Here is a 45,678-nt window from a genome sequence, read left to right as displayed (position 1 = left end):
AGCGGCGTAGAGCCACGGCTGGCTGCGCAAGGCAGCAATCCTGCCGACCTGCACGTCAGCCAGGCACCGCAGCCATCGCCTGCACCCATGGTGCTAGTCGATTGCCTGACCCTCTGGCTGTCGAACGTGCTGCTGGCCGCAGGCGAGGACGGCGAAGCTGCGGCCCGTGCCGCCATGGATGATCTGGCGACAGCCGTTGAGCAGTATCCGGGGCCGCTCGTCATCGTGACCAATGAGGTCGGTGACGGCATTGTACCCGAGTATCCGCTTGGACGGCTGTATCGGGATTTAAGCGGGATGATGAATCAGCGGATCGCCCGCCTTTGTGATGAGGTATTTCTGGTGACGGCTGGCATTCCCGTAGAACTAAAACAGTTGGAATACAAGCTATGAACGGCGAACGTCAGGCGATTGCTGCTGCTTTTCAATTTTTGTCCCGTCTTCCAGTTAAGGCAGAGCTGGATTTTTCGCCAGAGCTGCTGAAACGTAGTGCAAGCTATTATCCGTTGGTAGGGATGGTCATCGGTCTTATCGTATGGTGCTTTGCAGCGCTTGCCTCTCTGGTATTGCCACCGTTGCCATGTGCAGTTCTTACTCTTGCCGTTTGGGTGTGGCTCACGGGCGGGCTGCATCTGGACGGCTGGATGGATGCCGCTGATGCTTTGTTCAGCTATCGTTCCCGTGAACGGATGCTGGAGATTATGAAGGATAGCCGTGTAGGGGCGATGGGCGTCATTGCTTGTGTGCTATTGCTTATGCTCAAGGCCTCTTTGCTGTATACGGTGCTTTCTGAACGGGATCTGTCCGGTTTATTACTGCTTCCGATGGTTTGGAGCCGCTGGTTTATGGTAAGCGCGATGAAGCGCTGGCCGAAAGCTCGGAATGATGATGGACTGGCGGCGCGTTTTGCTGATATGAGTGGCAGACGTGCCGGATTGGCTGTGTTCTGGGCTGTACTCATCACGTTGGGTGCCGCAGCAGGGCAATTTATCATTGCCGGATGGTTTACAGGAACAGGCGGCATGGGCAATACATCTTTTACAGCGGCTGAGCAGTCAATCTTTTCCCATCCGGGCGAATTAGCCATTTGGACAGGCTTTTTGCTGCTGCCGCTGCTGGCCAATGGTGTTGGAAGCTTCACAGCAAGCCGTATTAACGGCCGTTTGGGTGGACTGACAGGGGACATTTACGGAGCCCTGAACGAATTGCTGGAGACCGTTTTATTGCTGTTTATTGTGATTTTATACGGACTGGAAGCATATTTTTAAATGAATTGGTAAAAGGGGAAGAGGCAATTGTCAAATTTCGAACCGTCCCGCACGAATCCCGCAGCAGTGCTTATGCTTCAGGGCACAGCATCGGATGTGGGCAAAAGCGTGGTGACTACTGCACTGTGCCGTATATTCACGCAGGATGGCTATCGTCCCGCACCGTTCAAGTCACAAAATATGGCGCTAAATTCTTATGTCACCGAGGACGGCAAAGAAATTGGCCGCGCTCAGGGTGTGCAGGCAGAAGCCTGCGGTATTGAAGCAACGACCGACATGAACCCCATTTTGATCAAGCCGGTCAAGGATATGCATTCACAAATTGTTGTTCACGGTGTACCTTATGCATATATGAGTGCTTCCGATTACCGAAAGGAATTTTTGCCGCAAGCCAAGCAGACGGTCATGGACGCGCTGAATCGGCTGCGTGATACCTATGACATTGTTCTTATGGAAGGGGCAGGCAGTCCAGCAGAGATTAATTTAAAGGACCGCGATATTGTAAATATGAATCTTGCGGGCTGGGCGGACGCTCCAGTGCTGCTTATTTCGGATATCGACCGTGGCGGTGTTTTCGCTTCTCTGGTAGGAACGATTGAGCTGTTGGAGCCACATGAGGTGCAGCGTATCCGTGGATTCGTCATTAACAAGTTCAGAGGGGATCTGTCCCTGCTTCAGCCGGGACTGGACTGGTTGGAGGAACGAACCGGTATTCCTGTACTCGGCGTGCTGCCCTATCTACCGGATATCCGCATTGAGGCAGAGGATTCTGTGGTGCTGGACAAGAAGCCCAAGCTGTCTGCAAAGGATAAAGCGCTGGACATTGCGGTCATTCGCTATCCGCGTATTTCCAATTTTACAGACACGGATGCTTTGGCCGCAGAGCCGGATGTGAGTGTACGTTATGTCACGGAGGCCGGAGAATTGGGTTTGCCTGACGCTATTATTTTACCGGGGACGAAGGACACGATTGGCGACCTGCTTGAATTGCGGACAAGAGGTCTGGAGCAGGACATTCGGGAAGCTATGAATGCGGGACGCACGCAGTTGGTGGGCATTTGCGGAGGCTATCAGATGCTCGGTACAGCCTTGTTTGATCCCGAAGCGGTCGAATCTGGTATGCCGCAGCAGGCAGAAGGATTGGGTTGGCTGGCTCTTTCTACGACCTTCTTAAAGGAAAAGCAAACGGTACGCGTACAGGGAACCTTATCTAATCACTGTCCATTGTTGCTAAATACTGCGCCCGATTCGGATTCTGCTCCCGCGCCGATAATTGAAGGCTATGAAATACATATGGGCGTTACGGAATGTGTTACGGAACCAGACGCGCCTACAGATCGTGCCGAGGGAATGAACCCAATGCACACGTTATTCCATATCCGTCGCGGCGAGGGAACAGTCTTTGAGGAAGGTTGGGGAACAGCGGATGGTAAAGTATGGGGTACCTATTTGCATGGTGTGTTTGATAATGATCGTTTTCGTCGTTCCTGGCTGGATGGATTGAGGCAAGCCAAGGGCTTGTCAGCGCTGGACAGCACCTTTACCGTAAGTGAAGCCAAGGAACGTGAGTTTGACCGTGTTGCAGAGGTGGTGCGGGCCCATCTGGACATGGACCGAATCTACCGCATTATGGGGATGGACTCTTAACCTTTATAGATGATCGTATAAAATACGCTTTTAAAAATAAAGAGGTATCTCCACAGCCGTGTTCGTGGCCGAGAGATACCTCTTTCCTTGTAGCTCATCTTAGTTGATTTTGAATTTTTGTACGGCTTTTTGCAGTTCGGTCGCTTGCTTGCTTAATTGGCGTACGACCTCGCTGTGGCTTTCCATTTCATTTAGCTGCTCATCGGCATTAAAACCGATTTCCTGAATCATATGCTGGGCATTGGCAGCGATGAGAGCTGTCTCCTCCACGGATGCCGATACCTCCTCTGAGCTGGCGGATACCTGCTCTGTTGCTGCGGATACCGTCTGAACCGTTGCATTGATCGTTTGCATGAGCTGGCTTAGCTGATTAAAGGCTGTACTCGCTTGCTGCACCATTTCCGTTCCCGAATGAATTTCTCGGCTGACCCGGGTCACAGAGTCAACGGACTGTTGCGATACTTCCTGAATGGTTACCAGATAATCGGAAATTTGCTGTGTCGCTTCTTTTGACTGCTCGGCGAGCTTGCGAACCTCTCCGGCTACAACGGCGAAGCCGCGTCCATGCTCACCAGCACGAGCAGCCTCAATGGAGGCATTCAGGGACAGCATTTGAATCTGTTTTGTAATGTCAAAAATAGCCGAAACGATGCTTCCGATGGCCTCGGAGCGCTCATTCATACTATGGATGTATCGAAGCGACTCATCGGCAGCCTGTCCTACCTGCGACATTTGGGCTACAGCATTTTGAGCGAGCGTATTACCATTTACTGTTTCTTCGGTTGCTTCACTGATCTGATCGGATACATCATTGGCAGAGGAGGCAATATGCTGAACGCCTTGAGCGATTTCCTCCATAGCCTGTGCATTTTCAGCAGCAGCAGAAGCTATGCTGGTACTGCCCTTTGCCACTTCCTCTGCGGCAACGGTAGAGTCCTGTACTTTTACACCCATCGCTTCAGTCCGGCGAAGCAGCTCGTCGGAGCCTTTTACAACTGCACTGGATGTGGAAAGCACATGACCGATCATTTCTTTCAGATTATGGGACATGGATTGGAAGCTGCGGGCAAGCTGCGCAATTTCGTTGTTACCGATAACCTTCGGCTCTTGTGACAGGTCACCTTGAGCAATTTTTTCACTATGACGAACCAGCTCCGCAATCGGCTCTACAACCTTGCGCACGACAATGGTAGAAATAATTCCACCCAGCAGGAGCGTTGCAATTGTAATACCTATGCAAATCCATAAAATTTGTTCGGATTTGTCCTGCACAAAGCCAACGTCCTCGTTCACACCCAGGACCAGGTTACTGCCCGCTATGGCAAAGAAGGCGGTTTTGTGTACTCCGTATGAATCGCTGTAAATGTCGCTGACATTCATCTCGCCTTGTTTTGCTTTTTTGATATCCTCCACAGGAACCAGTGCATCCTTGATCTTATATACCGATTTTTCATTTCGTGCGATAACCTCGGCCTTACCATCTTTCAGCACTGCGATATATGCCGATTCAAGCTTAAGAGTGTTGACCTTATTCTGAAGATAAGATTCCATCTGCATACCAGACCCGGAATCCGAACCATTTCCTTGCTGCGCCTGGACCGCCAAAGAAATATTAAGATCCTGATACACACTCTTGGCCCCAGTTTCCAGCATTTGATCCACCTGAGGAATGACACTGTTATTAATGATACTCATGGATACTGCATAAAAGCTGACACTGAACAGAAGGGACGCGAAGAGCAGAATCAATAAAATCATAATCCGTAATCTTGCGCCAATGGAAAGATTAAAACGCTGCATGAAAAATCTCCTCTCACATGATAACACTTTATGATCTACTTATTTTCCTTTTCTGCTTGAAGAAAAAACTGAAAATGTTCGGATTCTATGTATATTTCAGCTGTATTCAAGGGACAAGAACAAGAAAGGGAAGTAATCCATGAATTACTAGAAGTAGGTTAGACCTATTTTACATAATTAACAGGCGGTTGAATAGTCATATTTGCCCAAAAACAAACAAAAAATATATATCTATGGTCTTGGGTGTTTAGGTGGAGTGATTATATGGAGCACGAAAATAAATATCTCATTCCTTCTTTTAAGACTATTGTAAAAAAGAAGTAATGAAAGTAGTATAAGGAATGTCACCTTCCATGTACTTCCTGTAAGCAGTTATATAAGTACGAATGTGGCCTTCAATATACATAAAAAAGGGGAAAAGGCTTTTATGAATCAGGATTTACTTTCCAAAGAAATGAGTTCGCAGGCAGGAGAAGAAAACAAACAGGAGCCCATTTCAGGTAGCGATAAAACGGCCACAAAAGGGAATCCGATAAGTCGACTGTTTGATTTTATTTCGGGCGTATTTACTTCAATCCTGCCGGCACTGATGGGGGCGGGAATCATTCAGGTGATTGCTTCTGCTTTGTTGTATCTGGATCTTCATTCTAATTTTGAGATTTTTATTATTCTATCGTACATTGGCAGAATAGTATTTTATCTTTTACCCTTTATGGTGGCAGTAAGTGCAGCCAAAAAGCTTGGCAGCAACATATTCATTGCAGCGGTCATCGGGGGATGCTCGTTTATTCCCAACCTTACGGAAGTGCTGAAGTCCGCTAAAGAGATCAGTTCGACCAGCTTACCAGTGGCGGAGCCCCAGTATATTTCTTCCTTTATACTGATCCTTATTGCCGTTTGGCTTGCAGCGAAGATTGAGCAAGGATTGGGCAAATTAAATCGCTATTCCATTAAGCTGCTGGTTGCCCCAACGTTGACGCTCATCATTATCATGCCTCTATTGCTGTTTGTTTTTGGTCCGCTGTGGACTACTCTGGCTCATACATTGTCAGAAGAATTTTCTTCATTGTTCTTCTTCAATTCGGAAGTATTGGCGGGTCTGCTGTATGGAGGCACTATACCTTTGCTTCATTTTTCGGGCATGCAATATATGCTGGTGAACGATATGCTGGAATCCGTTGCTGCGACGGGGTATGATTATATTGCTCCTGTCATGGTGGCGGCGGTTATGGCTCAAGCGGGGGCGGCGTTCGGCGTTTGTATTAAATCCAAAAATTCCAAAGTCAAGGCGCTGGCCGCAACCACAGGCTTGTTAGCCATGCTGGGAATCATTGAACCAGCCATGTATGGTGTAAATGTACGTTTCAAAAAACCGTTTCTTGCCGCGCTGATCGGCGGGGCCATAGGTGGGGCATTTGTATGCCTGTTTGAAACGGCAATTACTTCTCTCGAGAGCTTATTCGGACTAATGACTTTACCGCTGTTTAGTGACTCCACGCTTGTGTACGCCGTTTTGGGGATGGTCATTTCGTTTGTTACGGCTGGTTTAATGACGTATTTCATGGGCTTTACGGATGTAAAGGAAGAAGCAGGAACATCAACAGATGCAGGTACTGGAGCAACGAAGCTTCCGAAGCTGTAGGGCTGGTAAGTGATTTCGGGCTTGAAATGCTTATACATGTCGGCATGGATACAGTTAAGCTGAAAGGTCTAGTGAATTGGATACAGCTGGACAACAGAACAAGTATTAAATAGCAGGCAGCAAGTCTTCGAAGTATGGAGGCTTGCTGTTTTTTGTTCAATTGGATAAAGGGAAAAACTACTTTAAATTATTTTATGAATATAAAACCTACAAAAATAGTTGGCATTGTGATATAGTAATCAATGGATTGATTGAAGGATCACTTTATAAAACATAACAAGTTTGGAGGAAACGATATATGGATACCTTCTTTATCATTTTGAACATAGTAGTGCTGCTTTTGCTGCTCGGCGTATTAGTCTGGATGCAGAAGAAGCATATTTCTTTTACGAAGAGGGTGTTTGTCGGACTGGGCTTCGGTCTAATCTACGGAGCTATTCTCCAGTACGCCTACGGCTCGGGCTCGGAGGTCATTACGAAATCGGTTGACTGGTTCAACCTGGTAGGTAATGGTTATGTTCGTTTGCTGCAAATGGTAGTTATCCCGCTCATCATGGTGTCGATTATTTCAGCCATTATGAATTTGAAGGGACGACAGAATCTTGGCAAAATCAGCGTGTCCATCATTGCCGTATTGCTGATTACAACGGCTATTGCTGCTTCGGTCAGTATTGTGACCAGCTTGTCGTTCGATCTTAAAGCGATTGAGATTCAAAATGGGGAAAAGGAACAAGTACAGGGTTTGAAGATGGAGGAGCGTCTTGGAACAGTTCAGGATATGACGATTCCACAGCAGGTGCTGGAATTTATTCCATCCAATCCTTTTGAGGATATGACGGGAGCTCGTCGTACTTCGACGCTGGCAGTAGTGATTTTCTCGGCTTTTATCGGGGTGGCCGTGCTTGGACTGGATCGTAAAAAGCCAGAGCAGGCGCAAACCTTCCGTAAAGTAATCGATGCCGTGTACGCTGTAGTGATGCGGATTGTGACGCTGGTACTGAGGTTGACGCCTTACGGCATTTTGGCGCTGATTACTAAAGTTGTAGCCACGACGAATCCGGATGAAATCTTGAAGCTGATCAAGTTTGTGCTCGCTTCTTATGTGGCTTTGTTGGTCATGTTCGTCATTCATCTTATTTTGCTGGCTCTGTTCGGCTATAACCCCGTAACGTATGTGAAAAAAGTATTGCCTACGCTGGTTTTTGCCTTTACATCCCGTTCCAGTGTCGCAACGATTCCGTTGAATGTTGAAACGCAAACGAAAAAGCTTGGTGTGTCGGACGGCATCGCGAATTTGTCTGCCACCCTGGGAGCAACCATTGGACAAAACGGCTGTGCAGGCATTTATCCGGCCATGCTGGCTGTCATGATTGCGCCAACCGTGGGCATAGATCCGACGAGCTGGGATTTTATCCTCACGCTCATTCTGGTCGTTACGGTCAGCTCCTTCGGCGTGGCGGGTGTAGGCGGTGGTGCCACCTTCGCTTCTCTGATCGTGCTTTCGACCATGAACTTGCCCGTAGCTTTGGCAGGATTGCTTATTTCGGTTGAGCCACTGATTGATATGGGGCGCACAGCGCTGAATGTCAATGATTCCATTACGGCAGGACTCATTTCAGGCAAGGTGCTCAAGGAGAATAATCAAGACGTGTTCAACGACCATGGCATGGATTTGGATTCGAAGGCACGCTCCTGATTGGGATGATAGGAACTCTCCACGTAGCCTAGGGGCAGGTTTTAGAGGGAGAAGTATCTGCGTGCATATCAATACTCAGAGTCGGCCATAAGGTCGGCTCTTTGTGTTGTTTTATTGATTTAAGTTATAGCTGTTCACGAATCGTAATCTGTGATACATTAAAATAATGTTTTTCCGGCTTGCTTCGGAAGAACCGCGGTTCGCAACCATCCCGCGCTATCAAAACTAGGAGGCTTTCATGTTTAATTTGCTATGGGGGGCAGCTTTTGTCCTCGTCAATTTTATGTTCTTTTTGTTATGTTATCGTTTATTCGGTAAAAAAGGGTTGTACGCCTGGATTGGTGTGGCTACCGTGCTTGCCAACATTCAGGTAACCAAAACCATCGATCTGCTCGGTATTACGACGACCTTGGGAAACACAATGTATGTTTCTATGTACATGGCGAGCGATTTACTGAATGAAAAATATGGACCCAAAGAGGCGCGTAAAGCGGTGTGGTTCGGATTTTTCACTTTGATTATGACGACGCTAACGATGCAGATGGCGCTGGTGTTTCAGCCTAATGCAACCGATTTTGCCCAGACGCCGATGCAGCAATTATTCGGACTATTACCAAGACTTGCGCTTGCCAGCCTGACAGCTTATGCGGTTAGCCAATTACTGGACGTGCGTCTATACTCCTGGATTCGCAAGTTTTTCCCGGAACGTCACCAGCTCTGGATTCGCGGTAATGGCAGCACGATGATTAGCTCGTTTATGGATACGCTCATTTTTTGCAGCATCGCCTTTTACGGATACGAATGGGGAATATGGCTGGAGCTGCTGTTCACCACCTATATCTTAAAATTTGTACTGACTGCGGCGGGTACACCGATTTTGTACATCGCACGCAACTTCCGCTTTGCAGAAGAGGAGGGGCAGACGCTCAAGCCGTAATTTGGCTTGGGGTTGCCCCTCCTTTTTTGTATAACCAATGTAATCGTTCTTATTCTTAAATATATGAATTGTTCAATGAAGCTTACAGTTGCTTATATTGATATCGTCAGGAAGGTGGTTTGTTCAAAGGTCAAGTTGTCACGGGTTCAGATCATGACGCGAGCCTTGAGAACACATATAAATACATCATTCCAATTGGGATACCATTAGAATGGAATAATAAACTGGAGGTTTTTGAAGATGGGAATGACGAAAAACAAAAAAATGTTGATTAAAGGTGCGGGCAAGTTTATGGCTAAAATTCCGAATAGTGATGAACTCATCACGATTGGAACACTGAACAACATGCTTTTGGACATCCAACTGGATATGCAGGATATCGAGGGTGGAGATTCCAGTGTGCCCTTGGATGCATTGCTTCGTAAAAAAACGATTGATATTACAGCTCAAGATGCCAAATTTGACTTAAATCTGGTCCGTCTCGTCCTCGGTTCCAAGCTTCGTGAAGGTGTTAGCGGAGCGTCTTACCGATTGACAACGGAAACTGTAATGGTTCCGGGGGAATCACCATACCGGGTGCTGCTCACAGAAGACGCAGCGACAAGCCCTGCTATTAAGGCCTACGAGGATGTGATTACAGGCACAGATGTAACCACGGAAGTTACCGTGACAGGTAATAAGGCAGTATTCGATGCATCGTTGGCTGGGAAAAAAGTAGTGATTGTCTATCCTGTCGCTTTGAGTGGAATTCAGCAGGATGATGATGGATTTGTGTGGGAGCTGGAAGAGAAGCACGTTATTCAGGAAGTGAACGGGAAGTGTGAGGCAGAGCTTGTCTTTGGTACCTCGCTGCATACCACGCCTGAAATTTCAGTGCGTACGCTAAATGGAAACAAGCTTCTCAAACGCTCGCTCACCGGAACCCCTACCGAGGAGCAATACCTTGTTGAAGGGGGAAAGCTGACTTTCAATGCGGCGTTGAAGGATGTAGCCATTTATGTAAACTATAAACGCAATGAAGTGGTGGATGTTCTGGATATTTCGAGCAGGGATTTACCGTTGACGGTTCACCTGGTTCATGATGGCCGTTTTGAGCAAAAGGACGGTTCTGTGCAAGGATACCAAACGGAATTGTATCAATGTCGTGTGAAATCCAATTTCACGATTGATGCTCAGCGCCAGCAGGCGGCTACGCATAGTGTAACCTTGACGGTCATTGACCCGGAACGCTTTGATAACAAGCTCGGCACGATCAAGCGTTATGAGATTGCAACAACATCTGCTAACAACTGATACGTAAGGATGTGTTTTCGAAATGAATGAAAGAGAGTTCACCGTTCCATCCAAGAATGAGCCTTCCAAGTCAGATGCGGTGGTAGAAAGTGCAAAGAAGGTTTTGACAGAAGAGGAAGCGCAGATCAAAGAAAAAGCATTCTTTGAAGAAGATGAAAAGGTACGTTTACGTGACGGTAAAACGTATTATTTGCCCCCGCTTGGGTTAAAGGATGCGCGTAAACTGATTACAAAGCTGAATACTATTGATTCCGGCATTATTATTGCAAATCTAATTCCAAATGATCCGGAAGGTACAGATCGTTATCATGAGCTGTTGGATGTGCTGATGATGGGCTTCAAGCCTTACTATAGCTGGATGACTCCTGAGTATCTGGAAGAGTATGTTGACCTTGAAACGGCCAAGCAAATTATGGATGCCATGATCGGTCTGAATGGAATAAAAAAGTCCATGTAGCCACTGAGGATGAGGAGTTGGAGTATGACCGGCATGCTCCTATTGACTGGGCGAATCTCTTTTTTAAGCTGGCCCATTATTGTCACCTGGATAAGCATCAGGTTTGGGACCTTACGCTCCCTCAGTTGGGCTACTATCTGGAGCAGTGTCATGACCATATCGAATTTACCATTAAAGTTTCCTCTATGTCTGCCGGTGGATTATGGAGCGGGACTGGTGGAACGGATCGTCCGGATATCCGCCGTACAGGCCGTAAACAAGTCAGGGAAGACGGCTCTTATATGGGCGACTATAAAATAGCGGACGAAGAAGATATGGCATTTTTGGCTAATATGCTTGGTTGAGAGACACTCCTGCTCTGCTCCGTATGGAGGAGCGGGAGTTTCATTTTATAAAAGGCGGTGAATGTATGGGCAATATAGAGACTGATGTGCTTGTGGAGCTACAGGCATTTATTCAGACACTAAGGCATTCTTCTAATGAAGAGAAGCAGGGGCTAGTTTTACGCTTCGGGCGTTTGGAGGAACACAAGCGCACGTTAAGTACCTTATTAGATTGTAGGACAAGGCCAGAAGTAAACCAGCAAAAACCAGATCAGCCACCAACAGATCTGAGTCAGAGTATGCAAGATGATATGAATGGTACAACGAAGCCGTTGACCCTCCCCATGAATGAATACGTGAGCAAGGTACAGAGTGATAGGGATCAAAGCAGGAAGACGCTAAATGTTGAAATAGCAGATGTGCGAACAGGCTCTATAGAGTATATCGGTATGCGTAAGCACCAAGCTCGGGACTTGCAAAGTGTACTCAGTTTTCAACGTACATTTCATATGCCAGAAGGCGTAACGGAGCTAACCAGAAATGAATATCTGACACGTACAAACGTGCAGCCATCTTATACGATCAACTTCGGTGATGTTGTTGTCCATGTGACATTGCCTAATGTCACGAATAACGTAAGTACGACCCAACTGGAGACCATAGGCAAGAGGCTGGGAAGAGGTCTTCAAAACGGCAGAGCCGGAAGCTTGCGGGATCAGCTTCTTATGAATCCGACCACTGCTTATCGTAGCAGTACATCATATTAATCCATACTCCGTCGTACCGGAGCAAATCATCATTTTTTAATGACAGGAGGTATACATTTTGACTCAGCAAAGTCCCAATAAATCTGAAGATACGATCTACAAAAAGCGATTATTTTATGATAATGGAATTCGCTTTGTCGAGGTTAAAGCCAAGCTAATCAGCGAATATAAGCCACCGGCTCCCACTCTGAAATCCTATGTTAATGAAACGTTTTCCTACTCAGCAGGCTTGGTCAATCGTGGGACCTCACATTATACAGCTACCCTAACACTTTTATTTTACAGTAAAAAGGAATATGCGGACTGGCTATCCTTTATAGGCTCAGAGCACAAATATTATGATGAAAAAGGCACGATTTATACGGGGGTTGTCACAGGTAAACCAGATATTCAAACGGCAGAGCTGGAGACTAAATATATCATCCAAGTCCAAATGTCGCTTATTCGCAAGCAAGGTGATGAATACCGCTGCAAAAGTCAATTCATGGACCTCAAGGGCCATTGGGCATCCAGCTATATTGAGGAAATGGAGCAGCGTGGTATGGTGCCCGTCACAGCGGATGAAGGCGAGGTCAGCCCTTATTTCAGACCGGACGAGAGCTGTACCCGGGCAGAGGGAATCACCTTTTTGATGAGGTCCTACAGGTATGTGGACCGGATTCTAAGGGGGTATTGAGATGAAACGTTGGATTGATGTAGATCCACTGGATTGGTTTTATAGAGATATGTTAGATATGGCACGTTTAGGTCTGGATGCCCGCAACGAGCACAGTTTTATCGAGGGGATGCCCTACGACACTTTTGAACAAGGACATGAACGCATTGTCAAGCGCTTTGTAACGTTCGATGGTCAGCAGGAATTTGCCATTCCCGGCTATCAGATGCATATTGAAAATCCAATTTTTGTTTTCGTCGCTGGAGTTCAGGTACAGCCTGAAAGAATGGAAAACGAAAAAATAACGATGCCCCATCCTTTATCCGGCGGACTTGAGGTGGTATGTATCGCTTATGGCAGACCCGCTTATCAGGGGGATGGCTGTGTTCAAAAACCTTATATGGATACGGACGAAAGTCTGATTACCCTGCCTTCTGCGACCTTGTCCATGGCGGCTGATGATCAGAGCCAAACGAAATATCAGCCGGAGACGGTCACGGTTCTGGGAGCCAAGCTCAAGCGGTTGCCTGTGAAAATCCAATCGGAAGAAGATCCAAAGGAAGTGATTAAGAAGGCATTCGGCTTCAGGCAGGATGCATTTGTGATTCATCAAGGAATTGTGTATCTCCCCTTCAACTATAACGGATTTCCCGCGACTGTCGGATATAACTATCGTGAGGCCGGGAGTGTGCAATTCAAACAGGAGACAGTCGTTGTCAGCACTGCACACGCTCGTTATCATGACCGTTTCTTTCCGAATGTTCGTATGAAAAGAGCACAGTTTCTTGTTTTTCTTCAACAGATGCGGGTGGATATCTATAACAGATATACCGACCGTGGATTGGAGAGCAATACGTATCCACTGAGAACCCTGCTGGACCGAAGCTCTTTCTCAGGCCAATGGTATGAGCAGGATGTTATGGACTTGATAAGTGAGCAGTTTCTAGACGGAAGCTACGTATTTCCGCTCTATGAAAACAATATGCTGGAGCCAGAAAAATGTATTACACGTGCGGAAGCTGTCGTATTTTTAAACCGATTCATAGAATGGGCCCTAGAAAAATTCAGATAGGTGATGAAAAATGAATTTTGAATCCACGATGAAGCGTGTACAGGCTCTGGGGCATCAGCCACGCGTAATTGTAGAGCTGGACAAAATGTCCTATGTCCGCAGTTTGCGGCCAAACCAAGACGTCGTTCAATATGTAAAAGATACGGTCGTTAAAGATTTTTTGTCCATTGATGGTGTGACACAACTAACAAGTAAAAAGAAAGAAACAAAGGGTAGCGAGATAGCCCGCCTCTCCAATTTGCCCATGTCCATGCCTATTCTTTCTAGTTCGAAAATGCGTGGGCATGTTACCGATTCAAATCATATTCAGGGCATGCTGATTACCAGCCGTCACCGTTCTGTGAATCCCAAGCGTCCTCTTCACAAGGGAGTGGACCTGGATTGTGACAAGGGGGATACCATTCATGCCGTATGGGATGGGAGAATTACTGCGGCTGGTGCTGTAAAGGGTTACGGTCACGCCGTATATATCTATCACGGCAACGGCTGGACGACCCGGTATGCTCATTTGAAACCCAATGCGATGATGGTCAAGGTTGGAGATCATGTGAAGGCTGGAGATCCTATTGCTATAGGATGGAACTCGGGTCACAAGAGTAGTAGTGGAGGTGGGGATGGAGCACATCTTCATTTTGAGGTTCGCAAGGATGGCGAGGATTTGAACCCCGAAGCTTTCCTGCGCGGGGAAAAATCCATACAATTGCCAATTCGATTGCTGGATACGGCTGTTCAGAATAAAAGCACAGTCACTCCATCGTTGGAAGCTAGCGCTGTCGACTCCTACACGGAATATAGTATGGAAGCGTGGGCTTATTATGTAAATGCTGCAAACTCTGAAGGCATTACAAGAGGCGGAACAGATATACGGCAGTGGAAGGATTACAAAATTATCGCTGTCGATCCCTCTGTCATTCCGTTGGGAAGTAAGGTTGAACTGTTGGTAGACGGGAACAATTGGGGCGAATATGTGGCTGATGATACGGCTGGCTCCACGAAGGGCAAACGTATTGAAATTTTAATGGAAAATGCGGAGCAATGCCTCCAGTTTGGCCGAAAACCTGTCATTGTGAAAATCAAGCAGTGGGGGGACGGAAGAACTCGCAGCGCAAACTCAGAAGTAGATCAATCCATTGTATCCTACCAGATCAACCGTGCCACGGAGAAGGTATCGTATAGCAAGGATTTTACGGCCCAAAAAACAAGTCTGGACCCTTTGAAATACGTGGATATCGTGGGTGCCACACAATTTTTCACGAATGAAACACCTAATCAGGTCCGCAATGTTTTAGGCTTTCAACGAACAGATGGGGCAGGTCAGGTGAAGAAATTCACGTTTGTTCATGACTGGTTCAAGGCGGGTTGTTTAAGCTGGGCCTATGTTTCGGATATGGATATCGAGGACAGAGTAGAGGTGAAGGTGGACGACCAGGTAGTTGCTACCATTGAAGGGGTAAATGCCAAAAACGGACTCGCTTATCCTCCCTCTATTCCGGTGCCTGGTGGACACCATAAGATCGAATTTTCCATGTCAAATCCTTCCAAGGCGTCGAGAGGTAATTTTGGACTTACTTTTCTGAAAGCCAGAGAATTTGATGTGGAGTCCGTCTCAGCCAAAACAGTCTGGACGTTCGAAGATACCATGAGAACAACGAATGATTGGACTCACGATCAGCAGGTAGTGGTGACGGATCTGGGGGATCAGCAGAAGATATCCACCGCACGGGAAGAGGCTGGCATTGAACGGACCGGGAAAATCAGGAAATTTCCATTTACGATGCGGTTCCGAATCAAGGCCGATCAGGGAACACAAGGGAAAATCATGATGTCTAACGGCTCCAAAGCCTTTGTGGTCAAGGTTACAGATCAAGGGGTTTCTACGAATGTCAGCTCCTATAGCCATAACCATATGAGCGAGTACACCGACTATGTTGTAACCTGCCATAACGAAACGGATATGGATGTATATATAAAAAGCATACTGCCAGGCGGTATCGAACAATGGGAAAATACCCGGGTACGCGGCGTATCCGAGGATGATACGACGAACAGACTTCGATTTTCTGTATCCAGCGGTGGTCTGTATATTGCAGAGGTTAAATATGCTTTTCATGATTACTCAATTGAGCAGTTTGCCACCCATATCGCAGATACGTATAAGGAGAAATGGTATGACGTTGGCGGGTTTCAGTATGAGGATACCGCTTCACTGGAACGGGATGTAATGAACTGGGAGGTTCATTCTCACATGGACATGTCTTCTACCTCAGCCACCGTAACTTTAAATAATGCGAAAGGGATCTACTCCCCCTCCTTGGAACGGTACGCTGCATTTTCTGATTGGAGGAAGCAGCCACCTAACGAATTTACCTATTGGGAGGAGGGAGAGCGACGGCATTTAATTAGTGAAGGGACTCCCATCCGTATTTATGCAGGTTACGGCGATGAACTGGTACGTGTATTTACAGGCATGATCAAGGGGGAAATTGAGGAGGATGCCGAGAGAAGAACACTTACATTTCACTGTGTAGACCGTTATGACATGCTGGAGGAATTTATATTTTATAAGGATATGGTCTATCCTCCGGAGGAAGCGTATGCTGGGGACGGCGGTGCCTTTGCCTGGATGAAATCCAGTATCGTAAAGGATATTGTGGTTGCAGCCGGTCTTGATTCATGGCGTGTGCACAGTGAAGATTGCCAATACCCTGGTCTAGATTTAGACGAAACCGTGTATGGTGATGTGAATAAGGGCAATCACTCCTACATGAGATTTGATCCCAAGACAGGAGAACTTCAGACAATTCTCAAAGATCAAGAATGTATGAAGACAGCCGAAGGCTGGGAAAATCCTTTCGTAGCAACGGTATCCTTCAAGGCGGGAACAAGGGCATCAGATGCTATACAATCGCTCATACAGGATTTGCCCTATGATGTCAGATGCGATCGTTACGGAACGTTTGCATTGAAACGAATGAATTTTCTGGATACTCCGGATTGGGATCAGGTAGCGCGTTCCAAGTGGGAATTTACAGATGATCATTTGCTTGAAATGACGTCTTCTACCGACTACTCGCGTGTTCGTAACCATCTGATGATTTCTGGTTCTGAGGGGTTAACGGAACATTTTCTGGATAAAAGCCTGATGGTCGCCACCAAAGGGAATATGAGAACCGCCGGATTACAGCTACCGTGGATTGAAGAGCAGGATGGTGCATCCATGCGTGATCTCAAGCAGCAGATAGCGAATAAAGTATTTTTTGATATGAAAAGACAAGCCCGTACCAAAAACATTGTCATTCGCGGCAACCCCCTCATAGAGCTTTTGGACGGGTGTTATGTGTATGACAACCTTACCTGTAATGCGGGATATTATCTGATTAAGGGCAACAGGCTGATCGGTAATGAATGCGGCATGATTAACTATTTGGAGCTAACCTGGTCTGCTCTTCCTGCTAAATCCTGATTTTGACCGTATGATCCATAACAAGATAAAAGGAAATGGCATTACGCAGCCTGCGTTAATTGTCGTTTCCTTTTTCTTATATTGAAGGAGAAGGTGAGGTGTGAACTTTGGAGAACCAGAATTTTACGAACTCCAACGAGGTATTTCCGATTATTGATCTGATTCGACGCGAAGTACGTAAGGAAAGGGTACATGCGGGTCAGACGGACGACTTGTTGGAAAAAAAGGCTCAGGAGGAGCCCAATGTCATTACCATCGACGTGGCCCGTGAAATGCTTCAATATCCTGCATTGGTAACGTCAGTGTTATACACCTATGATAATGGCTTGCTGGAACGGCTAACGCTGTATCGGGACGATCTTTTGCAGGTGACCGGATTTTTTATTGAATTTGAAGCCTCCACAACCCTGAATGCAGAAATGGAAGAAGAGGCTGATATTCCATCGTTAAACGCTATACGGGGAAGCATTATTCGTGAACATGGCATGTTCAAAAATCTGACTCTTGATTATGTAAGGGCGGTGTAGTCGTTGTCCAGTGGTGCTAATTTTGCAAGCTATATGGTAGGAGGGCGTTTGGACCCGCCTTTTATGCCAACGAAGACCCAACCGTACATTGTGGGCAATCGGATAGAATCCAGAGGAATTGGCAAGGTAGAAAGCACAATGCAAGTCAGCCATGATTGTGAGCTGCTTGCGGTAGCTGTGGGAGCGTCCTTTTATGAGTCCAGTGATTATTGGAATCTGTATGTAGGGGATAAGCTGGTATGCCAACGTATCTTCACGAAGGATCTACCTGAGGGGATGTATTTTACAGCCGTTATTCCTTGTCCGACAGGGACGGAATTTCGTTTTGAGTTTTTTAATGAAGGCGGTAGGAACAAGGATATATGGGTGAACTATCAAATGCTCCAATAGAAAGGAGGTGAAACATAATGCCAGAGGATAGTCCTTGGCTGGAAATGCTCGTTAACGAAGATCAGCTATTAAGCCAAATCGTTACCCTGTGCGCTCAAAACGGATGGGATATGGTGGATGAATTTCATAAGGTCGTCTATTCGAGCCGACTGTCCAAACCCACGATTCAGTGCTTCTCTCTTCCACTCGTCAATTCCTATGTAGATATTCCCAAGCTTGCGCATAAGGGTGACTACTTTGTGTATTTGGATGACGAGCTTATGCCGTCTTCCTATTATTCAGCAGAAGAGAAAAAGGATGGCGGACAACGCATTAGCTTCGCGTCGGGGGTTTCAGGAGAGGCGGCTGTTTATTACAGTGATCTAAACGGCTCGGAGGAATTTGAATTTGTTGTAGCCAAGCACTATATTTTGCGGAATGTATCGGGACACCTTTTTGGCATGGCCATGCTGGGTAGTGTGAAGGAAAAGCTGCACAATACAGGTTCAAAAATCCCGTTTGCTGTTCTCAGGAACCATGCCGGCTGGGGAACGCAGCTTGAGCCACAATCTGACGGGATATTCTCTTGGGCTGTTCAGAAGATCGAAGAGGACAACCTGTTTGAGCGTCATACGATGTATTTTTATCAATTGGAAAAGTTCGTGAATACGAGCAGAATGATTGTAGGCTGGGATAAACCTGCTGATTTTAAAAGACTCGCTTTGGATGTAGAGATTCAATCCTCTATGTGGGGATTGCACGATGAGACCCAAGCGCTTCAATTTATGATTACGCATCAATTTCCTCAATTCTACCAATCTCCTTACGTTGCTTCGCGGACGCGGATTCCGCAATTGGATCGCTTTGAACAGGTAGCCACCATGAATGTGAAATTCACGAACTGGTGGCAGGACAGCAAGGTCCAGCTTAGAGGTTACGTGGATGCAAAGACTGTCATGCTGGTTTTGCTGGCAGATACAGCACCTGCCTGGGAGCGTAATGCAGTACCTTCGATCCCGATCTATATGGGCGATTTTGATGTCAAGGGCAATACCTATTCAATAATGAACGAGAGTTGCGTTTTTGAACTGAATGGCGGTGAGGAATCTCGCAAAGCAACCTTTTCCTCGGATAGTCCTATGGTTAATACCGGATCGACGATGAAAGTGTGGTTATCGGGAGATGTGGCTGCGGAATCAAACTATATTTCTCTACGTGTTGCAGGTCAGGAGCTTGTAAAGCTACGAACCACGGAAGCCCACACCCCCGTCCATACCAGAGATCAGGCAGAGTACCTTGGAGAATTCTCTCTCTACGGGGTGGATGGTAAAAATTCATTTGACTTGGAAGTGTTCTCTTCTTCCGAAGTTGGTGGCTTTAGTCCTGTTTCCGCAAGAGCCTGGGTGGAGCTTCAAATCTATACAGAAAACGCGGGGGCTACAGCCGCTCTATTCGCAGGGACTGCATTTGCAAAAGACGGCTTAAGTTTAGAGAGTGCGCTCAGTCAATCGGCCCGGTTTGACTATGATGATGCAGATCCAAAACGTCATCAGGATACGCTTATGCCGATGTTAAAAGAATATCCTGTTCATCCGAGTAACGGTATTGATTCTGTCATGGTCAAGAGAACAAAGTATGGTGCGCGTTATCAATCGTACTATTTTGCCTGGACTGTTCCGTCAAACAGGATGCCTCCCTTGCGGGAGGACACGACTGGAGCCAAGCACGTCCGAGCCTGGAACAACAGCGATATGAGCAGTGCCTATCAGTATCAGTTTAATCCATCCCGCTACACGGAGCAGGTACATTCCTCGAGAGCTTTATTAATCCATCCGGAAGATGGTACGCACGGAACACTACGAAATGTTATTTTACTGTCGCCCCTAACTATAATGAACGGGGATGAGCTGGAGGCCGTTGATGAATACTGCACCGATGGAGAGGGTCCTAAGCACCAGACGTATTCTTATTATCTGACAGAGGGCATATCACCATTGACCAAGCGGGCAGCGACACCTTATCGACCAGCGGGTATCGGTATTCTGAAAGCTGGAAATCTTCGAAGGCCAGAAAAACGGTTACCTATTTCGCCGCCTCCGTTCGTTGTATCCCTGACTCCGTCCCATATTTCTGTCCATGCGGGGGAGGGAGTGGAATTGATGTCTTCCTATAACAAGCATTCTCCGGTATTGATCTCCAACTGGTTTGCTTCAAGTGGTGCGAATCCAGAAGGCCATACGGTGAATAACGCCCGCTTTACTTTTCATAAAGAGGGGAAGTATACCGTAACCTTTACCTTAACGAATGAGCTGGGACAGACAGGAACGGCGACAGCGGACATTACCGTAGTGAAGTAGCAAAGAACACATCGTAATTCAAGGAAAGGGGAGAAACAAATGTCATTCATTGATACGACAGCAGCAGCATTTACTCCAAAAGTAACGGAAGCGGACTTACAGCCCCGTTTGGGAGAGTTGCTGGCTACCGCAGGCTGGAAAGTTGCAGCCAATTATAAAAGGGTCATTTTCGACGCCAATATTACCCATCCCTCAGATGCAGTGAGGAATTATCAAAATTTCCGGATTACAGTTGCCGAACATTTTATATATTCCAATAAGGATAATCAAAGCTTTGGTATCGCCATCGCCGGAACATGGTACCCTCGACTGGTTGATTATGTGAAGCGTCCGGATAAAGATTCCTACAAGCAATTTGGGGAATGGGCAACGAATGAATTCCGCAAATACCGGCTGTCCCATACTTTATATGTGTACATGCTGGAGGATTTAAAAGGATTGAAACCAGACGGTGCAGATGTTGTACTGGCCTGGAATGATAATTCTGAAGCCGGACAGCTTCGAGCAGCGCTAGATATCGAAGTAGAGGAATCTGCCTGGAAAACAACGGTTAGCGGTCCTATGTTTACGGTGACTAAAGCAGAAGGAGCACGTATGCAGTCACCGATCATGCAAGCAGGTCTGCGCTACAAGTTGATGGAGTCATACTACAACAACTCTTTTAACTACCCTGTCCAAAACACAAACTGGTGGAGTGATTCTGAAATTTCCGTGAAAGGGACTCTTTCGGACACGAATTTCTTTTTCACTATTCAGTGTGATAATGTACCGGCTCCAGAAAACAATCTGGTTCCGATCATTCCGCTCTACTTTGGCAAGCTGGACCCGGTTGAGGAAGGCGATAACGTCTATGCCTTATTCGCAGGAACGGTTCCGATCAGAGATACGGTGGATGGAGTTGCTACGTATGACTTTGACGATACCACCACCAGACAACCCCATATTATGCCTTTATTAAAATCATATCCTAACTTTCCGGCTAATGGTATGGATAATATCATGGTTAATCGGGCCAAGCTGGGTGCAAGATATCAAGCCCATTATCTTTCCTGGAATTCACCACCCAATCTCATGCCGCCAGCCAGAACTTCTGTTGACGGCAAGAAAGATTACCCGCGCGCCTGGAATAATGCTGAAAATCCTTTGTATAAATACACTTTCAATCCTTCTCGTTACAGTGGGAAGGTGCATACTTCCAAAGTATACGTTATTCACCCCGAGGAGGGTGTGCGCGGTACGTTAAAAGATACGATCTCCTTGGCTGCCTTTTCCTTTAATGCCAACAAATTAAGAGTCAAGCGGGCTCACTGTCCAGATGAATTTGATGTATACCGTTACTTCTTGGTAGAGGGAATTTCCCCATTGACCAAAAAACCAGGTACTCAATTCAGATCTGCGGGCATTGGCTTGTATGTGAACACAGTAGATGATGAAGGAAATGAAATAAAACCAACTACCCTATAGTGTAGCTTGGCTAATCTAATATTAGAGGTGATTGATTGTGTCGTGGTTTGATGGAGATGCTACTTTTCAACTGTTTCCGCAGGAATTGGAGAAACAATTCAATGCTCATGGCTGGAACGCGTTTATTAAATACCGGGCAGTAACCGGGAACCCTAGAAATACAGCGACCAAATTCGCTGACGTCCGATTGTTCAGATCCACAGGCAGTGACGGTCAGATACGTAATTTCGGCATGGCTTTTGGTTACGGTGGAACGGTCAAACAGCCCGGGGAGATGGACTTCATCTCACAAAACTCCATGCTTGGAGAAGCACAGCGGGTACAAGGTAGTGACACGCAATTGCAGGTCGTCGTACGTCCTGTAGAGGCGGACTCGGAGATGCTATATAAGAATGGCGTATTCGTTCAGAAGACAGAATATACCTTTGAACCTTACAGTGGCGTGTTTAAGCTGAATAAAGCTGCACTAGCAAGCGATCAATTTACCGTATCCTATGCACCTGCTGCTAATGCTCCAAGTCTACCCAAACGTTTATTTTTCTTTACCTTCGATGATGTGCGCTCGGAAAAAATCGTAGAAGCTGTAAATAACGGAGTAAGGGTAGGCGACCCTGAATCCCTTCTTCCTGACGGAGATGGAACTCGTCGAGAATTTAAAATACCTGCTGACACGACCATCAAGGCAGGAAGCGTCCGGTTATATATTAATCAGGTAGAGGTTTCTCCTGCCGATTTTACAGTTGACTACGATACCAATACGATTAAAATCCCAACAACAGTGAAGGCGCCGGACGCCGGTAGTGAGCTTCACGCTTCTTATATCAGAGTACTGGCGGGTACGGGAACAGACATGATTAATTTCGGGGATGTGACTACCCGGAACTTTGACCCGGATTCCGGAGCAAGCTTAATGGACGCTGTGTACTCCTGCATATACTATATTTATCCTTCGTTGCCTACAGCGTTGTCCTTTACTTCACTGGATAATTATACTCGCGGCTGGCAGCGTGATTCCAGCATCTATTATTGGGGGAACTTCAACAAAGACCGTATTGTTATGTTTCTGCGTCCCGATCCTACCTCGGGTCCTGAAAACACATACTTTGCACCACTTTACATTGGCAAAATGACCACGCTTGGCAAATCGCCAAGGAAAAATCACGTGCTGATCTCCGGATGCCGGGAAAAGGACGAAGTGAAATGGAAAAAGGATATGAAGCTAGGTGCCACATACGTAGATTATGGACTGAATACCTCGAACGGTAACAGCTCGGTACAGCTTCAACAATCTATTGGCGGAACGTATTACCAACAGCATTATCTTGCCTTCATTACACATGACAAACAGGTGGATGCAGGTGAGTCTCGTTTCAATCCTTCGGTATACAGCGGAAAATACCATATTTCTCCTATGTATGTGGTTCATCCAAATGACGGTTTTGTCGGTAAGCTGGATGAATGCTACGCTGTTCATCCGAAAAATATCTCTCAGCTTGACGAGCTGGAGGTCGTGGAAACGACAGATCATGAAATTCTGGGCACAGGTGATGGGAAAAATAAGGTATTCCATTTATCTCATCAGCCTTCATTAAAAGATGATGGTACACCATTCAATCTGGTGATCAAAGTCAATTGTGTCGAGGCCAAATTTGGCACAGATTACACATTGGATTTGGAAACCAAGCAAATCACGTTCCTGGACGGTAAAGGACCGAAAGCGGATGAAGAGGTTCTGGCCACCTATGAGTACAAACAGATTTACCGTTATACCTTGGCGGATACACCTGTGAGTCCGTTCACACTGGCTACCATTAGTCCATTCGCTCCGATCGGCTTGGGTATTCTGAAGGAAACGCTTGTTAAGAACAGTTAACCTACAGGGTTAAAGGAGGTCGGCGGTGACATGCTGGACGGTAAAAAATCTTACCTGATCAGTATCACCGCCCTTTTTTCTAAAAAGGGCTATGAACTGGCATTTGGTACAGACATGATCTTGGATACACAGCGGGATACACGTTACCATCTGTCTGCTCCTGTGAATAGTACGTACCGAACGCTGAGGCAGGATACGTTAAAGAATGCATCCAAAGCTCCATATTCCACTACAAGTTTATTCGGGAGAGATTGGAGAGAGGCAGCCATTGCTGGTGAATTCGAGGGTCAAACCGTGGAAGCTGTTCACTCGACCATTGTATCTTACCTATCAGATATTCACAGGCATTTTAGAGGAGAAATCAGACAGAAAGTGCAGCAGCCTTCACATTCCACAGCGTCAGATGCGCGTTGGAAAATCGGTAGCAAGATCCATTCCATGGAACATGCAGATTCTATTCAGCAGGGATATAGGCAGGAGTCCATTCAGGCTGATTCTATTTTTAATGCGGTGCAGGAAGAAGACGCTGTTTCTGAAATGAGGCAGCAGGTAGAGGCTTCAAGTGATGCTTATGAATCCGGGAAGGTTTTCTCTATCTATGAGGGACTTCTTGATGCAGGCTCTGTATCTGAGCAGCGTCAGGGTAACGGATCGCCTTCTTCAGAATCTGCAATTCACGGAGAAATGGTGAAGCAGGGAGACAACGTTGAACAACAGACGGTTATTCACCAGATATTTCAGGATCGAGAAGTAGTGGTAGAACAGCAAGACGCGGCTGAAAGCCTTGCGATGGAAACTCTTTTCCAGCCAGCAAGTGAGGCGTTGCGCTATCGAACCGATATTCGGGATGCCCTGATTGAAACATCAGAGTCTAGTGTGAAGAAACAGATTTTAGATTCGGATGAAATCAACGATTTAACAAAAGCCGGGAAGCTTGAACAGATAGTAGGGACTATTCCCGATGATCTACTGGGGACAGATGCTAGAGCAAAGGATGATGATGCCCCAGTAGAAGCTCGTATGGCGAAGTCTGACAAAAGCGAGGATACTATCATGAATCGGCAGACACCTGCTAGACAGCGCCAGTTTATAGATTCCACCGATGAGCATAGCACTGCTGCTTCCATGCGTTCTGGCACTGGTACTGAACATGAACGAATGGGCGCAACGGAGTTGAACCAAGACAAGTTCATGATGATTCAAAAGTCCGCCACAGGTAAAAGTATATATCTTCAAGAGGCTACGGAATCTCAAGGCAAACTGGCAAAAGAAATCCGCTCTATATATGGCGAACAAGCGATGGGACTGGTCGAAGCGGGAATGGGAAGTGACCTGCCAGAGGGCTTGCAACAAGTTGACGTACCCGGTATACCAAGCTCGATTGAAAGTGTAATTCAGCGAATGCAGGAGGCTTCAAACGGCGGCTCGCTGGAGGGAGTTCAAGGTCACTCGGTGGTAGGAAGCATGGAATTCGCTGGTGGCACGATAGGTGTGCATACAGAAACGGTTACAAGTGGTTTCGCTTCCTCAGGCCGTAACAGTCTGATCGAGCCTACAAGCGTATCCGTCTATAAAAATGAACAAGTCTATCCTACCAGTCTAGATCAGTATAGAGTAGCTTCTCCATACGACGACTCTAAAGTTCTGCCAGTGGAGCAGAGCAGTACAGCTTATATTCATGCCTCCACAGATGCCGACAATGAACAATTAGGTTCAGCATTATCTGAACATCACGCAACGTTAGACGACTCTCAGCGTGGAGAGCGGATATATGTCAGTGAAGAAGGAGAGTTGGACGACCTTAGTTCTGCGGATTTTAATCAATTGGAGTTGGAGACGCAGCCTGGAGAGTTACTTGCAGCTGATGTTCTGAGAGAAATGATTGCAGAGTCTCCTGAAATCAGCAAGATGGCTCGAATGCTCCGGATTATGTACGGTGAGCAAGCGATGGAACTGATTGAAGCAGGCATTGAAAATATTGTGGCAGAGGCTGTGAAGGAAGGGACAACTCAGGCTTCGGTTGGTCTAATTACAGATAGCGTCATTCATCATTTGGAAACATCATTGGGTGGTGGTTCGCTGGAAGCTATCCAGATTCGTTCGGATCAAGCCAATATTGAGCATACCGAAGGAACGTTACAAACGAATGCTGTACAAGGAAGCAAGTCTTCCGCTGAAAAGGGACAGCTTACGAATTCCGAATCCGGTAACTCCTATTCTTCCAAGGAAGGTGCGTATCATGCGATGGAACATGCAGAAAGACGCATGTCTACTGAAGCTGAAATCCAAGCGTTGGGCAAGGCACTTATTAGCTCGGATTGTGCGAATGTCATGATACAGGACACGCAAACAGGCAGAACCTTCTCCAGCACTACAGGTGTCACGGATTCCATGGAACAGGGCGTTCTCCAATCGTTTATGGATGGTGAATACAGTCATTTGGAGAGTGCAGCCATGAGAAGTGGAAACTTTGATGCAACGGAGTCAGGGCCACTGGAAAGCGCACAGTATATTGGCGAAATGGAAGCGGAGAAAGTCGCACTGGTTCCAGCAGAGCGAACAAGCATTGAGAGCTTGGAAGCGGAGGAAGTCACGCTGGTTCCGTCGGAACGGATAAGTATAGAGAGCCTGGAAGCGGAGGAAGCCACGCTTGTTCCATCGGAACGTGTAAGCATCGTGAGTTTGGAAGCCGATCGGCATGAGGTTAAAGCTGGCGAGCTTTTAGAACAGACGAGGGAAGCTGACGTTACTTCATCGGAGCACGCTTTTGTCTATCCGGATATTCAAGCAAGTGTTATCACTAACGGCACTTGTGCTGACAGTCAGGAATATAATCAGGTCTCCGATGCTGTCCTCGTTGACGGAGAGCAAGCAGCCTCTATGGAATCGGTTCGCGAGACGATTACAGATGAGATCGATCAGGCGAACAGCATCATGAGAACGAATGAGGCTGTGATCGAGCAGGTGCATGGACAAGGTAACAACGTTGAAAATGTGCTTGAAGTCATATGGGTTCATGAGGAAGGTTCCAACGGTGAGAAGAAGGCATACACCAGTGTCAGAGACGGTCTTGAAACTGCCACGCTAGGAGATATCAGCAAAATGGTGGATATTCGGGAGCTGGAACAAGGCCAAGCCAACGAGCAAACGTTGGAAGCGGTGGTGCCTGCTCATACCGATGCAGAGCCTATTTTAAAAATAGAAGAAACCGACCTGCATGTTATATCTGAAGGTACTCGTAAGAAGAAGGTCATGTCTACAAATATTGAGGATGAACACCAACAAGCTAGCAAAAAGAAAAAGGTAATAAAAACACAGATTACAGATGCACAAGAAGGTACACGTTTGAAAAAGACAGTTACTGTTCGTATTGAAGCCCCAGAGTCGGCCAAGCGGCATAAAACCTTGAAGACGGTGATCGAGACTCCATCCGAAGCTACGAATCAATCGATACCGGGCATGCCTAAACGTAAGATATGGATGATTATGGGCAAGATCGCTTCTTGGAACATCTGGAACTGGAAGAAGACAAGGTAGGTGATAGAAATCTCATGGGGATTTATAAGAAATGGAGTGGATTGATTTTTGATGACGTGTTCCAAAGTGGAGAAATCCATTCCCGCTACCAATTATCTCCGACAACGGCTTGCGCCCTGGATACAGGTTCACAGCAGTTAATCATGTCCCACACTGAACCGGAAACCATGCTTTTGTTTGATGCACCAAAGGATGAGCCTACCCTGCTGTTAGAAGTTACTGCCGACTATGTTCCTATTGCATATGGTGACGAAGGGGGCATTGTCATCTGGCAGGATGGCTACCATCGGCTGGAATTCCTGGAGAGTAAGGATACGACGACCCGGGAGTATAGCCGATGGCGGGCAGAGAAAAAGGGCAACCGATGGACCTTTTATGCTGATCGCGGATTGGGGTGGGAGCTATTTGACTCGGCTGATCTGGAGGCTGAAAAAATAGGTGTCCTCTTAAAAAGTCCACAACGTGATGAATATGAAAAGCTTGGCTTAGACAGGCTCGTGTTATGTAAAAGCAACAAAATAACGATGGGCAATTTGCCAGAGGGGTATTCCGTGTTTTTATGCAATCCTGATGGATATGCTATTGCTTCCTCCAAGGTAGAGCCCACGTGGACAGGGGTTCATTTGGAGCTTCCGACAATGCCCTTTAGCGGCATACTGAGGGTCTATGATGAAAATGGTGTTCTTTTATCGAGCCTTGGCGCAATGGATATGTACGGTGGTGATCTGTATCTGTATGGTACCGATCTTCGTGTGCTGTGGAAGGATAAAGAGCTTAGTTTAAGCGGGGCAACCTACCTGGGCACAATGTATGACAATACCATTCAGGTGCAAATGGAGCTATATAATCCCTCGAAAAATAAGAAGGCCGAGCAGATCTCGATGGGGATCCTGAAATATCTGGAGGAGTTTGGTTATGAATGGGCGGACTTGAGTCATGATGATGGAACGGATCATCCGCAAGGGGATTATATGCAGCGACTCCCTATGGGAACTCTGCCACCTGACGGCAAGATGAAATTCTGGATGAAGATAGAGCGCAAAAATGAGCACTTTGGCATCAAGCCTCTTCATTTTATTTTGGATATTACTCATATATAAGGAGGTGTTGGATTTTGGCTGGTACGAAGATGACGTTGCGCAGATATGGAAATGAACTAATTTATTGGAACGAGCAGGAGATTATTGTGGATCAGGCCTACCTGGACAAGCATGAAGACTTGTACATCCGTCTGACACATCCTTATATATTGGGTACAAAGATGCTGGACGTATATCTGAATGGGCAGCATTTGCTGGTTCAGGGTGGATATGAGGAAGTGGACGAAAACACGATTCGTCTCGATTTGGGTACTTATCCGCTGGAGCATCCCTTGGCAGGACAGCACATTCCTCTCGTGATTGATGATGAAATATACATCCGTACCTGGAAGCCTGAGTATCGTCAAGGGAGCGGGGGCGGTATTGATGATCTCAGGTTCAAAAGGCTGGAGGAAGAGGTTGTTTCGGCCCGTAAATATACGGAGCGTGATGTTCAGTTTCACCGTCTGGATGACAGGCTGGATTATATTCAAGAGCGGGCAGAGGTCAAAACGATGGTATTTGTGTTGGATCGGATTCCGCTGGGTCCCTGTAAATATGAAATGAGATTCCCCTTCGAAGGTAAGATCAGGGAAATATATGCTTCTTGCGGAGTGTACGGGACAAGTAAAAGTGAGTTTTCCATTGAAAAATGCTCACAGTTCGACTATGAAACGTTGCCGAACTGGACTAATATTTTCACCCGTAACCTGACCATTCATGCAGGTGAAAAATCCAGCAATACGAGTCATTTACCCTATATTCTTTCCGATCCTATGATTCACAAGAATGATCATTTTCGTATTTACACTCATGTGGCAGGCGAAGACTTAAGAGGCTTGACACTAGAAATTGTCGTTACTATATAAGGTTGAAAATAAGGTGAAAAATTAATGATTTATAATAAAATATGACTACAATATCGGATAAGAAAGCATAAAGCAAACTTATATTGCATTCGTAACAAAACATAAAATGGGATTTTGTGAAATCCCGACAAGGAGAGATGAGTTATGGCAGAAACAAGAGGTATTGCGAGATTCCGTGGTGAGCAGTTGAATAACAAACTGTTGCGGAATCAACATTTTGATGAAGCTAATAAGATTGCAGAGAAGTACATTGACCTCAAGTTTCATAATCATCGTGAAATTTTGGAAGACACCAAGATTGATGTATTTGTACAGGTTAATAAAAAAGTGGTTGCCGGCAGTACACAACTGGATGTATCGGGCGATATCGGTACAAGAACCGTCTCGACCGGAGACAAAATGGAAGGTGTTGTGCTGACTGAGAAGGTGCAGCTTCGCTCCGCCGGTACAGACAGTCCGATCGGAGACAGCGACTCTGACGTGGTATACGGTCGTCTTGAAGAAAGTAAAGGCAGCTACTTTCTGAAATTTTATAGTGTAGAAGGGGGCAAAGAGCAGCCTTATACATTTGATGCAAATGCGGGCAAAATTGATTATCGTTTCGTGATTCGCACGAATTTGTCTGTCATTCCTTCGGATGCGATCATTCAAGGCGGTAGCGGATTCGTGGAAGGGGCCACCGATGCCAAGGCCTATATGAACCTGATTCAGTTGATGAAGGATGTATATGGTTCAACGGGTACGCTGGACAATGACGGTAATTCGAATCTGATAGTTTCTATTCAAGATCAGGTTAGTCAGGAGGTACAAGATCGCCAAGATGCGGATCAGGCGATTCGGGATCAGTTGGCGTCTGCTACAGGCGCACAACTGATCGGAGTTGCGACAGATCCGAACTATAGCGGAGTGACTTTACAGTTGGCTCTCAGCCATTTGGCGCAGCGCTTGAAATCTTCTGAGGATTTGATGAATGGAATTAATGACCGGGATGCAGATTCTTCAAATGGTTACTTCAAAGCAGGTGCTTTTGGTAATGCGGAAGGTCGTATTCTTGATTTGGAGAAGGCGGCAGATGTTGCGTTCAAGGCATTAAGTGTGAAAGTGGGCACGATCGAAGCTGCGGATGAAGAAGAGGTATTTGAAGCAGTTGGGGGCGAGACGGAATACACTCTAAAAAAGGGAAAAGCCAAAGACAAAACGGTACGTCTGGCCATCAACGGGCAGCTCCAAACACCAGGTATTAACTTTACCTATATCAAGGATGTCAGCGGATTGATTACAGGCTTTAACTTTACGCCGGATACGTTGAAGGTTGTCGAAGATGTACCGGATGTCTTGTTCATTCAGTATAAAAAGGCTGAATAAGTAATAAGCAGGCTTAATCCTATTTTCTTAAACAGGTAACTCTTTATATCCATCAGCTTGAGTTATAGTAGCACCCCTTAGAAGCGTTGAACGAGTGTATGCTCATTCGTAGCAGCTAAGGGGTGTATTTATGTCTACCTCTAAAGAATTTTGTAGGTTTTATTTCCGCAGAATGTTAGTTTTCGATTCTAGTTACTTATATTGAGTATGCCATGAAGAACGTGGCGAAGAGTTTTATTTTATCTTTTCTAAAATGAAGGAGGAAAAAACATGCCAGCACCAGCAGTATCATGGCTTAAAACAGACAACGTAACAACATTGTCAAAATGGGAGATCGGGACGATAGACGCAGGATCTTCTTCTCCATCCCTGGGTGTACTTATTTGGAACAACCGGGGAAATGTAAACACTGACTTCTCTACGATGACCAATTGCACTATTACGACCAAGGATAGCTCAGGTGGGGATAGTGGTGAGCTGGTCCTGAATACATGGATTCAGGTACGTGTGGATAGTATGGCAGAATCCAGCTTTACGTCAATTGGCGGGACGGCGACGAAAGTCATTCAGGCTGGCGGGAATACGGTCAATTCCAAGGGAACCTTTTCGCCGGGAAACAAGGAAATTCTGGGCGTTATCAACGATGGCTCCGTAGGGAACTCCAAAGGCAATTACACACAAGTGACACTACAAGCAAGCGTTCCGGCTACCGCCACGGCAGGTAATGTAAATTTTCTGACACGTGTGGCCTATCAATACGTCTAACAACTGATATCCAATACAATGGGAGGAAGAATATCTATGTTTGCACAATGTAACGGATATTCTCCTGTGTCACAGGATTTTATTTGGCTAGGTGAGTATACGGATGGTACTCACCTTTCTGAGTATGATTTTGTCACTCAGGCAGAAAATAGCTTTTATGCTATTCAAAGAGATAAATTGATTCGTTTTGGCATGGTAGGGCATGGTCAAAGCTTTTTCTTTGAAAGTGACGGTATTTTCAAATTAGCTGGCAGGATGGTGGAACTGGTATATTCAACGCCGGACAAAGACTATAACCTGACGGGTAATGTGTTTCAATCCTACAGAGACATTATTTCATATAAGGATGCGGAGGCATCTGGATTACCCAATTATAGCCCTGCTGCGGCTGGAGAAAAAGGCGTAATGAGCAGTACAATTACCCAATTTAATTTTGGATATAAGGCGGCACTTCTGATTGACCATGTTGAATTTCATGTCAAAGCGATCTGTAAGATTCCATTCAACGCACCCGTTCATATGGCATTGAGACTAGTATCCAATACGGAACTGAATGGTAAATTACAGGTCAAGGTAAACGGCCTGGTTACACAGGAATTCAGTGCTCCATTAAAACCCGATATCGGAGGTGAATTGAATTGGCTGGTTCAGTAATTCGTAATTACACGATTGAAGTAGATAAAACCAATAAAAAGTCAGTATTCAGTATATACCCATATCCTGTAGAAGTTCTCACTCCAAATGGTTGGGAAAGTATTAAAGAAGAATTTGAAGAGTTGCAGGAAAAAAAGCTGGATGTCAATGATACATTAACACCTGATGAAGAGCAGATGTATCAAGAATATAAGCAACTGGCTGATTCCTTTTACGAAAATAAAATAGCATCCACGATTATTTTAGATACCGTCGATCCGACGGGAATTGACATCGTAGGCAGAGATCGGGTGCAGCATGTATTGGATGCAGAAACCCGTGAACAGATTCCGTTTGGCCGTGAATTTGCTTATGTGCATGGAGCCTCCCACCTTAGCGGAACGATTATTTTACCCTATGATGATTATTCGGATGTATACGTAGTCAGTGATGCGGATGAAGACGGTGTTGCTGAGCTGACCTACGTGAAGACGAAGGAAGAGACGGACGGAGTAAGACCCTATTACGAGAAGGTAGAGGGTCAGACCTATATTTATGTAGATCACTTTTCCGGTGGTGGTGGTACGCAGGCAGATCCTTATATTGTATCTACCGAGCAGGATTTGGATGATGTTCGGAAGAAGCCTGGAGCCTGGTATATGCAGGATAGGGATATTGTCATGGGCAGCTTTCAGAGTGGAGAGGGGTTTACACCGATAGGTAGTGATAATGCCAATCTCGTGTTCACAGGTGTGTATGATGGGAATGGGTATTTTATAAAAAGCTTGTTTATGAATCAGGATAGAAATTTTGTTGGTTTATTTGGTTGTACCAGGTCTGCAACAATACGTAATTTAAGATTGATTGATCCTAGCATCACTAACAAAAAGGGGTATACAGGAGCTTTAATAGGTTATGGGTTTAATACTTCAGTATATAACTGTAATGTTATTTCAGGAGTAATAGAAGGTCAGAATGGATATGTTGGCGGGTTAATTGGTTATCTATATCAAGACATCCGCAATTATTCAGGCAGCTCAATCATTAATTATTCATATAATTATAAGTGTAACGTTCGATCCGCAAGCAATATTGCAGGAGGGTTCAGTGGAAGTGTAAATTATTACAGCGGCAGTTTCTCAATTGCATATTGTTACTCTACCGGTAAGGTTGAGGATATCACATTAGCTCGGGAAAGAAGCAATATTGGGGGCTTTATAGGCAGTAATAATACTTCTGCAATCACAAATTGTTATTGGGATATAGAAACCTCAGAAGTTCCAACCAGTGCAGCAGGTGTTGGTAAATCTTCGTCGGAATTAAAGGTTGCATCCACATTTGAAAATTGGGATTTTGCAAATTATTGGTACATGAGTCAGGATTACAATGGAGGATATCCTGAGCATCGACAGTTTATTCGATATCAGAATGGAACAGGGAAAAAAGAAGATCCTTTTATTATCCTGACCGAGTTTGATCTTGCTCAAATGCGCTGGTTCCGCAATGAATCTTATTTCAAATTCGAAGATGATATCAAAATGACTCAATTCCAGGCGGAGGACGGATTTTACCCCATTGGTTTTAATCTTGTGGGTAAAGAATCGTATTTCAAAGGATATGTTGATGGTGGAGGGCGCTGTGTTGCCAACTTATTCATCTATCGTCCCAATGATTCATTTGTAAGTCTGTTTGGCTACATGATGGGCGGCTGGATTAAGAATCTGGATATCGTTGATTGTAATGTTACAGGTAACAGTTATGCAACTGCATTAGCAGGCCAAATTTCCAAATCTACCATTAGCAATTGCCATGTCGATACATTTTCTTATTGCAAAATTACAAGTAAAGGAAGTCATGGAGCCGGTTTGGTAGGACAAGTAACTACGGATGGAATCATAGAGGATTGTAGTGTAAATGTAACTGTTGCAGGAGTAGGCTACACTGGAGTGTTCGCAGGCTACCTGACGGGTAATGGAATTATACGTAGATGCTATGCTTCCGGTAAAGGTGAGAGTACAGGGGATTACCTGGGAGGATTTTTAGGTTACGGTATTAGTTCTTCTATACTGGAGGATTGCTGGACAGATGCGGAGTTAAATGGAGTAACGGTGGGCGGATTTGGCGGGAATACTGCTACCCTTACTGTAAGACGGTGCCTTGCGTTAGGCAAGGCATTTGCTTCATCCGCTTTGAATGGATTTATTTATGCGGGGAGTGGAGCCTTTTCAGATAATTACTTTGATAAGGAATTGTATAAGAATGCTTCTAGTACAGGTGGATCAGGCCTGATCACCCGTGAAATGAAGTACAGGGGAACCTACTCCAATACGGCCTGGAATTTTGACGACATATGGATGATGGACCCTAAATACAATGACGGTTATCCCGCATTAAGGAAGCTCCTACCTCTTGATCTGCCGTTGCTGGGCTTCCGTAATGAATTTGGTAAATACTATACGGATAATGCAGGAGAGCGGCTGCGTTACCTGGAGTTTGGCACATTGGTCGCAAGCCAAACCTCTTCCCCCAAACCAGTATGGTTGCAAAATAATGCTGATTTCCCGGTGAATCAACTCAAAACATGGGTGGATAGTACAACGGTAGCTAAAGGGATGGAAATCGATTTAAGTATGTCGGATACTCCATTTCTGCCTGCTCAGGAATTAGCTTTTAACGGCACATTGGCCAGGGGCAGCGCGGAAAAGCTCTATGTAAGAATCAAGTCGGATATTGCAGTGAAGACGGGTGGAACGTTTGATCTAAGGGCGAAAGCAAGCCCCATGTAATAATGTTCCAATACAATGGAATAGGGCGTGATGTTCATGTTTAGTAAGAGAGGATTAATCCTTTCCCTTCACGCTTCCCTTGCCGATCAAGGTTTGGAGGTTGGCTCCAACTCAAAACCCACTTCGCAATGGCATGATTTGAGTGGTAAAGGAAATCACGGCATACTGAATGGCTTCCATTTTACGAAAGATGATGGTTGGGGGGGCAGAAACACCCTCGCCGATCCCTATGCCCTGTTTTTTAATGGGACGAGCCATTATATCCAATGTACAGGCGCGGATACCTCTAAGCCTATCGCCAGTGTTACCTTTGAAGTGTGGATATATTATATCGGGGGTAACGTTGTTTTGTCTTCTGGGGGAGAGTTGAACGATACTCAGGGTATTTTAGTCATGTTTAACCCTATTGGGGAATTGGAGCTTCAGATCGCGACCCGTACGAGAAAAGCATATGCCAACTTAGGGAAATTACCCAGAAACAAATGGTATCATATTGTTGGCGCATATGACGAAATTACAGGTAATCTATCTACTTTTCTGAATGGCGCTCCTCAGGGGAATATGCAAGCTGAAATCACTGAACATAGCCAATGGCCCAATGGACTTTTTATTGGCAGGCACAGTACAGAGGATAGCCAATGGTTTCGTGGATATATTCCTGTTGTACGGATGTACAATGTTGCGTTAACGATGGATGAAATCGTTGCAAACTATATGGCTGGTTACCTTTTGGGGATAAGTCATTCTGACATGCAGATTCATGCGAGAGTACTGGAAAGGCAGAATCTCTCAGCATCCTTGCAAGTAGGAATTAGCGGGGGAGTTCAAGGGAAGCAGACTATTATTCCTACGGACATGGCTGACATGTCTTCACATATAACGGTTAAAAAGCCTATGGATGTAGTCAGCAATATGCATATTAATACTCATGTTTCTGTAAAAGCGCACTATGCGGCCCACCCTGCGGATCATGATGATGTACAGAGTGCTATTGAAGTTAAGGTAGCGGATAATCTTGCAGCCGTGCTGGGTGTTAGTGCGTCAGGGAAAACGGCTGTAAAGGCTCGATACAGTATCCTGCCTGCGGATAATAGTGATGTCCAAGGTAGGTTGGCAGTTAAGGTATCCGATCATCTCACTGCTGTGCTGAGTGTTAGCTCATCAGCTGTAGCAGTAGCCGCATACGATGTGAAGCGGCTCATGCCAAATGATTTGCTTTCCAGCCTGAATGTTGTGCAACAGGGATTACCTTCCCGTATATCGGTTCAAGCAAGTACTACCTTAGCCGCCAAATATGATATTCATGCTGCTCAGGAGCAAAACCTCAAAGCTGCAATAGAGGTCAAAAAGCCTAATGATATCGTCAGCAGCTTAAAGGTAAACACTCAGGTAAGCAGCAACGGAAGATATCAGGTGCGGGGGATCGAACCTGCTAATCTCAGCTCCAGCCTGCAAATTAAGTCTATTCATCAAATATATTCATCATTGTCTGTACGTACCCATACTCACCTAGCCGTGAAATATAGTATAGAGTCTCTAGGAGCCGAAGACTTAACCTCCTTCCTGACGGTACCAAGTATATCTGAACTACACAGTAGCATTCTGGTAGGTACCCATACCCGAATAATGGGGCATTACCATATTCGTAAAAGTCATGTTATAGATATATATGCTAGTCTGGAAATTAAGAAGACGGAGAATCTACCTTCATTCTTGTCTATTGCATCCTTTACCCAGTCTACCGGCAGATACGGGATAACTTCTCGGAGTTATGATGATCTTCCGTCTGCAATGACGGTTCGGGAAGTTTCGGATATGGCTTCATCCATAGGAATTGCACCCTATACATGGATGAAAGGCAGATATGATGTTATCGAGCCTCCAACGTACACGACGATTATTTATTCTAATAAAGATGCTTTTGTTCGTGAGTCTCAGCCCAGATTAAACTATGGTGTTGAGGAACAAATGTATGTCGGATATTCTGCCTCGGCTCAGGAAAGATACAGATCTTATGTTGGCTTTGATTTGGATACAGCTTCTATTCCCAAGAAAAATACAACGATTAAATCGGCCGAGCTCAAAGTGTATTTCGATGGTCGCAACGTACCCCTGAAGGGGATACAGCTCATTGAAGCATCCAGGGAATGGACAGAATATGGAGTTACCTGGCAAAACCAACCGTTTCCGTTTGGCTTTAGCAGTCCTAATTCAACCTATGACGGTATAAACATCGTTCAAGATGTAGGTGGAGATTCAGGGTACATTTCTTTTGATGTGACTGATTCCATTCGTGCATGGTATGAAGGAAAAAGGCCGAATTTTGGATATATTTTTAAAGCTCTGGATGAATTTGAACATGGAAGTATCCGTTTTTTTACTAAGGAGCAAAAATCGTACCGTCCTATATTGGATATTACCTACTATGATACTCGTATCTATAGTTTGGGCAGGAACAGTATAGAAGGTGGCCTTACCTCTCGTGTAAGTAAGGTGTCTCATCTTCCAGCTTCGTTTCGCATCAAACAGTCCTATGGAGCAACGGTTTGGAAGGGAAGCCTGTTTGTCCACAACCAAAGGGAGATCCTGACCGATATCACAGTGACGGTACCTAACTTAAACGGTAAGGTGTCCGTACGGCGCAAGGATAATCATTCTTTGGAAGCTCAGCTTGTTATTGCTGTTGCACGTGAGAATTCATTGGACAGCACCCTATGGGTGAATAGGAAAATAGTACCTTCGAATATGTATGTCTTTTACAGGGAGAACCTTGCTTCCGAACTGAGCGTTGCCCGCTGGGCAGTTCCGTTTCCCGAACTTCCGGCAACGATTCTTGTTAATCGTAAGGAAATGCTTGGGTCGATCCGTGTAAGAAGGACAGAGCATCAGGATATCTTTTCTGGTATGGAGTTGAGTATCCCTAATATATTAGGGAGCATATCCGTCTTTCAGGGAGCAGTAAAGAAAAGCTCTATTTCAGTCCGTAGATCTCGTGAAGCAGATCTGATGGTGGAGGGGCGTATACTTTATAGGAAAGATATGCCTGCGGATATGAATATCCACAATCCTGATTTTTACGGCAGGCTTCAAATTGTGTTTAGTAATTTGCTCATATCCGATTTGTCTGTAAGAACAAGAGCACATTCCGGGCTACCTTCAACGGTCACAATATCGCATTATACTTCTTTGAGATCAAGTATAGCGATCTGGCCGAAAAAAGATGTGCCTTCAAGTCTCACTGTACTTTCAGGAAATTTATGGGCCTGCATATCCATTCCGTACCATATAAGAATGGATATGCAGTCACGAATTACAGTGCGAGTTAAGCTCATTTCTGATCTGGAAATTGCAGTAGGAGTAAGATCCGGTAATCTAGGCTCTAATATAAAGGTTCGAGTGGACAGCCATACGGATCAGTCTTCTTACCTGCGAATCAGACGTAGTCATTTGGACTCTATCTCGAGTGAGCTTTACGTAAAAACTTGGGAGAAATCTGAACTTAAAGGCAGGATCAGTGCACGGAAAAGCCGTGAATCTGATAGATGGTCTCGAATCTTGGTGCGTCTTTCCGATCAGCAGGATTGGGATACCGAACTATCGGTTCGTGTTATGGAACACCATGATCTGAATGCTGAAGTGGGGATTAGGCGGGACGCAGCGTATGATAAATATGGTCATGTTGCCGTTCGACATTCAGAGCAAACAGAGCTTCCATCAGATTTGGAGATTCGGGAACATAGTCACATCACAGGCTATCTAACTGTGAGAAGGACAGCACAAATAAGCTTACAAAGTGATATGAGTGTGTGGGAGAAATCCATTGTCACTGGCTCAGTGGTGGTCAGACAGTATCGACAAAATGATCTTCATGGTTCCATGGACATTTGGAAAAGATCTATATTAAAAGGCCATATTTCCGTGTGGCAGAAAGCATTACTACCTGGGGCTATACAGGTTCAGGTGTATGATGATATGGCTTCCAGTATAGATGTGGCTACAGAATACGGATACTGCTTTATCATGTAAACTTAACCCCTGCTATTCGTAGCAGGGGTTAAGTTTTACTGATTTTTACTTATATTGAACCTGTCGGGGGAGAAAATAGACAAAAGGCAGGTGCTGTGGGCTGGACATAAATGTAATAACCGCAGTTATTGGAGTCATCGGCTACGCCAGCGGTCGTAGCAATAATAAGGTTAAAGAACGAGAGCTACTGTCCAAAGATGAGCAGGCTTTTCGGGTTACTTTAATGGATGCCTTGTCAAGTCATAAGGAGGAAATCCATCGCTTAAGTGAAGAGATAGCTGTGCTTCAGAACGAAAATTTAAGCTTGCTCGCAGAAAACAGATCCTTGAATGCGAAGGTAGAGGCATTGGTAGCCAGACTTGAAAGTGGATAGGAAATAGATTTATAGGGGAAGCAAACTGACGTTTGAAATGAAGTACTAATGGAGGCTATCGAGAAACTTCGACAGTTTCCAAAGGAATGTTGAAATAGGTCTTATGGAACATTTTCGAATTGATTCAAAAGGCTTGTTTTTAAAGATGTATACACAAAAAAATGGAACAATATAACCAGATGAAAATAACATCAATCTATGTTAGGAATTGACAAGGTTATATATACCTATTAGAATGAGAACATAGGTTCGCATTTTTTTTAAAAAAAGTAATAGATAAATTGCAACTCTTCTGATAGATATGACGACTATTAGAGTAGAATCCTAAAAATTATATATTCAATTAGGTAAATGGAACTGATTCAAATGTATTACGTATTAAAAAAAGAGTAGGGTAAGATAAAGAAAAAAGTGGAAACTAATTGTCGAATGTCGAAATTCGGAAAGGAGTTGTGATACAAGTTTTAAGGAGGGAACAGAGTGAATTGGAACCTATTGATTTAAAATAAACTATTAAAATAGGAGAACCGCAATGATAACGACAAATGTTAGCTCATTTGACCCAGATACTTTAAATCATATTTTTAACTTTATACTTCGTGGTGTTAACGAGGAGGATCGAGAAGATGTGAAACAGGATTCAATCGTTCAAATTCTGACAGCGATCCACAAAGGGAATATAAAGAAGGATATATCTACTTTTTCACATACGGTCATTAAACGTTCTGTGGTTGACTACTATCGTAAAAAAAAACGTAAAATTACGCAGTTCAGTACAACCGTTAACTTTTGCGATGGCACAGATGAAGAAGGCTCTATGGCCAATTATTACTCGGTTCAAGTGAATGATTATGGGTTTAAATTAGCAGACGTGAAGGTAGACTACTTAGGCAATCGTAACAGATTCACAAAACAGGAGCAACGAATCATAAATTTCATGCTATTCACCGAAGAAGGAATGGATATGAAACCTGCAGAAATCGCCCATTATCTTGATATTCATAAATCTCATGCTTGTCGAGCCGTGAAAAAACTAAGAGAACTCTATAAAACTGAGATTAACAAATAAACACTCTGATATACCACTATCAGAACAAAATCAAATCCAAAAGGAAATAGAAAGGCACTACGCACTGCCCCTTACTATACATTAATTAGTATACATATCTGACTGAGGCATTGCAAGTGAATGATTCTGAAAATTCAATGAAAATTGTTAATAAGGAAGGTAGTTTACATGTTGAGTCGCTATTTAGTCGGTGGAAGATTAGACCCACCTTTCTATCCTACCAAAACAAAGCCCTGCATAGCAAGCCGCAGGGTTGATATAGATGGCTTAAGAGCTTTAGAAGGTAAAAGGATGATATTAGATACCTTTAAGATATCCAATGATCTTGAGTTTTTCGCTATTTCAATAAAGGCGGATGTTATTACCCCTGCTGATTATTGGTCTTTAGTGGTTGATGAAAATGTAATTGTTAACCATGTATATTGCAAAGATTATAGTGAAGGTCTCTATTTTCAGGTAGCTCATCCTGTAATGGGCGGGAGGGAATTTCGTTTTGAATTTTACACGGAGAGTGCTGACCGCAAAAGAATAGAAGTATCCTATTATTTTTTGACAGACCCGAAGGTTACCCTTCGTCTAAACGGTATAACGAACCAAAGCTATGGTCCTATTTCTCTACCTGACCGGGTTTAAGGAACAGCACCTAGGGAGGGAGATTATAGAACATGATCGGTTATATGTATAAATGCCCCCATTGTGGGGCGGAATCTTCTTTTGTTCCTGAAGAGATGGAATGCGATCAATCCCTTGTTCTTTGGTGTAAGCACTGTGGGGATTATATCAATCAGACCATAACGATGGAATCCTTGAGGAAGTGGTGGGCGAGATACGACGCAGGCGAAGACGCATTTAAGCCACCTGTGAGCAAAGGCATACTGCTTATGTTTGAAAAGCTGGAACAAACGTTGGCAGCAGAACCTGACTGTAACCTGAATCGGGTTGAAATACATCTCAAGGATTTTACAGACTATCGCTATAAATAAACTCTGGAGGCAAGGCTATGAACCATACGAACAACAACAGGTATCAGCAAGATGGGGAAGATTCTGAATCAGTAGAATTTATACAAATTATTAGCAAAATTCAGAGAGTTGTCAAAGAGAATAAGGAGCTTAAAAGGAAAAATCATCATCTGATTTCCCAAAATAGACAACTTGCGGCCCGTAATCAATTGCTCGAATTGCAAATGAATGAATATACGTCTTTGGTTCAGGAAATGGAGCAGCAGTTCCTTACCCAGCACGAGTATGTGTTGGATTCGATGCAAACTAACCAAACGCGTTCAAAGAATTTTTTATACTTGGATGATTCCGGCCATACGTATCTCATTAACTATTCAGATAAATAAATTCTAAAAAGGTAGACCGACTACTGGACTGTGAGCGTGATCAATGTAGAAGGAAATTCATTATGCTGGTATTTCCAGAAAATACGGGGTGAACGGATTGCTCAGTGATACGTATGTACAATTAAGAAAGCCTGCTGTGAAGGATATGCATAATATAAAGCTGATCTGTGCGTGTAAAGAGGACAAAGACCTTCTTGGGGAATTTCTTCAAGAAAATCGGAAATTTATGTTTTCGATTATTATGCGATATAAGGGAAGTATAGAAGAGCTAAAAATGAAATTCAAGGTTACTGAAGATGATTTATACCAACAAGCATGTATAGGATTACTAACGGCACTCAAGGATTTCGATATTCATCGAGGAATTAAATTTACTACGTATGTAGTAAGGCCAATTTTATGGGAGGTTAATCAGTTATTATATAGCAACTCTCAAGAGGTAAGACTTAGTCGAGGAGCTATTGATATGATCCGAAGGATGGTAGAGATAGAAGATGCACTAGGCTACAGGCCGAGTGAGCAAAAAATGGCGAAGCTCCTTCAAGTTCCTATAGAACGTTACAGAGAAGTTGCCCAATTCAGTGATGCAATGGAACATTTTGATTCAATAGATAACTTCGAAGCTACAGACAACTCACAAAATAACATGGATGAGCATGTGATTAATAAGGTTTATGTTCAACAACTGTTAAGTAGTTCTCTGTTTACAGAACATGAAAAAACCGTGATGCACTTAATTATGAAAGGAGCTAATAACTCCCGGATATCTGAAATACTCCACGTATACCCCATGACAATCACCAGAACGTTAGCACGCATCAGGAAAAAAATAGACAAACACAAACAGGATACTGAGAATATCCAAATTGAAGCTCAATCAAAATACAGAGAAGAAATTAACTTAATTGTAGAGATGAGTAAAGAACATAAACAAGTCTTGAATGTTACAGACATTACAGATGTACTTAAAATATCCGGCTATGATATTTCAAAGTATTCAAAACGTGTTCTTTACTATATCCGCAAAAAAGCAAAATTAGCTATATAAAGTATAGCAAAGTTAAACGCAAATCACAACTGCTCTCGATCGATATTAGAATCAAGAGGATAAAAAAGCCCATGCAGTTTTCAGCATGAGCTTTAAAGCGAAAAAAAAATCAAACTTATCCCAGCACCGTCAGCTCTTTCGGAAAAGAAGTCAGCACTTCTACACCGTCAGAGGTGACCAGAACGTCATCTTCAATCCGTACACCACCGAGGCCTGGCACGTAGATGCCGGGCTCTATGGTGAACACGAAGCCCTCATGAAGCAGGTCTTCATTACCGCCATGCACAGACGGATATTCGTGAACGCTCATGCCAAGACCGTGTCCAACCCGATGGTTAAAGGCAGGGCCAAACCCGGCAGCTTCTACAACTGCACGTGCTGCCTGGTCTACCGACGCGCAGGATACACCCGGACGAATGGCGGCAATACCAGCCTCGTTTGAGCGGAGTACCGTCTGATAAATCGTCTCCAGTTCAGCTGACAGCTTGCCAAAAGCAAAAGTGCGCGTAATGTCTGAGGCGTAACCATCTGAATATACACCCATATCAAACATAAGCAAATCGCCGTGTTGCAGCTTGCGTATACCCGGAACACCATGAGGTAACGCTGTTTTGGGGCCAGATAGCACCGTGGTGTCAAAGGACGGGCCATCTGCGCCGATTTTCTTCATCTGGTATTCGATTTCGGCTACCAGCTCGACTTCTGTTACGCCTTCACGCACATGGGTCAAGCCGTGGCGAAGGGCGTTCTCCACCAACTGTGCGGCATGCTTCAGACGCCGTACTTCCTCAGGCGTTTTCCTTACACGCATATCCTGAAGTACGGGGCCGAGATCCACATATTGGGCCGCACCAATAGCAGTATGTAGCTGTTCGTAGCGGAGTACGGAGACGTGTTCCTTTTCCAGCGCGAACACCCTCACTCCGGTACCTGTGCGCTGGCGCAGCAGATCATATGGATTGTCTGTATCTGTGTGAGTGGATATGCGAGCCACGGAAGAAGCGGCGTGGGCCGCCTCTGCATCCAATGCAGGCACGATCAGTTCAGGCTCCTCGTCCCGAAGCAGCATCAAGCCGAGAAATCGCTCATGCGGCTCACTGGCAAAGCCAGTCAGGTAGTAGATATGCTTAGGATCGGTGACGAGCAATCCGTCCCATGACTGTGACTTCAATTCATCATATAGCCGGGTTATTTTATCATTCATGCAGCTTCATCCCTTTCTATTCATGAATTCATTATAACGCTTATTACATATTTGTTTATAGATCTGACTACTTTAGTCTCGTTCCTGACTTAATGTCTGTAGACGTGCCTGTACATTCTGATCATAAAAACCCCCATGATAGCACAGCACCTTCTCGACATCCAGTACAGTTAGTTTATTGAGGCTTTCCAAGGCCAGTGGCATATCCGGTGTAGCCGACTCAGCAGGGCCGACCAGTTCGCCTTCAACTACAAGGAGCTCGTCCGCCGCCAAAAGCAGCTTTTGCGCGGGAGCATACAAGCTGATATGCCCCGGCGTGTGACCAGGTGTATGGATAATCTGTATTCCCCCACCATAAGGAAGATGCTCACCGTCTTCAAGGGCATGGGCAAAGCGCAAGTCCGGCAGGCGGCGAATCATATCTTCTGCTTGCTGCTTGAGCGCAGTATCCAACTGATTGATTCGTTCCGGTGTCAGCTTCACAAACGGCCGATCCCCTGTCATATAAGGAATATCATCCTTATGAGCCAATAGAGCGGTATTCGGTAGCAAGTCCAGTAGTGCATGAACATTACCGATATGATCAATGTCCTGATGCGTTAAAATAATTCGCTTCAGGTGGCTGATATCCTCTCCCACATCTGCAATAGCCTTGCGCAACGCTTCCAACTGGCCTAGCATCCCCGTGTCAATGAGCGTAAGCCCGTCCTCATCCTTGAGCAGCACAGGATAAATCGTTGTTTTTCCAAAGAAAGATTCCATAGGTATTTCCAAAATCAAAATTTGAGTTCCAATATTCATATAAGCTGCTTCAGAATCCCGTGAACTCCGAAGCACACCTCCTGTCTTATATTGTTAAATGGGTCGGCTAATCTTTGAAGCTTTTGATTTTCTTCAAGCTCTATTATAGAACCCTTTGCATCCGAACCGCAAAAAAACAACTCGATATGGCTGTTTGGGAGCTTGTCTTGTACAATGAAATAAATCAACAGAACAGGAGGCGGGTACAAACGATGAATAGGGACCAATCTTTTTCCATTGAATTTGCGCGCAGGGAGGATCTTCCGGCTATTGTGGGCATTTATAATTCCACCATTGCAGGTCGAATGGCAACGGCAGATTTGGAGCCCGTGACAGTGGAGAGCCGTATCCCATGGTTTGAGGCTCATCAAGAAGACCATCGACCTTTGTGGGTTCTGAGACATAAAGAGACGATTGCAGGGTGGGCCAGCCTACAGTCTTTTTATGGACGTCCAGCTTATAACGGTACGGCGGAAATCAGTATTTATGTCCATGAAGATTCTCGTGGAACTGGAGCAGGAAGTCGTCTGGTGCAGCATGTACTGAATGAATGCCCTAGGCTTGGAATTACGACGCTGTTGGGGTTTGTATTTGGTCACAATGAGCCGAGTATCGCCTTGCTGAGCAAGTTCAGCTTTGAACAATGGGGTTATTATCCGCGTGTTGCGGTGCTGGACAGCATAGAGCGGGATTTGGCTATTCTGGGTAAACGAGTGGATGTTGAGGATAAATAGACGAACAAACATCGTTTATAAAGTGGAACATGAAAAAAAAGCTGCATCCAAAATGTTCTGTGCACTACAATCGTGCGTGTTTTTGGAAGCAGCCTTTAATGTTGTGAAAAAAATGATGTTGCTTATTCCGTCGTTTAACGCTGTGGTTTCAAACGTATGTTGTGAAAAATCTGATTGAGCACCTCGGACAGCACCAAGCCGACAGCAATGGCACCTGCGATCATGAGTGTGCTCATAGCCAGCTCCAGCGCCTGAGGATAATTATGCTGTACAAACTGTCGCATCGCATTGTAGGCCATGCCTCCCGGAACAAGCGGAATTATGCCTGCCACGCTGAAAATAATAACGGGCATTTTGTACAGTCTAGCCAAGCTCTGGCTGATGATCCCGATCAGAACCGTTGCCAAGAAGCTGGCGCTCACGGGTCCCAT

37 protein-coding genes are annotated in these 45,678 nt (G+C 45.1%); 33 read left to right on the top strand and 4 right to left on the bottom strand.

What is annotated here, in order from left to right; genetic code table 11:
* The 3 genes from L696_RS0106425 to L696_RS0106415 form a co-directional block, all read left to right on the top strand.
* Positions 1–393 (top strand): bifunctional adenosylcobinamide kinase/adenosylcobinamide-phosphate guanylyltransferase (locus L696_RS0106425; protein ID WP_025682912.1); only part of this gene is annotated, 393 nt, incomplete at its 5' end.
* The gene (gene cobS / locus L696_RS0106420) at positions 390–1,268 is read left to right on the top strand and encodes an adenosylcobinamide-GDP ribazoletransferase (protein WP_025682911.1); all 879 of its coding nucleotides are present in this window, start codon (positions 390–392) and stop codon (positions 1,266–1,268) included. The genes L696_RS0106425 and cobS, both read left to right, overlap by 4 nt.
* A 27-nt stretch (positions 1,269–1,295) precedes the next feature.
* Complete coding sequence (locus tag L696_RS0106415; protein WP_025682910.1) at positions 1,296–2,915, top strand: cobyric acid synthase; 1,620 nt, start codon at positions 1,296–1,298, stop codon at positions 2,913–2,915.
* A gap of 99 nt (positions 2,916–3,014) precedes the next feature.
* Here the strand turns inward: L696_RS0106415 and L696_RS0106410 are convergent, their stop codons facing one another.
* Entirely contained in the window at positions 3,015–4,715 is a 1,701-nt protein-coding gene (locus tag L696_RS0106410) for a methyl-accepting chemotaxis protein (RefSeq protein ID WP_025682909.1), read from the bottom strand.
* A 427-nt stretch (positions 4,716–5,142) separates the two neighbouring features.
* Here L696_RS0106410 and L696_RS0106405 point away from each other — a divergent pair, with 427 nt between their 5' ends.
* From L696_RS0106405 to L696_RS0106270, 29 genes are all read left to right on the top strand, one after another.
* Positions 5,143–6,357: a PTS transporter subunit EIIC gene (locus tag L696_RS0106405; protein WP_025682908.1), complete on the top strand. Its 1,215-nt coding sequence runs from the start codon at positions 5,143–5,145 to the stop codon at positions 6,355–6,357.
* A complete protein-coding gene (locus L696_RS32640; protein ID WP_155985329.1) occupies positions 6,312–6,470 on the top strand; it encodes a PTS glucose transporter subunit IIA in 159 nt (52 codons plus the stop codon). The genes L696_RS0106405 and L696_RS32640 overlap by 46 nt, the downstream gene beginning before the upstream one ends.
* A 185-nt stretch (positions 6,471–6,655) precedes the next feature.
* Positions 6,656–8,053 carry an L-cystine transporter gene (locus L696_RS0106400; protein ID WP_025682907.1) on the top strand — a complete coding sequence of 466 codons (1,398 nt, stop codon included), beginning with the start codon at positions 6,656–6,658 and terminating at the stop codon, positions 8,051–8,053.
* 238 nt (positions 8,054–8,291) lie between these two features.
* Entirely contained in the window at positions 8,292–8,990 is a 699-nt protein-coding gene (locus L696_RS0106395; protein WP_025682906.1) for a queuosine precursor transporter, read from the top strand.
* Between the two features lie 240 nt (positions 8,991–9,230).
* On the top strand, positions 9,231–10,283 hold the full coding sequence (locus L696_RS0106390; protein ID WP_025682905.1) for a hypothetical protein: 1,053 nt from the start codon (positions 9,231–9,233) through the stop codon (positions 10,281–10,283).
* A gap of 22 nt (positions 10,284–10,305) precedes the next feature.
* Positions 10,306–10,740: a hypothetical protein gene (locus L696_RS0106385; RefSeq protein WP_025682904.1), complete on the top strand. Its 435-nt coding sequence runs from the start codon at positions 10,306–10,308 to the stop codon at positions 10,738–10,740.
* 17 nt (positions 10,741–10,757) lie between these two features.
* Entirely contained in the window at positions 10,758–11,084 is a 327-nt protein-coding gene (locus L696_RS0106380; protein WP_245233304.1) for a hypothetical protein, read from the top strand.
* A 65-nt stretch (positions 11,085–11,149) separates the two neighbouring features.
* The gene (locus L696_RS0106375) at positions 11,150–11,830 is read left to right on the top strand and encodes a hypothetical protein (RefSeq protein WP_025682902.1); all 681 of its coding nucleotides are present in this window, start codon (positions 11,150–11,152) and stop codon (positions 11,828–11,830) included.
* Between the two features lie 58 nt (positions 11,831–11,888).
* Positions 11,889–12,506: an S-layer homology domain-containing protein gene (locus L696_RS0106370; protein ID WP_025682901.1), complete on the top strand. Its 618-nt coding sequence runs from the start codon at positions 11,889–11,891 to the stop codon at positions 12,504–12,506.
* A gap of 1 nt (position 12,507) precedes the next feature.
* Positions 12,508–13,557 (top strand): hypothetical protein, encoded by a 1,050-nt coding sequence (locus tag L696_RS0106365; protein ID WP_025682900.1) that lies wholly within the window; start codon positions 12,508–12,510, stop codon positions 13,555–13,557.
* A 10-nt stretch (positions 13,558–13,567) separates the two neighbouring features.
* Complete coding sequence (locus L696_RS0106360) at positions 13,568–17,020, top strand: peptidoglycan DD-metalloendopeptidase family protein (protein ID WP_025682899.1); 3,453 nt, start codon at positions 13,568–13,570, stop codon at positions 17,018–17,020.
* Positions 17,021–17,127: 107 nt separating this feature from the next.
* Complete coding sequence (locus tag L696_RS0106355) at positions 17,128–17,547, top strand: hypothetical protein (RefSeq protein WP_025682898.1); 420 nt, start codon at positions 17,128–17,130, stop codon at positions 17,545–17,547.
* 3 nt (positions 17,548–17,550) lie between these two features.
* The gene (locus L696_RS0106350; RefSeq protein ID WP_025682897.1) at positions 17,551–17,937 is read left to right on the top strand and encodes a hypothetical protein; all 387 of its coding nucleotides are present in this window, start codon (positions 17,551–17,553) and stop codon (positions 17,935–17,937) included.
* A gap of 17 nt (positions 17,938–17,954) precedes the next feature.
* Positions 17,955–20,273, top strand: a complete 2,319-nt coding sequence (locus L696_RS0106345; protein ID WP_025682896.1) for a PKD domain-containing protein — start codon at positions 17,955–17,957, stop codon at positions 20,271–20,273.
* A gap of 39 nt (positions 20,274–20,312) precedes the next feature.
* Positions 20,313–21,737 carry a hypothetical protein gene (locus L696_RS0106340; protein WP_025682895.1) on the top strand — a complete coding sequence of 475 codons (1,425 nt, stop codon included), beginning with the start codon at positions 20,313–20,315 and terminating at the stop codon, positions 21,735–21,737.
* A gap of 37 nt (positions 21,738–21,774) precedes the next feature.
* Positions 21,775–23,610 carry a major virion structural protein gene (locus L696_RS0106335; protein WP_025682894.1) on the top strand — a complete coding sequence of 612 codons (1,836 nt, stop codon included), beginning with the start codon at positions 21,775–21,777 and terminating at the stop codon, positions 23,608–23,610.
* 30 nt (positions 23,611–23,640) lie between these two features.
* A complete protein-coding gene (locus L696_RS0106330) occupies positions 23,641–27,147 on the top strand; it encodes a hypothetical protein (protein ID WP_025682893.1) in 3,507 nt (1,168 codons plus the stop codon).
* A 14-nt stretch (positions 27,148–27,161) separates the two neighbouring features.
* A complete protein-coding gene (locus L696_RS0106325; RefSeq protein WP_025682892.1) occupies positions 27,162–28,247 on the top strand; it encodes a hypothetical protein in 1,086 nt (361 codons plus the stop codon).
* A 14-nt stretch (positions 28,248–28,261) separates the two neighbouring features.
* Positions 28,262–29,095, top strand: coding sequence for a hypothetical protein (locus tag L696_RS0106320; protein WP_025682891.1), 834 nt, complete (start codon positions 28,262–28,264; stop codon positions 29,093–29,095).
* A gap of 144 nt (positions 29,096–29,239) precedes the next feature.
* Positions 29,240–30,460 carry a hypothetical protein gene (locus L696_RS0106315; RefSeq protein ID WP_025682890.1) on the top strand — a complete coding sequence of 407 codons (1,221 nt, stop codon included), beginning with the start codon at positions 29,240–29,242 and terminating at the stop codon, positions 30,458–30,460.
* Between the two features lie 270 nt (positions 30,461–30,730).
* Positions 30,731–31,225 carry a hypothetical protein gene (locus L696_RS0106310; RefSeq protein WP_025682889.1) on the top strand — a complete coding sequence of 165 codons (495 nt, stop codon included), beginning with the start codon at positions 30,731–30,733 and terminating at the stop codon, positions 31,223–31,225.
* Positions 31,226–31,261: 36 nt separating this feature from the next.
* Complete coding sequence (locus L696_RS0106305; RefSeq protein WP_025682888.1) at positions 31,262–31,879, top strand: hypothetical protein; 618 nt, start codon at positions 31,262–31,264, stop codon at positions 31,877–31,879.
* The gene (locus L696_RS0106300) at positions 31,864–34,644 is read left to right on the top strand and encodes a hypothetical protein (RefSeq protein WP_025682887.1); all 2,781 of its coding nucleotides are present in this window, start codon (positions 31,864–31,866) and stop codon (positions 34,642–34,644) included. Before L696_RS0106305 ends, L696_RS0106300 begins: the two co-directional genes overlap by 16 nt.
* 36 nt (positions 34,645–34,680) lie before the next feature.
* Positions 34,681–38,670 (top strand): DNRLRE domain-containing protein, encoded by a 3,990-nt coding sequence (locus L696_RS0106295; protein ID WP_025682886.1) that lies wholly within the window; start codon positions 34,681–34,683, stop codon positions 38,668–38,670.
* Positions 38,671–39,575: 905 nt separating this feature from the next.
* On the top strand, positions 39,576–40,112 hold the full coding sequence (locus tag L696_RS0106290) for a sigma-70 family RNA polymerase sigma factor (RefSeq protein ID WP_025682885.1): 537 nt from the start codon (positions 39,576–39,578) through the stop codon (positions 40,110–40,112).
* Positions 40,113–40,280: 168 nt separating this feature from the next.
* A complete protein-coding gene (locus L696_RS0106285) occupies positions 40,281–40,745 on the top strand; it encodes a hypothetical protein (protein WP_025682884.1) in 465 nt (154 codons plus the stop codon).
* Between the two features lie 32 nt (positions 40,746–40,777).
* Positions 40,778–41,095: a hypothetical protein gene (locus tag L696_RS0106280; protein ID WP_025682883.1), complete on the top strand. Its 318-nt coding sequence runs from the start codon at positions 40,778–40,780 to the stop codon at positions 41,093–41,095.
* 17 nt (positions 41,096–41,112) lie between these two features.
* Entirely contained in the window at positions 41,113–41,460 is a 348-nt protein-coding gene (locus L696_RS0106275; protein ID WP_025682882.1) for a hypothetical protein, read from the top strand.
* 97 nt (positions 41,461–41,557) lie between these two features.
* Positions 41,558–42,508 (top strand): sigma-70 family RNA polymerase sigma factor, encoded by a 951-nt coding sequence (locus L696_RS0106270; RefSeq protein ID WP_025682881.1) that lies wholly within the window; start codon positions 41,558–41,560, stop codon positions 42,506–42,508.
* Positions 42,509–42,623: 115 nt separating this feature from the next.
* Here the strand turns inward: L696_RS0106270 and L696_RS0106265 are convergent, their stop codons facing one another.
* Together L696_RS0106265 and L696_RS0106260 are read right to left on the bottom strand one after the other, a co-directional pair.
* A complete protein-coding gene (locus L696_RS0106265) occupies positions 42,624–43,712 on the bottom strand; it encodes a M24 family metallopeptidase (protein ID WP_025682880.1) in 1,089 nt (362 codons plus the stop codon).
* Between the two features lie 72 nt (positions 43,713–43,784).
* A complete protein-coding gene (locus L696_RS0106260; protein ID WP_483414260.1) occupies positions 43,785–44,549 on the bottom strand; it encodes an MBL fold metallo-hydrolase in 765 nt (254 codons plus the stop codon).
* Positions 44,550–44,725: 176 nt separating this feature from the next.
* On the opposite strand from L696_RS0106260, the gene L696_RS0106255 reads away from it, so the two are divergent.
* Positions 44,726–45,247, top strand: coding sequence for a GNAT family N-acetyltransferase (locus L696_RS0106255; protein WP_025682878.1), 522 nt, complete (start codon positions 44,726–44,728; stop codon positions 45,245–45,247).
* Positions 45,248–45,381: 134 nt separating this feature from the next.
* On the opposite strand, the gene L696_RS0106250 is transcribed toward L696_RS0106255, so the two are convergent.
* Positions 45,382–45,678: threonine/serine exporter family protein (locus L696_RS0106250; protein WP_025682877.1), on the bottom strand; the 297-nt coding region annotated here is incomplete at its 5' end.

It is taken from the genome of Paenibacillus maysiensis (assembly GCF_000520815.1).
GTDB lineage: Bacteria > Bacillota > Bacilli > Paenibacillales > Paenibacillaceae > Paenibacillus > Paenibacillus maysiensis.
This window is presented reverse-complemented; position numbering and strand designations above follow the sequence as displayed.

Excerpts from the sequence above, each read along its gene's own strand:
- cobS (WP_025682911.1), top strand. The coding sequence starts at position 390 with ATGAACGGCGAACGTCAGGCGATTGCTGCTGCTTTTCAATTTTTGTCC.
- L696_RS0106410 (WP_025682909.1), bottom strand. The coding sequence starts at position 4,715 with ATGCAGCGTTTTAATCTTTCCATTGGCGCAAGATTACGGATTATGATT.
- L696_RS0106405 (WP_025682908.1), top strand. The coding sequence starts at position 5,143 with ATGAATCAGGATTTACTTTCCAAAGAAATGAGTTCGCAGGCAGGAGAA.
- L696_RS0106400 (WP_025682907.1), top strand. The coding sequence starts at position 6,656 with ATGGATACCTTCTTTATCATTTTGAACATAGTAGTGCTGCTTTTGCTG.
- L696_RS0106395 (WP_025682906.1), top strand. The coding sequence starts at position 8,292 with ATGTTTAATTTGCTATGGGGGGCAGCTTTTGTCCTCGTCAATTTTATG.
- L696_RS0106390 (WP_025682905.1), top strand. The coding sequence starts at position 9,231 with ATGGGAATGACGAAAAACAAAAAAATGTTGATTAAAGGTGCGGGCAAG.
- L696_RS0106385 (WP_025682904.1), top strand. The coding sequence starts at position 10,306 with ATGAATGAAAGAGAGTTCACCGTTCCATCCAAGAATGAGCCTTCCAAG.
- L696_RS0106375 (WP_025682902.1), top strand. The coding sequence starts at position 11,150 with ATGGGCAATATAGAGACTGATGTGCTTGTGGAGCTACAGGCATTTATT.
- L696_RS0106365 (WP_025682900.1), top strand. The coding sequence starts at position 12,508 with ATGAAACGTTGGATTGATGTAGATCCACTGGATTGGTTTTATAGAGAT.
- L696_RS0106360 (WP_025682899.1), top strand. The coding sequence starts at position 13,568 with ATGAATTTTGAATCCACGATGAAGCGTGTACAGGCTCTGGGGCATCAG.
- L696_RS0106345 (WP_025682896.1), top strand. The coding sequence starts at position 17,955 with ATGCCAGAGGATAGTCCTTGGCTGGAAATGCTCGTTAACGAAGATCAG.
- L696_RS0106340 (WP_025682895.1), top strand. The coding sequence starts at position 20,313 with ATGTCATTCATTGATACGACAGCAGCAGCATTTACTCCAAAAGTAACG.
- L696_RS0106330 (WP_025682893.1), top strand. The coding sequence starts at position 23,641 with ATGCTGGACGGTAAAAAATCTTACCTGATCAGTATCACCGCCCTTTTT.
- L696_RS0106325 (WP_025682892.1), top strand. The coding sequence starts at position 27,162 with ATGGGGATTTATAAGAAATGGAGTGGATTGATTTTTGATGACGTGTTC.
- L696_RS0106315 (WP_025682890.1), top strand. The coding sequence starts at position 29,240 with ATGGCAGAAACAAGAGGTATTGCGAGATTCCGTGGTGAGCAGTTGAAT.
- L696_RS0106310 (WP_025682889.1), top strand. The coding sequence starts at position 30,731 with ATGCCAGCACCAGCAGTATCATGGCTTAAAACAGACAACGTAACAACA.
- L696_RS0106305 (WP_025682888.1), top strand. The coding sequence starts at position 31,262 with ATGTTTGCACAATGTAACGGATATTCTCCTGTGTCACAGGATTTTATT.
- L696_RS0106295 (WP_025682886.1), top strand. The coding sequence starts at position 34,681 with ATGTTTAGTAAGAGAGGATTAATCCTTTCCCTTCACGCTTCCCTTGCC.
- L696_RS0106290 (WP_025682885.1), top strand. The coding sequence starts at position 39,576 with ATGATAACGACAAATGTTAGCTCATTTGACCCAGATACTTTAAATCAT.
- L696_RS0106285 (WP_025682884.1), top strand. The coding sequence starts at position 40,281 with ATGTTGAGTCGCTATTTAGTCGGTGGAAGATTAGACCCACCTTTCTAT.
- L696_RS0106280 (WP_025682883.1), top strand. The coding sequence starts at position 40,778 with ATGATCGGTTATATGTATAAATGCCCCCATTGTGGGGCGGAATCTTCT.
- L696_RS0106275 (WP_025682882.1), top strand. The coding sequence starts at position 41,113 with ATGAACCATACGAACAACAACAGGTATCAGCAAGATGGGGAAGATTCT.
- L696_RS0106265 (WP_025682880.1), bottom strand. The coding sequence starts at position 43,712 with ATGAATGATAAAATAACCCGGCTATATGATGAATTGAAGTCACAGTCA.
- L696_RS0106255 (WP_025682878.1), top strand. The coding sequence starts at position 44,726 with ATGAATAGGGACCAATCTTTTTCCATTGAATTTGCGCGCAGGGAGGAT.